We start from the raw sequence: 46000 nt of genomic DNA on the forward strand, positions 1-46000 counted from the left end.
GAGTTCCACCTCTGCATAGTTCTTATGTAGCCGTACCCATTGCGTGCGACGCTCTGAACGCTCAAGCTGTGGCTGTACGGGAGTATCATTATCAGACAGGACAGGTCATGGCGGTAGGAAAGGACAAGTTTCTTACAGGAACACAGATAAGGTTCGCTCGCTTTAGCAGGGAAAAGGTCATGGCATATCTGTTTCAACGGCTCGCTGTCTGTCAAACGTATTGAACTGCTTTATTCAGTTGTCAAAGAACACGAAAGAAGAAAATCATCTTTCCTATATACCGCGTTGGAAAAGAGCAGAAGCGTAACCAATCTTCAAAACTTTTTTCTTTTCCTGTACCATATAGGGAAAGAAAGTGTCATTCTGCTAAGTTGATGATGAAAAAATCTGATTTTCTTTTCACCCCCCTAACTACCCATGCAACGCCGTAACTGCCAACTGTGGAATAAAAGATTTTCTTTACTCCATATAGGGAACGGCAACTACGGATTGTTAAGTTGGAATTGAAAAACGTTTCTTCTTTCACATCATATAGGGACAGCAACCACCGATTTGATGACCTGTTTTCAAAAAAAGTCAGATTTCCTTTCCTCGCACCATATCTGTACGCAAGTAGCCGTTTTGTTGCAGATTTTTTAAAGAAATTAAAAAATACCGTCATTCCCTTGAGGAACAGTGGTATCTTTCTCAATCATATTTGCTATGTCTGTTGTCATTTGTTTAATTTTTAATTCCTGCTTTTCTGTTAGTTTTGTATGTCTGTCGATTTCTTCCAGATAATTTGCTCCTGTTTTCTTTTCAATCTCTTTTATCATCAATAAAGAGGGCATGACCTGTCTTTCTAACCAGCGTTTTGTTTTATCCATATTGACAGCAACAGGCGTCATAATAAAAGGAAGTGAGGTAGTTACATTATCCAAAAATATATCCCATAAAATATAATCGGGAAAATCTATCTGTGTGAGGATAAGGCTTGCTATGGTCTGTTCGGGATTTCTTGAAAAAACAAGTTGTTCTATCGTTTGTCCTGCTTTTTCATTTTTTAGCCGAATTTCAAAGCGGTTCTTAATGTCTGTTTTTATGCCTTTGCTTTTTTGTTCCTTTTCTTTTTCATACAGGCAAAAGTAAATAGAACTATTCTTTGAACCGATATAAAAAGTTTTTGCAGTATCTCCATGTGTACCCGATAATTTCCCGCTGTCTACTGCTTCATGGGTTCTTGAACGTTTCCATACCTTGTTGGCATAATAGCGTTCCCTTAGAATTTCTATATCCAGCAATCCGCCCATATCATTGACCGCTAAATCTATGCGTTTAAAAACACCTTGACAATCTATACAACAGCTTAAAAAGGAATACCAGTCTATCCCTCTTGCCTGTAAAACATATTCCAAGTTCCGACACCCCATACCTCTTAATTCCAATAAAACATCCATAGAACTATCTTTAGAAACATTTACACTAATATCCCCATAGACATACTGTTCTTCATAGCCATACATTCCGTAATCTTCATGAATAAAATATTCGCTCTTCATTGCCAGTACATTTTTTATAATTTCCAATGCGTCTGTGGTGGGAAAACGAACACGCAGGTAGTCAATCGTTAAAGTGAAAGGCTGAGTACAATTACAATAATCAAGATAATGTAAAAGTATATGCTTCATTTCTTTACCGGCTTTTGTTTTTCCGTTTTCAATTTCATTTAAGTTCTGCCTGCTGATTTGTAGTTCCTGTGCCAGTCGTGATTGCGAATAATCACAGGCTTTTCTCTTTTGCTTTAATGTTTCAATAAATTTCATATCATTCATGCTTTATTCCTCCAATCAAAAAAGGCATATACTCATAGGAGCATACACCTTGTATCTTATAATTATTTGCTATTGATATGCTGTTTTAGACCTGTCGGGTAGAAAGAATAGGGTGTGAAGTGAAATAAGTTCTTATAACCTTATAAATCGTTGCATATCAGCAGTTTTGTATTTGTTTTTGCTCTTGTCTTTTGTAAGAGTACCCCCCTGTTAGATAACGGGGGCTTTTATATCGGCTCGCTAAAGCTCGCCTACCTCCGAAGTAATCCATACACTCGCCAGCATAGCTGGCGTGGCTCTATGTCTTCGACCGCCACCGTGTCTGGATCACTTCGTCTATTTGTGATATTTTAAGTTTATCTTCCGTATAAACTGGAATTTAGACTACTGAATAATGTAATATAGCTTGATAAAAATTCTGTCTTCATATTTTCAACTTCTTTCTTTTGTTACTGCAAACGAATCGTAATTGTTATTCAATACATTATCGTCAAAACTCCGGATTTCTTGATACCTTTCAATATATATTTGGAAGTTCTATATCCCAGTCGAAAGTAATAAATATATACAACTTTTTGAATTTTAAGTAAATCTTTAAAAAGCCTATTTCATTTTTATGAATATATATTAGGTAATTTAAAATAGAAAATCATGCCTATATCACTTTTCTCGAATTTATAATTGATTCCATAGTTAAGTAATATATTTTTTACAATAAAAAGGCCTAATCCATTACTACTCTTATCTTCAACTCCAGAAAATAAATCAAATGATTCTTTTATCTGTTTTTCATTTAAAGGTTCACATGAGTTTTCTATAAAAAAATAATTATTTTTTACTCCTATATTTATCTTACCATTTGCATACGAATACTTTACTGCATTACTAACTAAGTTTGCTAAAACCTTTCTTAGTGCAAGTTTAGACATATAAATTTCTTCTTCATCTAAAAAGTTATTTATTTCAATATTTTTATTGTTTGATAAAACCATATAATCTTCTAAAATAGTTTTAACCTCTTGATTGATATTTAAAAGTTCTTTATCGTCTTTTAACTCTTGGAAAGAAGATACTTTCAATATTTCAACTGTCATTTTTGTCAATTTATCAATAGTTTCAATAGATACACTAAGATATTTATCTCTATCTTTATACTTACCAACATTATATTTCATATTCTCTAAAATAATTCTTAAACTTGCAAGAGGTGTTTTAAGTTCATGTGATGTACTTCTTAGAAATTCAACTTTCATTTTTTCAAGTTCTATAATTTCTTTATTCTTTTTGTCTAGATCATCTATAACCCCTAGCAATCTAATATATAATGTGTTAATTTGATTTTTTAAACTTCCTATTTCATCATAAGATTTTACTTTTAGTAATGCATCTTTTTCTAGTTTCATCATATTATTTGTTACTTTTGTTATTTCAACTATTGGAGATACTATTATTTTTGTATAAAAATATGAAATAGCAATAGAAAAAATAAAACTAACAATTAAAGTATATGGTAAAAATGATAAGCTAATATTTTTAGCCTCCCTTTTCATATCCTTTGAAGTTACAAAATATAAAACTAAATTTTCATCTTCTCTAGTTTTTACACTTCTCTCTTCTATAATAACTGAATTATTTTCACTATCAAGATTTATATCTATTTTGTTTTCTAAATTTACTTCATTGTCTATAGCTCCATTTTTAATAAAAACTTTAACTTCATTATTTTTAGAAAACAGTTCTAAATATTTATTAATAAAAGACTTATCTAATCCATCTATACTTTCCGCTAAAATATCTGCAGTATTTTTTATACTATCTTTTCTATTCTCCAAATATGTAATTGGAAATATAAAATAAATTAGAAGGTGACTAATTATTATTAAAAATGACATAATAGCAAATGTATATAAAAATATCTTAGGAAATAATTTTATCTTTTTCATTTTATCGTTATCTTATACCCTACATTTCTTATAGTTTTTATACAATCCAATCCTAATTTTTTTCTAAGTTCTTTTATATAAACATCTACTACTCTATCATATGGAATCGATTCATCTTCCTTCCAAACGCCATCTATAATCTGATTTCTCGTTAACACTATATTTTCATTCTTTAAAAGAAGCTCCAGTATTTTAAGTTCTTTTGCATTAACAGATACATCTTCTCCCTTATATGTTGCCTTATAACTTGTAAAATTAACTTGACAATCTTTGTAGTTGAAAATTGAATAATTGGAATAATGTCTTTTCAACAAGGCATTAATTCTTGTTTCAAGCAAAGAAAGTGAAAAAGGTTTTTCAATATATCCATCACAAAGTCCTGAAAAAGCTTTAATTTTATAATCATCATCATTAAAAGCTGTTAACATCAAAACTGGAATTTTACTAGTTTTCCGTATATATTGTAAAACTTCTATTCCATTTAATTTAGGTAACATAATATCTAATAAAACCAAGTGAATTTCATTGTTTTTAAATTTTTCTATCGCTTTTTGTCCATCTGATGCAGCAATACAATAATATTCATGTTCACCTAAATATTCACATATCCCTTCTAGAATCATATCCTCATCCTCTACTACTAGTATATTCATCTTTTAACTTTCCTTTCTACAATATAAAACAGCTAAATCTGTATTTCTATTCAATATCTGTTAATAATTCTTTTGGATGTTTTCTTAGCATTTTATTAGATGCTATAAGAAGTGCTATTAACATTATTCCTACACCAAATATAACTACATAAACCATATCTAAAGAATTTATATTTATATTAAGGCTTGTTAGAGTTTTATTAAATCCATCAACTTCAACTCCGGCTCCAAGATTTGCTGAAGATGCATCTGATGCCATTTTTTTTGCAATATCTGATGTAACACTGTTTAGTACTTTATTTGCAATTGTTTTGCCTGTATAGCTAGCCAAGAAGAATGATCCAGCAAATGCAAAGGATCCTATTATCATTAATTCCATAATGAATTGTCCCATTATTTTAGCCTTTGTTATTCCCAATGCTAACATAATTCCTATTTCCTTTTTTCTTGCATTTATCCACAATAATAATAGTAAACTTAAGACTACTCCTGCAAAAATTAAACTACCTAAAAATAATTTATCTGCTACTTTATATATACCAGAAATAGATTGTTGTAATGCTGGATAATTACTTGAGCTCTTTATTAAATCGTATGATTTCCAATCAATATCTAAACTCTTCATCTTTTTTATTACAGCATCTAGATCTATATCTCCTTTTACAAAGAAAGTTGCGTCCTGATAAATAGCTGTATCTTCAGTATTCCCATATAACCTAGCAGCAGTATCAATATCTGTAACTACATTATTTTCGTAAAATTCTTGTGAATAATAAACACCTGATTTATTCTTTCCTTCAAATAATCCAATTATTTCTACTTCTATAGTTTCATTAGCTTGTTTTTCATTATCTGCGTCAAAAAGATTTGATTTTATCTTCATCTTATCTCCAACTTTTAGATTATTTTTCGTAGCTAAATCTTTATGTATTAAAATTTTTCCTTTATCACCCGTTTTTAAATGATTTCCTTCTACAAGCTTAAAGGCACCTGATACAAATTTATCTTCTTTAGATGAATCATTAACTCCTGTAACCATTACTGCATTTTTAAAACTTTTTTTTCTTTCAGCACTTTGGTTTCTCTTTGTTTCTTCTGTTTCAATTATATCATGATCTACAAGATCTCCAACACCATTGATTCTTTTAATATAACCTTCTATCTCTTTTGAATCAGCTATCTTTTTAATGTCTTTCCCTTTTACATTTCCTGCACCTCTTGCTGTTCCAGGGTTAACCCTTCTATTTATCTGCATTGAAAAACTATTTGTTATATTTTTAAACGTCTCTTTTGATGCGTTATTAGTTGCATTCTTTATAGATATACTTACTAAACTAAGTGTTGCCATTATTAATATAATTGCAAAAATAATTATTGACTTAAGTTTTTTTCTTGTTATATATGATAATGCATTTTTTAACATTTATTATTATCTCCTTTATTAAACTAACTATTTTTCTTAAAATTAACTTCTTTTAAATTTTTATTTTTTATTTCTAAAATATAATCTGCTGCCTTTGCTACTTCTTTACTATGAGTTACTACTATTACACATTTATTTCTTGATTTTGCTAATTTATTAAGCATTTCAATTATTTCAAGTGCTGTACTTTCATCAAGATTTCCTGTTGGCTCATCTGCTAAAATTATAGGTGCTTCAGATACAAGCGCCCTTGCTATCGCAACTCTTTGTTGCTGTCCTCCAGACAACTTCATTACATTTCTATTAATTTGACTTTCATCTAATCCTAATTCTAGTAATATTTCTTTATTAGCTTTTTTATTTACCAACCTAACATTTTCCATAGGTGTTAAATAGTCAATTAAATTATAGTTCTGAAATACTAAAGAAACCTGTTTTCTTCTGTGATGACTATATCCCTTTTTAGATATATCGACACCTTCAAATTGTATTTCCCCCTTTACCGGAACATCCAACCCTGCTAATAGTGATAAAAAAGTGGATTTTCCTACTCCAGATTTTCCTACTATGGCATAAAATTTCCCTAATTCAAAATTTGCATTTACATCTCTTAAGATTTTCTCTTTTGAATTTTTATAATTATAACTAACATTTTTCATATTTAATATACTCATTTTTTTACTCCTTAACTCATTTTTGATAAAATTTCTTTTGGCTTTTTCATCAATATTATTCCTGAAGTGATTAAAACTGATAATAATATTATTAAAATTAATAACCCATAGCTTTGACAAATAATAAAAATATTTTCACTTCCAAATATCTTATTAGATGCATTACTTAAAGTACTTATAATTTTTTCTTTTAATATAATTTCACTTAATATTTTTCTTGTTACTAAATTTCCTATTAAAGTTGAAATAAATAAACTTGGGATAGATATAAAAACTAACTCCAATATAAATTGCCCTATAATTTCACGCTTTCCTATTCCTATTGATAATAATATTCCTATTTCATAAATTCTCTCTCTTAGCCATAGTATCAATATTAAAGAAAGCACTATACAACCTCCTACTATAATTGAATATGTAATTATTTGTATTATTCCTTTAATTGATCCTACAGTAGTTGATATATCATCAAAGATCTTTGTATTCTTTTCAAGATCAATATTGGACCAATTAATATTCATATTTTTTATACTCGAAATTACCTTGTCCATATTTTCTGGACTATTCACAAAATACGTTGCTTGATTTAGTTTTTCATAATTAGAATCTATACCAGATATTTTTTGACTTGAACTATAGTCAATAAAGGCCATATTTTCACTGTAATCGGAAGAAAATCCAGTATAACTTTCTTGTTTCTTCCCAGAAAAAATACCAACTATTTCATACTCATTTTCTAATCCAATATTAGAGTTAATATCTTCATCATCAGGATCGTATTGTTTAATTTGTTTTATTGAAACTTTATCACCTAATTCATATTGATTTTGTTTAGCTAACTCCTCATGAACTATTATCTTATTTTTATCATCTTTTCCTATATGTCTTCCTTCTACTATTTTAAATACTTCACTTGTAAAATCATTACTTAAACTAGAATCTCTTACTCCATAAATCTTTAAAAGATTTTCATATTCAGAATTTAAATTTGATATTTCAACTTTTTGCTCGCCACCAAAAACATCATCACCTTTTAATTGTGCAAGTGTTTCATATTCAAGATTATACTCATTAATTCTATCTAAGTTCTTTATACCTTCAACTTCCTTTGTATCAATCAACTCTTGGCTGTTTTTACTCTTTAGAATAAATGAAGAATTGGCTGCTCTATAAATAATACTCTCCACATTATTACTAAACTTATTTATAGATAAACATGTATAAAGACTTATTAAAATTGCTGTTAGTATAAATAATACAATTATAGATTTTTTCTTCTTTCTTTTAATATACAATAATGAATTTCTTAGCATATCCTTTTTCATACCTCCTATCATCTATAGTATAAATTGCTTTTATGAAATATTTATGAAATCTTATTTTTTATTTCTTTTTATTTTTTATAAAGCAAAAAAAGATACCTCTATTCTAATGTGAAGTATCTTTTTACTGTATTTCTATTTGCAAGCAGGAAAACACAGGTTATTTCTTAATATCCTTTTGTTTGGGAAACTCCTCTTTCCCACTTAGATATAGTTTTATCACTAATTCCAATCTGATCAGCCAACTCTTTTTGAGTAAGCTGTCTTTCCTTTCGTAATCGATAAATTAATTCTCCAACTTTTTGACAATCCATAACTTCACCTCTTGTATAGAATAAAACATATTATTAAAAAAACAATAAACGCTCCGTAGAGTCATCATAAAAAGAAATCTTTCTTATTTATAATCAATAATAATTTTATGACACTCTGGACAACAATACGCATCAACATCTCCACCATGCCAAAATTTATAATCACCCAATTTTATTTCTCCGTCTCCAACTTTCCAACGTAGATCTAACCTTGAAAGTTGTCTATCACAGGGTATCCATTTGAGAACCTCTCCTCTTGTTTGGATATGTCCCTTTACTAAATCCTGTTGACAATAAGGACATTTCATTCTATATTCCTCCTTTATGATTTGTAGCTTCAGATAAATCTTTTTTTGTAAACTTAGGTATATAAAAACACTCCATAGATAACGTGATATTTGTTTTTTGTCTATTCTATAGAGTATAGTTGATTCTATGAAATATTTTTTACATTATAATAAATTTAATTTTCTCAATAATTCAATTCCCTCATAAACTGCACCTTCTTCATTTGTTTGACTCAATATATATTGAGCAGATTCTTTAGCTAATTGACAAGCATTATTTGGAGCAAATGAATATGGAAATTGCTTTAGCATATAACAATCATTTTCGCCATCACCAAAGACTGCAATTTCATCTGATAAATATCCCTTTTTTTGAATAACCTTTTCTAATAAATATCCTTTATTTGTTTTATTAGTTGTTATTTCCATATTATCTTCATAAGAAGATGAGATATCTAGATGTTCTATATTGAGTTCTTGTTTAATGCCTTTAACTGAATGTGAATTGAAATGCCTAGCATCAATTTTTAAAACTTTTATTCCCTTATTAATCATTTCTTTAGCATTTGAAGCATAATGGAAATCTCTTAAATAACCTTCCCTTGTTGTAAAAGTTTTCTTTGGTAAAGGTTTATTTAAATAGGCTGATGATGATTTTAAAATTTGAACATGTTGTTCCCAGAATGATTCTGCATCTTTAAAAGAATATTTTCCTTGATTTGTATGTATAGATAATAGATAACCACGCTCTTCTAGAATTGTTGCAATCTTTTGAAAAGAATGATTATCCATAGGATAAATATCATTAAATGTCTTTTGTTTATTACAATACTGTGTTCCATTATTGAGTATCAAATCACAATCCAAATCATATTGATTAAGAAAATCTATAACCATATTATGATCCCTACCAGTCGCAATGATAAACTCTACGCCTTTATCTATATAGTTTTTTAAAGTCACTAATGTCTTTTCTTCTATAGTATCATCAGTTTTAATAAGTGTTCCATCTAAATCACATACAATACATTTAATCATAATACACACTCCTTTGAGTATACATTATAACAATTACAACCAATTTCAACATAGTTTTTCATTTTTAGAAAACGATTATACAGATCTATTCGTATTAGTCACAGACAGACTTAATATTTGATTATCATGCCTATCTACATAAGTTCATAACTCCCTTCCATAAGAATGACTATAATCAGTTATAAAATAAAACTTGTCATATCCCCATTTCCTTCTATCATTCTCCTATACATGTATCTATTTCATACTCTTCTTGATTCTCACTCTTTGTTGCAGAAAACTTAGCACTATGAACTTGTCTTGCTAGATATTCAACTGTATAGAGAGCAGGAACTTGTGAAGTAATATTGGAACCTTCAAATGATTCCTCCGTAATATAATAAGGTATACAAACATCTGACAATTTTGCAATTGTCGACTTTGTACTATTAGTTATACAAATTATACTACTGTTATTCCTTTTAAAATGCTGTAGATACTCAATAATTTCTTCTGTTTCACCAGATACAGAAAGAACAATAACACATATTTTACTAGAAATATTTTGATAAATAAAATTTATTGGATAATTTGCAGGATTTTCTACAGATAAAGCCACACTACAAAGTGAAGAAAAATATAAAGCTCCATATTCAGCTATAATATTTGAAGAGCCATGTCCAACAAATAAAACCAATTCTTTTTCTTTTAAGAGTTCAGTTGCATCATAAATATTTTTTTGGAATAATGCTTCATTTGTACGTTGTAGAAAATTAATAAAGATTGTTTCATCAACTTTTTTTAATTTTTCTTGTTGTGATTGAACATAAGACTGAAGACGAACTCTAAATTCTGAATATCCATTACACTCAAATTTATTGCAAAAACGTAAAATACTAGCTGTACTTGCAAAAGTAGCTTGCGCTAAATCCCTAATTCGCATATATTGAACACTTTCTAAGTGTGTAACAATATATTGATAAATATTAATATCAGTATCTGATAACTGTGGTGTTTTTTCTAAGAATAACATTTTCTACATCTCCTTTTTGATATTTTATCAAACTTTCCAATATGTAACAATATGTAACATAATTGTTATTTTTTTCTAATGTGTAACACATGTATCGAAACAATCAACAAATATTTACTTTAAAATCTAATATCGTATAATAAAAGGTAGTATTTGCATAATCATTAAGTGCTTATATAATTATGAATAGAAGGAGAAAAATATGAAATTAATAGTTACAGAAAATTATGAAGAAATGAGTCAACAGGCTACTGAAATTATTATTAAAACATTTCAGTCTCAACCTAATGGTCTTTATTGTTTTGCAGGAGGTGATACACCTGTAAAAACACTTCAATTATTATGTAAAGCTCATAATGATAAACTTATCGATTTGACACAAGCATATTATATCGAATTAGATGAATGGGTAGGTTTAGACCAAACAAACGCTGGAAGCTGTCTTGCTTATCTCAATAAGAATTTATTTGAACCAGCACATATTCCTTTAGATCATATTCATACTTTCAATAGTCTTGCAAAAAATTTAATGGAAGAATGTCAAAGAGCTAATCAATATATTTCATATCACAATGGTTTAACATTAACATTATTAGGTGTTGGTGTGAATGGACATCTTGGCTTTAATGAACCTGGTGTTAATCCAAATAATTATGCACATATTATTGATTTAGATGAAATCACACAATCAGTAGGGAAAAAATATTTTGATACAAATGAAATTTTATCACAAGGAATAACACTAGGAATTAAACAACTTATGGAATCTAAAATTGTCATTGTGGAGGCAAATGGTGCTAAAAAACACGAACCTATTCAAAAGGTTATTAATGGTGATATTGATATCATGTGTCCAGTGACACTTATTAATAATCATCCTCAAGCATATCTGATTGTAGATCGTGCTGTTATTGAAGGAGATGACTAATATATGAAAATTCTTATTAAAAATGGAATACTCATTATTGATGGGTATAGGAAAATCGATAACGGTGCTGTGCTCGTTGAAGACAACACCATTACTGGTATATTTAAAGATTATCAGGATATTATTTACGATAAAGTTATTGATGCTAAAGGGAATTATATCATACCAGGCCTGATTGAAACGCATACACATGGAATTAATGGTTATGATTTTAATACCTGTCAAAATCAAGATATGATAAAAATTAGTGATGCTTTGATAGAAGAAGGGGTGACTTGTTTCATGGCAAGTTTAACATGTGAAACACACTCTTATATGTTAGAGTTATTGAATAAATATGAATCATGTAATGTTTCAAATCTATTAGGGATACATATCGAGGGTCCTTTCTTAAATAAAAATAACCGTGGTGTTATGAAAGAAGACTGTATTCAAGACCCTCAACTAGAGATATTCAATGATTTCTTAAAACATTCTCATAAAATAAAAGCAATGACAATTGCTCCAGAATTACCAAATGCATTATCATTAATTACATATGGTAATAATAAGGGGATTGTTATGAATGTAGGTCATAGTAGTGCCTCTGCGAGTCAAGTTGTTCAAGCACAACAATATGGTGCCAAAGGAATTACTCATCTTTATAATGCTATGGGACAACATCTTCATAGAGATCCTGGGGTTGTTACAGGTGCAATGATATCAGATCTTTTTTGTGAACTTATTGTAGATGGATTTCATATTCATGAGGATGTCATAAAAGCAACTTATAAATCAATTGGATCAAAGAGAATTGTCCTTATTTGTGATGCCAATCCATGTAAAGGATTAGCAGATGGTATTTATCATTTTTCTGGAAAAGAGATAGAAATCATTGATGGAAAAGCACGTGTTAAAGCAACAGGAAGAATTGCAGGCAGTACAATAAAATTAAATCAAGCTTGTCAAAATATGATGCGTATTTGTGGTTGTAGTATTGATGATGTTGTTCTTATGGCTTCTACAAATCCAGCTCAATTATATAACTTACCAAAAGGAAAATTAGAAGTTGGTTATGATGGAGATATTATTGTTGTTAATCATCATTTTGATGTTCTAGCTGTTGTTAATAATGGTCATATCAAGAAAGATATGTTGTCATAAAAACCCAAAATTTTATTAGTCATTTAAACATGAAAAGCAAGTTATTTACTGGAAAATAAACAACTTGCTTTTTATTTATAATCTGTTTGCCATTCTTCTTTTAAAATAGCGTATTTATAAGTATCTTGCCATATTGGACTACCGTTTTCATCCTTAAAGAACCAGTTATTTTTAATATGATGAGCCTCTCGACGCATGTTTAATCTTTCCATCAATTTCCATGAAGCCGTATTAAGTGGATTACACATAGCCAATATACGATGAGCATGATGATTCATAAAAATATCATCTATTAAAGCCTTTGTGGCTTCTGTCGCATATCCCTTTCCTTGATACTTTTTATTGAAAACATAGCCTAGTTCCCAAGTTTCAAATCCTTGTTTTTCTAAATATATATTTCCAATAACTTTTCCACTACCAAGTAAACATACAGCCCAGAAGTTTTGGCTTTTTGAACGTTTTATTGCTTCTTCTTTGGACTGTTCTTTTGTAAAAACATCATATGGTTCATATTTGACCACATCTTCTTGTGATAAATACTCATAAAGATCTTCCCAATCATTTGGTGTAAATCTTCTTATTAACAATCTTTCTGTTTTCATATTATATATCCTCTTTCCTTATATATTTTTCCATTAAATAGAGAGTACAATAATTTTTTTCATACACTTCTACAATCTACATAGTCACTCTCATTTAGAAAATTACCTTTTTCATCTAAAATAGCAACAATCTTATTATATGTATCTTTTAAATCAATTTCTAGAACACGTAATAGGGCTGTTTTTTGCATAAAAATCTACATAAGGTGAAGATATACATGTAATAAAAGTTATTTCTTCTCCTTTAAAACAAATTTTATGAGCCCTTACCATGTTTTATAGTAAAAATTATCCGTCCTAATCCCATGCATACAATTGTAAGTAGATTATATATTAATATATATATAAATAATTCTTGTGGAATTGTTGTCAATATCCATACATACCCTAATGTTAAAATGATTCCTATGACCAAATTAACCCAACGCAATAAAGGTTTTCTTTTTGCAATATTCTTCATATCACTTACTAGATACAGATTACCAATAAACATATAACTTACTATTTCTGAAATATGTAATGTATAAAACATCCACAAAAATAAAGATAGATAATAATCCATTATATTGATTCTACAAATAAGGAAATATGCAATAAAAGTAAAAATAAGATTATTCAGTATACCCCCATAAGAAACAATGATATCCTTGTTGGAACTCAGATTATCAGCTTTTTCTATATCCACTGGCAAAGGTGTAGAAAAAAACAAATAGGGTTCAACAGTGACATGATACCAATGCTTTTTACAACCAAATCGACAATACCAAATAGCATGTCCAACTTCATGTAGATAAATAACAATATATAAAGCAACATAACCAATTAATAAACTCAGTAAAACTTGCATATTAACCTCTCCTATACTTCCCCTCTATCTTTCATATTCTATCATAAATCACAAATCATATATATAATAATAGTAGATTCTCTCTATAAAGATATAATCTTTAATTCACACACCTTGTTATTTGAGAACGAATTGGTTATGATTAGTCTAGAGGTGATTTCATGTTAGAAAAAAGTGACTTAAAGTTATTGATGAATAGTTTTCCTTTTTGGAAGCAATTAACTCCCGAACAAAAGAATCACATAGAAGAAAAAGCATTTTCTAAAACATACTTAAAAAATACAACACTCTATAATGGTGACATAGAATGTCTAGGTGTTATTCTTGTTAAAAGCGGGTGTCTAAGAGTCTATATGTTGTCTCCTGATGGACGTGAGATTACTCTTTATCGATTATATGAAAGTGATATTTGCGTCTTATCAGCATCTTGCATTTTACAAAATATTACTTTTGATATTTATATAGACGCAAATACTGATTGTAAAACTCTACAAATTAATTCAACTGATTTTGGTAAAATTGCACATGAAAACGCCCATGTAGAATTATTTGCATATAAAACTGCAACTGACCGTTTTTCAAAAGTGATGTGGGCAATGGAACAAATTCTGTTTATGAGTTTTGATCAACGTTTAGCGCTCTTTTTAATTGAAGAAGCTGATCATAGTAACAATTATATAATTAAAGCAACACATGAACAAATTGCCAAACTTATTGGTAGTGCACGTGAAGTTGTCACAAGAATGTTGAAATATTTTAGTGAGGAAGGTTTCGTAAGATTATCTAGGGGTCAGATTGAAATTATTGATTATCAAAAATTAAAGAATTTAACAAAGTAAAAAACTGGAATATTCCAGTTTTTTAAATAAATAGATTTACATTTGACTCTTCCGCATCACCTAAATAACTGGCTACACCTGCAAGTTCAACACCATCTATTAACTCTTCTTTTGTAATCCCCATAATATCCATAGACATAGTACATGCTACCAATTTAACACCATTAGATTGGGCGAGACTCATTAATTCTTCTAATGAATTCACATTTTTATTTTTCATAACTTTTTTCATCATACTTGTTCCCATACCCGCCATGTTCATTTTGGATAGTTTTAATTTCTCACTTCCTCGAGGCATCATAATTCCAAACATCTTTTCAATAAATGATTTCTTAATATGTTGCTTTTCAGTTTTACGAAGTGCATTTAATCCCCAGAAAGTAAAGAACATTGTCACTGGTCTACCCATTGCAGCTGCTCCATTAGCAATAATAAATGATGCTAATACCTTATCTAAATCACCACTAAAGACAACCATTGTTTTTCCTTGTGGAATCTCAACTGCCTGATGAATTGGGCATTCATTTATATCTTTTTTAATATAAGCAAAATTCTCTTTTCCTTTGCGTTCACTTTTTAACAATGTATGCCCTGTACGTTGACACCATGTTCCAATATCTCTTATAAATCCCATATCTGTTGCTGAAACTTTTAATACTTCATTAGCTTCTAGAGTTGCCATAACCTCGTTAACTTTCATAATTGGTCCAGGACATTGTAATCCTGTACAATCAAGAATTCTAAGTTCTTTATCTTCAGGAATAATTTCCTGTTTTTGTTGTTGAACAGATAAATTGTTTTCTAGATAATGCATTGATTTATAAAAGGCAGTTCCTCCAGCTAATACTTTTACTTTTGAAAATCCATTCTGCATTAAAATTCTAGCAGCATTATAAGAACGTACACCTATAGCACAATAAGGTATAATTGTTTTATTTCTATCTAATTCATTAATCCTTTCATGTAATTGCCCTAATGGTATATGATAAGAATCTTTGATATGATATACCATTCTTTCGACATCTTCCGTTATATCTAACACTATATGATCATTTGGATGATTTTGAACCAGTTGATCAAATTCATGAGGATATATGAATTTTACCAAATTATCTAATACATTTTCAGCCACGAAACCTAGCATATTCACGGGGTCTTTTGCTGAAGAATAAGGTGGTGCATATGAAAGTTCTAATTCTGCCAAATCATGAATAGTTCCTTTTAAACGCATCACTGTAGCTAAAGTATCAATTCGTTTATCAACTCCATCCTGACCAATGATTTGTCCACCATATATTTGTCCATCAAAATCAAATATTAATTTTAAAGTCAATGGAGTGGCACCAGGATAATAACCAGCATGTGATTTTTGATTAATAATGATTGTTAGATAGTCCTTATCTTTTTTCTTTCCTAATGCTTGCAGCATTTTCTCATTAACTCCTACATTAGCAACTGTTAAATCAAAAACCTTTGCAACTGAACTGCCTAAACTTCCTTGATAAATCTTACAATCACCAACCAAATTATCAGCACAGATCCTTCCCTGTTTATTTGCTGGTCCAGCTAACGGTATCATTGTTTTATTTTTTAACACAAAATTGTCTACTTCAATAACATCACCTACTGCATAGATATCTTTATCTGAAGTTCTTAAATATTCATCAACAATAATGCCTCCACGTTCATTGATATTCAAATCTGCTTCTTTCGCCAATGAACTATTTGGCTTCACTCCTAATGCCAAAATAACCAAATCACTAATAATCTGCTGACCATCATTTAAACAGACAATCGTTTGTTTATCTTTTTGAATAAACTCCTTTACTCCATGACTCAAATATAAATCAACATTATTCATTGTTATATTCTCATGCAATAATTGTGCCATTTCAAAATCAATAGGTGCCATAACTTGATTCTGTAACTCTACTAAGCTGACTTTCATTCCAAGAGTGTGTAGATTTTCAGCCATTTCTAATCCAATAAATCCCCCACCAACAACAGTAACCTTTTCTGGTTTATGTTCTTGAATATAATTCTTAATAAAATCAGTATCTTTTACATTCCATAACGAAACAATATTTTCATTATGAATACCAGGAATAGGTGGTTGAATAGGAGATGAGCCAGTCGCAATAACCAAAGAGTCATATTCTTCAATATACTCTGTCCCATTCTTTAAATCTCTAACAACAACATTTTTATTCTGACGATTAATTTTAATAACTTCATGTTGTGTTCTCACATCAATATTAAACTTTGCCTTCATTGCTTCTGGTGTTTGTAATAATAGAGTATCTCTACTCTTAATAACATCACCAATATAATAAGGTAATCCACAATTTGCATAAGAAATATATTCACCACGTTCTAAAATAACAATTTCTCGTTCTTCATCACGACGTCTCAAACGAGCTGCTGTTGTCGCTCCGCCAGCAACTCCACCAATAATTAAAGTCTTTAACATTTTTATAACCTCTTTTCAAATATATTTTATATAAATATATTGATAAGTTCTGTGATTCAATCACATGAAAAGAATTTTTTAAAATGCACCATTAAAAAAGAAGTTTATACATTAAACTTCTTCATTATTTAAATATACTAAATAATCTGGAAAATATAAAACTTTAAATAAGATGTTTCTTCCATTGTCCAAAGAATAGGATGATCATGATTTTGTTGTGTCACAGATACCTGTTTTAGAGTCACTCCGCTTTCAAGAGCAGATTCACGCAACATCTTTTCAAAATTATCAGTTTCCATAAAACGTGAACAACTACATGTGATGAGATATCCACCTCTACCTAATAATTTCATAGCTTTCATATTAATTTTTTTATATCCATTATAAGCATGATCAATTGTTCTTCTTGATTTTGTAAATGCAGGTGGATCTAAGACAATAATATCATACTGCCCGACTTTACATTTATCTAAATAATCAAAAACATCATCTTTTATAAACCTCATTTTATTCTCCAAATGATTTAATTTAGCATTTTCATAGGCCTGGTTCAAAGCAGTTTGAGAAACATCAACTGCGTGTACTTCTTTTGCTTTACCATATGCAGCATTTAATGCAAAACCTCCTGTATGACTAAAACAATCCAATACTTTTTTACCATGTGCCATTTTTCTTAATAAAACTCTATTGGCTTTCTGATCTAAAAAATATCCTGTCTTTTGACCATTTTCTACATCAACATGTAATAAAATTCCATTTTCATTGATAATTGTTGTTGTTGGTAAATGAGCATTTCTCCAAAAACCTTTTTCTAATGACAACCCTTCTTTTGCCCTTATCTTTATATCATTTCTTTCATAAATCCCTTTGATATCTTGCCCATCTTCATTTAAAACTTCAAGCAACAGTTCATAAATCATGTCTTTTATAACATCTAATCCATATGAACTCACTTGTGTGACCAAAATGTCATTATATCTATCAACAGTTAATCCTGGCAGCTGATCTGCCTCACCAAAAATAAGTCTACAATTCTCAATATTATCTAGTTCTAGTGTCTTACGAAAATCATATGCAAATTGGATTCTTTTCTTAAAAAAATCTCTATCAATGATTTCATCACTTTTCTTTGATAAAATACGAACAGTAATATGACTATTCTTAGAAATAAAACCTGTTCCCATATATCTTCCTCTAGTTGTCATAATATCTACCAATGATCCATTTTCAATTGTTTCATCAATATCAACTGCATTGTTTTTATACATCCACATTTGACCATTATCTAACCACTTCTCTCCCTCTTCGGAAAGAATAATTTTAGGATATTTTCTATTCATTCATTAACCTCGCTATTATTTTCTATTTTTTCATATTTTACTATACTTCTCATATATTCACAAACACTTTATAATTATACTTATAAATAAAAAGAGTAAACCACTGTATGAACTGCCCCCAAAAACTTAGACCAAAAATCTAACAGATTGGAGGCAGTTCATGTATCATTTTACTCTTTTCATGACTATTATCAAATTAATCTTTTTTCATCAAATAAAGTAAATCATCTTTCTTTTCAAGAATTGCAGCAACAGCTTGGCATGCAGCACAATCGCAATACTTTGCACCTTGAGCCTTTATTTCCTTCGCATGTTCTAAAATACTTTTAGCAGTTTCAACTCCAAAGTGTTTTATACCATACTCAGATCCAGCAAAATCTATCAAGCCATCAATAGTTCCAATATCTTCTTCTAACTCAGCAATATACTTTTCTGTTTCAATACCTTCATCTTCTGTTCCAATAGCGTCCAACCATGATTGAGCAGCTTCTTTTGCTTCATTACAACAAGATGATGCATTCATTAATTCATGTGTTTTTTCAATCACATAGTCTAGCACTTCTTTTTCCATAATTAATCTCCTTTCTCTCTTTCTCATTTATATATATTATAATATATATGTTTCATTCTTTCAAACGAAAGTACTGATTAATCAGTATGTTGTATTAATGATCTGCAAATTCACCAATATGAATACCATCAACAAAGCTTATATCATATTTTAAATGTTTTTCTTTTTAAAAATAACAATACCAAAAGCTAAAAGAGATAAAACTGTAAAAAAAATATATAAATGAGTATTGGTACTATCTGATGTGTTAATGTTATTGTTTGTATTAGATGGTTTTGTAACAATTATAGTATTTTCATCTATTTCAGTTAAATGAGAATTTGATTCATCCCATTTTGCATATAAAGTCATATCTGATGTTACCTTTGAAGTTGTAAAGTTCCATGGATTAGTTAAAGCACTATCACTGTACCAGCCTGCAAAAGTGTAACCATTCTTAATTGGAGTAGACGGTTCAGAAATGAAGTCATACATATTGACTTTTTGTTTTTCTATAGCACTTCCACCATTTGTGTCAAAAGTGATTGTCCATTCAATGGGAACCCATTTTGCATATAAAGTTATATCTGATGTTACCTTTGAAGTTGTAAAGTTCCATGGATTAGTTAAAGCACTATCACTGTACCAGCCTGCAAAAGTGTAACCATTCTTAATTGGAGTAGACGGTTCAGAAATGAAGTCATACATATTGACTTTTTGTTTTTCTATAGCACTTCCACCATTTGTGTCAAAAGTGATTGTCCATTCAATGGGAACCCATTTTGCATATAAAGTTATATCTGATGTTACCTTTGAAGTTGTAAAATTCCATAGATTAGTTAAAGCACTATCACTGTACCAGCCTGCAAAGGAAAAGCCATCTTTAATTGGTTGAACAGGAATACTTTTTATAGTATCTTCAAATAAAACTGTTTCACTTGGTATACTTGCTGGATTTCCACCATTTGTATTATAATCTACAATATTTGCATAAAACACCTTGAATGAACTATTGGGATAATCTAATATAGCATTTGCTCCTCTAGAGTCTATGACATCTTTTGTAAGCGGAAATATAATTCTACCTTTCCATCCTGAAAATGCATTTGCTATATTTGGAATACCATTTTGGGAACGAATCTCTTCAATGCCAGTTCCAATATAAAAATCTCCATGATTACTCGCGTCTGCTTGCCTTGCAAACACTTGTTGATCAATAATACGAACTGAATTAGGAAGCTGTACATTTTTTAGACTTTGATTCATAAATGCATTTGCCCCTATGACCTCTAGACCTTCTTTAAATATAATGTCATTAAGGGCTCCTTGTTTTGTCCAAGAGTAAAAACATGAATTCGGTATCTCAGTCAAGTTACTAGATAACACAACCTTTTCAATAGATTCACATTGTTTAAAAGCACTTTCCCCCAATGTTGATACTGAATCAGGTAATATAACCTCTTTTAATTGAGTACAATTTAAAAAGGCTTGTCCTTCTATTCTATCAAGTCCATTTGGAAAATCAATGTATGAAATATCTTGATTATAAAATGCAGAATTGCCTATGGATTTTAATGTTGATGGTAATGTTATAGAAAGAACTTTCTTATTAATTCTAGCATAATTAAAGGCATCATCGCCTATGACTTTCACTGGAATGCCACCAATTGTATCTGGAATTATAACTGTTCCAGCAGAACCCTTATATTTTGTGATAGTTCCTGTAGAAGAACTAAAATCAAAATCCGTTTCTGGATTAGGTGTATTTTTGCTATGACTAACTGTTTCTGTATCATCATGAGATATTGGTATTGTAGATTTCTCTTTTGTAGCTAATGTTCCCTGAATCAATACATTAAAGGACATAATTACTACCAAACAACAAGCTGATACTTTCAATAAAACTTTTTTTCTCATATATTACCTTTCCTCTCTTTGTCGTCTATATAGTGTATATTTAAATTATAAGTCCTTGTGTAAATGTTGAGTTCTGATGAGACTTTATACAACCTTCGTAAACATTGAGTTTATAATTGTTAACTTTTAAAAACCTTGTAATAATACGTTAAATAGGATAAAATATTAGTAAATATATGGGAATATAGTGGTAAAATTATAAGTTCGTAAAAGTTAACATTTACGAACTTATATTTATATTAAAAATAAAACGGAGAAATGATAAATAAGATATCAAGCCTCCGTTTTTATATAATACTTTTAATTGTTATTTTGGACAAACATATCGAATTCTGTCTTTTGTCTTCTTTCCATATTCAATTGCACCTTTTGGACAGCGAGAAATACAAGCCATACAATGCGTGCAATGATTTCCCCATATAGGTTGACCCTCTATAAGTTTTATATTACTTAAAGGACAGAGTTTTTCACATTTGCCACATGAGATACAATTATCATTTCCATAGAATTTTTTAGCTTGTACAAATAAAGGATAAAAAAGATCATTAACAATTCCACTACTTACTTTGTCCTTTAGTGTTATTGATGATTCAGGGAATGACTTATTTTCTTTAATATAGTAAACACTCTTTAAAACACAACGATATGCTTGTTCCAAAATTTCAGGAATTAATTCTGGAGAAGTTGTATCATAAAGTGCAATATAATTTTCTGGCATAATGATTTGTGTGCAACCTTTATATTGAAGTCCTTTATCTTGACACCATTCTTTAAGATAGTATCCTGCATTTCCTTTTGAACCTGCACAAGTCATCACAAAATAAATATCTTTATTTCCATGAAGTGGTGTTTTCTTTAACCATTCATTTACTATGCGTGGGATTCTCCACGCATATGTAGGTGCAACAATGATCCATGGTTTGGAAGATTTTAAAGCTGTGTAGTCTTGAGTACGTATTTTATCAAATAGATTAAGTACATCATCATGTATTTCTTTACTAATGATATGAGCAACATACTGACTATTACCAGTACCCGAAAAATATAAAATCATCATTTATTCCTCCCTATTTTTTAATATGCAAAACGCCTTCATATATAAGTTCAACCAAATCAACAATTTCCTTCCAACGTGTTTCATCTCCACTTATATAATAAAAGTTTTTCGTTCCTTCTTTTCTCATATTTACAATTCCAGCTTCTTTCAGTATCTGTAAATGGTGAGATACTGATGGTCTTGTTAAATGAGCTTTTTTAGCTATTTCTCCAACACGTATACCTGATAAATCACTCTGTAATAAAACAAGTAAAATAACTTGCCTTGTTTCATCTCCTATTGCTATGAGTGCTTTTTGACATTCCTTAAATCCATAAGTAATTTGTTCTAATCTTTCTTGACATTCTTTTTCCATATATTCACCTCATAAAAATTTAATGTCGCTCTTTTCTCTTTGCACACTTCTCTGATATTTAACTTTAGGATAACCTAAAACCAAGGTTGTTATAACTTTTTTCCCTTTTGGTAATTCCAAAATTCTTTTAATTTGCCATGAATGATTTGCTGCCATTGAAAAAAAACCACTATATAAAACACCTAAACCATTTGCTTCTGCAACGAATTCCATATTTTGAGCAGCCAATGCACCATTAATTGGATCTTTTGAGGCAATGACTATTGCTATAGGAGCTTCAAAAAAGAAGAAATCATCAGTTATATTCGTTCTTTTTATCATAGAGCTGAATAGATTTGCAAATGGCTTTATTCTTCTAAAGAGTTGAACTGCCATTCTTTCTACTCTTGACTTTTCTTTATCTAATACTATCATTGAAATATCCTGCATATTTTTGGCTGTGTGTGTGAGCCTTCCTGCTTCTACAATTTGCTCTAACACTGATTGTGGAATATTTTTCTTTTGAAATTGCCTAATTGTTCTTCGAAAACGTATTGTATTTAAAATATCATTGGGATTTAAGTTTACATCCTTCTCCCTTATTATAGGATGATCTGTGTAGCCACTTATAATAACTGCATTTTTTGGACAAATAGCAACACAATGACCACACATTATACACTCTTTATCAATAATTGCTGCTTTCTTGTCTTTGAATTCAATGTTATGTGCAGGACAATCTTTTATACACATTTGACATCCTATACACTTTTCCTTGTTAATTATAACTTCATGTTTGCTCATAGTCTCATCTCTTTCGTTAATCTTCATTAACCATTATAGCAAAATAAGTTCATAATGTTACATCGGTAAAGAAACTTGTTACCATTAGCTTAAAATGTTTATTCATATTTTCATTTATATCAAAAAATATCCTCATTCACAGATTTAATTTTATCTTCTGTTTCAAAGGATATTTTTATTTAATGATTTACATCAATAATGGCAAGATCTTTATTATATTTTTCTTCAAATTCACTTATAGGCATTGGTTTTGCAAAAACATATCCTTGAATAATATCGCATTGCATCTTTTGTAGACTCTCAACCTGAGGGATTGTTTCAATTCCCTCAGCAACAGTTTCCATATCTAATTTCTTTGCCAATTCAATGACACTTTGAACAACATCATTGCTGCGTTTTGTAGCTTCATTGACAAAGAAAATGCGATCAAGCTTTAATATGTCTACAGGCACCTCTTTTAAAACATTAAGTGAAGAATAACCACTTCCAAAATCATCCATTGAACATAGAAACCCCATATTATGAATATCATCAATAATATCTTTAAGCAAGGATAGATTCTCAAAAACAATTGTTTCAGTTAATTCTATTTCTAATAGTTCTGGTGGTACATTGTATTTTTTTTGAATTACACTATATTCTTTTAAAAACCCTTGTTTATTTAAGTGATTACGTGAAAGATTAACAGAAATTCTTCGAAGTGGCTTTTCTTCATCAATCCATCTACGTAATAATTTACACACTTCTTCAAAAACATATTGATCCAACTTTAAAATAAAGCCATTCTCTTCAAATAATGGTATAAAATCATTTGGATAAATCATTCCTTTCGTTGGATGTATCCAACGAACTAAGGCTTCTGCACCTATAACCTTGCCTGTTTTTAAACATACCTTTGGTTGAAGATAAACTTCAAACTCATGATTTTCTAATGCTTTTTCCATTGAATTTTCAATTTCTTTTTCTTTGATCATATTAAGTCTTTCTAATTCTTCATAAAAAAGATTATTGCAAAGTAACTGTCCATTTTGTTTATTTTTCTTTCGTGCCGCATTAGCACGGTCATGAATAGTAATCATTGTATCATCTTTTTGTGTTACAATATACGTTCCACAAATAATGGGTATAAAATAAGGAATTTCTCGTTCCTTATTAAATTCATTAATATCTGTTGCTATCTTTGTTAAACGTTCAGATATTTCTTCTTTATCAATTGTCTTAAAGATAATATCAAAGTTATCAGCATTAATTCTTGATACTGATTCCTTATCATTTAAGTTTTTCTTTATACAATGATATACGTGATTAAGGACCCTATTTCCTTCATAACTGCCAAATGAGTCATTAATTAATTTAAACTTCTTTAAATCAAGTGTAATAAAAGAGAAAGGTTCAAAATGATTCATCAATTCATCTATTTCTATTTTTAATCGTGGCTGTGTAAACCCAAGAGTAATGGGATCAACAAAAGCAATATTATAAATTTCTTGATTCTTATTCTTCGTTACCCACCATATCATTATAAACAAACAAATGAACAACACTGATACACTGCCTGCCACTGTTAAAACAGATTGAAATATATATGAACTAATGAGAGTATTATAAATGTCAGGTGGAACAATAGATAAGAGATACCAATTCCCCTCATCTAAAGCTGTATATATCAAAGCTCGCTCCTCATTATCACCAATTGTAAATTCAATTTCACCATCTTTCCCATCTAAAAGATTCTTTTTCATAGATTCTAAATGATAGCCATCACTCACTTTTCCTTGCTCTTCTAATGAAGTAAAGAAGTTATCTCCTTTAAGTGCTGAGTTAGAATTTGCTGAATACAATATGAAATTCCCATTTTTTGATACTATATGCGAGAATCCTGTTCCATCAAATGTATCTGTATTTAATAATAACCTCATTGTATCACTGGGCATCCATCCAACAAGTACATTTTTTTCATTATTTTCCTGATATGGTACTGCATAAAGTGTCCCCTTTTCACCTTGTGAATTTTCTACGATTTCTTCACTTACTACAGATTGACCTTGTAAAACCTCTTGAATAATCTGTAAATTATTTAGATGAACACCTTGATCATTTGTAGTCCTTATAACTCCTTCAGATGAGACAATGCCTATCCATTCATAAGCACTGTCAGCTAATATTTCCTTAATATAACTCTCTTGCTTTTCTTTATTTAAATATCTTAAAGAACGCCCTATGGTCGTTAATTTATCAATATTCATATCTATTCCTTGATTCACCTTATAGGAAGTCTGTTGTGAAATCTCTGATAAATATCTATTGACTTCATTATTGGCTATATCCGAACCACGCTTAATGAGCAATGAACAAAGTAATGCTATGACACTAATAATGATTAAAAAAGCAAGAATTCCCTTAGTCTTTAATTTATTTTCCAGTAAATCTGTTTTCTTCATATTCTATCCTCTTTATATTTTCCCATTTATTTCATATACTTCCATTCGTACTCAATCATTGGTATAGGTTTACTAAACAAAAAACCTTGAACTGTTCTAATTCCACATTCTTTTAATACATTTAATTGTTCTTTATTTTCAACACCTTCAGCAATAAGTTTAATATTCATTTTTGTACAAACATCAACCATAGACTCAATAACAGTTCTGGTGTTTTTATTAGATACAACATCTGATATAAAACTTTTATCTATTTTGAGAATATCAAATTGAGCTGTTGCTAAAAGAGCAAGATTCGAGCTTTCAATACCAAAATCATCAACTGAAACAATAAATCCTGCTGATCTAATTTGAGTAATTCGTTCTTTTACTTCTTTATAATTTGTGGTAAACATATTTTCAGTAATCTCTACTTCTAAATATTTTTTAGGAACATCATATAGTTCTACTGTTGTTTCGAGTCTTTCTAAAAAATCAGATTTCATAAAGGTACTTCTTGAGAAATGACTTGATATTGGAAATAATTTTTTATTTGCATTTTTCCACTCTTGTAATTGCTGACATATTTTCTCAAATACAAAAAAATCTATCTTATCAATTTGATGAGAATCCTCTAATATAGAAATAAATTTATCAGGTGACTGTATAAATTGAGAATCATCTTTGTATTTTATTAATGCATCTGCTCCGACTAACTCACAACTTTTAACATCTATTTTTGCCTGCAAATATACATGAAATTGTCCTTGAGATATTTTCAAATCAAGAATATCTGGATTCGATAAATATTGTAAAGTTTTATCATGTCTATAGCGTCCTGTTGTTTTATGCGTTGAATAATATTCTTGCTTATTTGAATACATTAATTCATCTGCGCGCTTTATTATATTTTGAATATCTTGACTATCTTTTGTCCACTGAACTCCAATAGCAACTCGGCATTGACTGCTCATAAAGTTATTTTTCATCTTTTGGACATTATATTCAAACTCCTCTTTACTTATTTTCATATATATAACCACAAACTCATCTCCACCAATACGATAAAGATATTTTGAAGTCGAACTTCTTTTTATAATTTCTGCACATGCTTTTAATAACTTATCCCCAGCATCATGACCAAAATTGTCATTTGTTTCTTTTAAACCATTAACATCTAAATAGATAACTCCAACTGATTCATGCTGATGGCTCATATCTGCAACATCTTGAATAAAACAATTCCTATTATAAAATGATGTCAATTTATCTAAATGACTCAACTCAAATAATGTTTTTTCATTTTCATTTCTTTCCATTGTTAATGCAATAAAATACTGTACTGTTCGTAAGAAAGGAACAGCCATTTTTGACATATTTAACGGTTGATTATCTAAACCAATACAACCATTTAAGTGTCCATCTTTCTCTAAAGGAACCCATGTTAAGTTTCTAATACCTTGTTGAGCAAGAAAGTCATAACCTGATGGCAATTTGTTTTTTAACTCCCTAATATCATCAATAACGATATCTTTATGTTCTTCAAGTTCGCTTACCCAAACTTCATAACCAGTTAAAGGTATATCTTGTAGACTATCAATCTGTGGTTCAACACCTTCTCTACACCATTCAGCAAGATTAGAAAAATGATTATTATGAAACAGGAGAATATATGCACGATCAGCTAAAAATAATTCACCAATTTGTTTTAAAATATTTGACATAGCCATGTTAATATCACGGTTATGATAAAGTTCACGAATACATTCTAAACGAATGTTATCTCTTTTCAGTCTTTGTTTTAATTCTTTTTTCTCATTATTAGCTTCTGTAATATCAAAAGCGATTTCCATTCTTGCAATTCGTCCATCCCATTCAATCAATCGATCTTTCAACAGATAATGTTTCTTTAATAGAGGATTTGTATATTCCCAGGAATGTGTTTCATCCATTTTTAAAAGTGAACTTGTACAAAATGGACAAGGTTCATCAAATCCCTGTATAACTTTATAACATTTTAAACTTTTTTGAGTATCATCAACTTGGAATATTCTTTTACCAGCATCATTTATAAATAATAATTCATATGTATCTATATCTGAAACATACATCATTTCTGATATTTCATTCATAGGTGCAAGCAATTGCTGAGCACGCCTTGCTAATTGTTCACTTTTTCTGATATTTTCATTTTCAATCTCTATAATTCTTTGTTGGCGCCTCTGCTGATAATACGTGAAAATAGTACATCCACCTGCCATGACTATGAATACAGAATTCATGATGAGCAGTAAATTTCTTGCACTCTGCACTCTTTCTTCTATATAGTTTTCAGCTACAAGTACAGTATTATCTGCTAATTCAAAATAGTCTTCACTCATTTCAAATAAAGTTTGATTATCTAAACCAGATCTATACTTATGTATTTCTGTTTTCAAGTGATTCCAATCATTTTTCATTTCTACTAATAACGATTGAAATTGTTGACTTTCAAGTTTTATTAAATCAAATTCATCACTTCCATTTGATAGTCCATCTAAAATCTTATCTAAATGTTTAATAAGATTATCATCAGGTTCATGATTTAATTCCTTTTTTACGAGCCTTTGTGTAGCACCACGCACAATACCAATATAGTTAACAACCCTTGCATTCCCTTGTAAATCATCAATTAATTGGATTGATAGAAATGCTGTAAATGCTAAGGAGGTACATAGAATAACTGGAACTAATATTGCTCCTACTTTCGATAGTGTTTTTTTCATACTTTGCCTCCTGATATTTATCATTTTCTATATCTACCACACAATTGCTGATCATTTTTTATGAATGAATACTCGTCTTTAGACATTAAAAATTGCAACTTTATATTTGCAATACCTTGCTCATATATATGTTTATCATATCATAATTTAAATTCAAATGAAATCATTTGCACTTGAATATAACAATATTATAGCTTCAAAAAAGACTTATATGATTATAAGTCTCCTACCAAAACATAATTTTAATGAACACCCTTGAACCAGATTTTTTTAACAATATTGACCAAATGTTATTAAACATTTATCATTTTGACAATTGCGTTCTACTATAATCATCAAATGAATAATATCATACTGGCTACTTTCTGTTCATCTTTTTGAATGATATAAGTTTAACGCTAATACTGTCTGTAAATACCACTATGTTTTATATAAATACTTGCGTGCCTATGAAGATTGAATAACCTAACTTATTTCTAGTTATTTGATTTCATTGTTTATTTTTCCAATACTCATATATTGGTATATGAGGAGTATCCTTAGTCCAAGAAACCTCATGTCTTTCATAATACCCTATGACATCACCATCTGAATTTCTAACAGGAACAAAGAACTCTCTTTCACCAGTTTTTTCATTAAGAATTTCAAACATTTCATTCTCTCCAGCATCTGCCCTTCTTAGAAACTCTTCAATTTTTTCTTTAGAATTTTTATTATGACAATTAAAAAGACTTTTACCTACTTGAACGCGATCCCCATATCTTTGCTTTGCTGTTTTATTCATATAACATACAGTATGATTTCTATCTACAAATATAATTTCATAAACATAAGCATCTAAAATCCCATATAAAATTTCCTTTGTTATTTGCATATTTCCACGCTCCTTTATAAATTGATTTTACCTAGTTCATGATCATTACATTTCCTAAAGATATGAATTATGCAAATGAATAAGAATTTCTTATATTAGTTTCAATTTGCACCTTCTCAATCAATTCATTTTTTATTCAGTGTAACTAACCTACGTAATTTCTTATGTTGATACAGTTGTTCATCAGCTTGTTTTATTAAAGCCTGAATATCAATCTTTTGACCTGTACAAATAGCATAGCCATAAGATAATGTTAAAATACAATCTGTCTTTGATCCTTTATGGGGAATTTCTTTAAACTTTATATCATTTATTAAACTATCCATGATTTCACAAACGTTTTCTTCTGATTGGTCAATAAATATTACTGTGAATTCATCACCACCATAACGATAAAAGCGAACAATTCCTTCTCTGTTGTATTTATTCATGCATTTTCCAACTTCTATCAATGCCTGATCACCCATTTGGTGTCCATAAATATCATTGTATTGTTTGAAATAATCAATATCTATCATTGCCACTGCTACAGATGATTTGTTTTGCAGTGTTTGATTAATTATATCATTATTAAAACAACGACGATTAAAAACTTGAGTTAAATCGTCAGTATTCATTAATTTTTCAAGCTGTTCATTTTCTTTTTCTAATGAAACTTGTCGCTCTTTTGTCCTATATAGTTCAATGGTTGCAGAAAGACCACCACTATTATCTACCATATCAATATCTTCAATTGTAAGAATAATGTTATAAAATTCTTGATATGCCTTCAATAGTTCCTCTTGTGTTCCAAATTTTTCATAATAACTGATAATCAGTTTTTGTAGTTCTCTTTTTGATTTAATTTCAGCATCATCTTGAATTTCATTCAAAATATTTAATATTTTATTTGAATATTTCTGATTATTTATTTCAAGCATAATTGAACAAATGTTTTTTAATACTTGATATACGAGAAGTCGATTTTCTACTTTTTTCTGTTCATTCAGTATCTCATCCATTATAGTATTCAAAGAAGTATTATTCTGAGAATGGATATTCATTAATTTACAGAATAGATACAATAGTTGCATTCCTTCAACAAATTCATTTTCTTTTAATCTCTCAAAAAGTTTAAGATGCTCATGCAACTTCTCTTTCTGCTTCAATTTGTATTCACAATTACACAAATTAGACAAAACAACAGCCTTAGAATAACCTGTATTCATATTCATATTATCCAATAAATGATAACATTTATCATAGTAATAGATAGCTTCTAAATAGTTACATTTCATATCAAAACATGTTGCTATGTTATTATATGCACTTGAAATTAACATCTGATTCTGACACTCTTCGGATGCATCAAGTGACTTTAAATAATATTCTAGAGCCTTAATTTCTTCATAATTAGCATTATAATACATCCCATAAAAATTATATATTCTAGCCAATAATTCTATGTAATGTTTTGACTCACAAAGTTTCCTTGCACGCTCTAAATAAATGAAACATTTTTTATTTTTCTTAGAAGCCAAATAAAAATCACTAATAAAAGTATATGAAAAAGCCAGTGCATATAAATCATTTGTTAATTTTGCTTTTTCTGATAAAATCATACAGAGTTCATATTGTTTCTTTAAATCAATAAGACGTATCTTTATAATTTCTTCTTGTAATTCTTTTAGGCTCCAGTTTTCAATATACTTATCCATAAATATCTTCTCCTACTATTCATTTTAATTATAAATCTTTTTTGAACTATTTCGCAGTCATTTTCCTATTTTTAGAAGACTCTATAGACCTTTTTTAACTTCTATACATTCCAAAGTGATTGTAAACGAGATAGACTGATTAGCATTATTTCATTAAAACAAAGAAAGATATAAGACTCCCTAAAATTATACATCAAACTTGCATTAATCAAAGTTTTTAACAACATCTATTCCATAACACGTGTTACCAGGCCCTTTCCTTTTAGCTTGATACATTGCCATATCTGAAATATACAAAAGTTCTTTCATAGTCGTAGCATCTTCTCCATAGCAGGCAACACCAATGCTAACATCACATTTGACTTTAGTTTTATTCAGTAACCATGTTTTTTCAAAACGATTGTGAATAAACCTTGAAAGATTAGTAATATTCATTCTTGTCATACCTTTTCCATGAATTATAGCTACAAATTCATCTCCACCTTTACGATATACACAATCCTTAAGCATTGGTATTCCTTTAAAGAATTGACTAAGTTCAATCAGAAAATTATCTCCTGCATCATGTCCATAGGTATCATTTATGGCTTTAAATCCATCTATATCAAAAAACAAAAGAAACATCTTCTCATATTCTTCTATATGCTCAATGATTTGTTCGCCATCTCTTAATAATTTTCTATGATTTGGCAGACTCGTTAATTCATCATAATTTGCCATATATTGAATAAGTTCCTCTTTTTGCTTATTATCTGTAATATTAGCACTACTAACTACGTGGGCAAGACGTCCATCTGTCCAATAAAAAGCAGAACTAAATACTCGAAACCAAGATCCATCGAAAGCACGCTGATAATCCCATGTATAAACAGATGATGGTTTTTCATTTCCATCTATGATATGTTTCTGAGGACAAAAGTCACATGGTCCAGTTTGACCTGGAAAGAGTACTTCCCAACATTTTCTTCCTTCAAAAACTTCTTTTCCACCATAAGGTATTGCCATTGATTTATTTACATAAAGAATATCATGTGTATAAAAATCATTTACATAGATATCAATACCAGTACTATCCATAATGCTCTCATAAGTTGCTTGCATTAATTTGACTTTATTTTCACCAATTCTTGTAATTATATATCGAGATATAAGCCCTGTCATAATAAACAAATGACGCTTTTCTTGACTATTTAATTCCCTACTCTCATTATTACCTGTAAACACAAGAAATCCTTGCGATTCAGTATTAGTTAATGGAACAATAATCAGATTCTCTGTATGAAAAACATCTAGTATATTAATTTCTGTAGAAGGTTTATAAGTCACTCTCGTAATAAAATGCATTGATTGATCTACTTTCCCAGGTATTTTAGAAATAGTGTACGAAACTCTATCAGGTAGATTAAATCCATTACTATATGTTTCTTTTTTATAAAAAAAGCGTATATCATCTGTTTCATATACAGCTCCGCTTGTAAATGAGAAACGATGACATATAATAGACAAAGCAATTTCTATTGTACGCTCATCAATTTCATTATCAATTAATAAATCTGTCAATTGATTTATATCTTCATCTTTATCCATTTTCCTTACCTCTTTTTGATAATCCATTATATTCATTTATAAGTGCAACAAATTATAAATAATTACAATATATTCCTATATATTCTCTATTATATCATATGTTTAGATATATATAATTAAAAATTTTTAATTTTATTATTATGAAATAACACTATTTCCTCGTTTAATAACTGTTAGATTTATTTTTTATTAAATTCTTCATATTTCATAAATATTATGACTTTTCATTCTTTGAACTTCTTTCTTCCTCAATAAAAATAAACTTACTTAACTACAAAATCATATAATGAAATCATGAGCACAGTTTTTTATTAATTTTCAGAAGATTTATGAAAAGAATAATATTTTTAAAATAAACAATACAATCAAAATCCAAATCAAAATGATTGGAATTCCATAGTACCATTTTTTAGGTTTGCCATCTTTCCATAAATCCTTAGCTGCATTGTGATTTCTTTCCCATATATTTTTAGGAATCAACTTGATTGTCAATGCTATTAAAAATGGTAAAATAATAATATCATCCAAATATCCCAAAACTGGTATAATATCAGGAATTAAGTCAATTGGCGAAAGTGCATATATAATAGTAATCATCGCCAGCGTTTTTGCTAACATAGGCATATCTTGATCTTTTAAAGATAAGAAGACAGTTGGAATATCTTGTTTTAAATTCTTTGCACGTTCTTTAAAGTTCATATATCCTCCACCATTTCATATGCATATAGAAAATTATAATTTATAACTAATCATTTTTAGCTTATGAAATAAAAATTTTTCATTCTGACTTCCTGTAAACTATGAGTTTACTAAGAACTTGAATATTGTGAAGTCTGAATATTTATTTATAACAACAAATATTCCCCCACCTTCTTCTAATCCAATAGAATAATTATTATCTGAAAATGGCTTATACTCTTTAACCTTTCCAACAATTTCCTCAATGATTTTAAAATCTTCATTCAAAGATGCATTATTTTTCATCATATATCGTTTATAAAAATCTCTAATAATTCTAACTTTATTTTATCATAGAAACTTTATATCACCAATTAAATATACACCCTTTATAAAAGATACCTTCTCTTACTTTTTCATTAGATAGTCATTGTCCTTCTGTTAAGGCATATTCTATATTTGCTACAATTTATTCTAAAGGTAGTTAATCTACATATTCGAGATACTTATTAAATAACAATTAACTTTATTTTACAAATTATATATAAAGTCTAGTATACATTTCAATGATATCTATATTTCTATGCTTAGTGCATCAAAATTGTTTAATAATATCTTTTTTGTTGGAAATCATGAAGTTTATCTTTCTCAAAATCAACATCTAAAATAGCTCTAAACTACAAAAACTGTGAAGATTGAAATCCCAAATCCTCACAGTCTTTTTATAATTTGCATAATTACTAATCATGCAAAGCTATTTTTCTTACATTTAAATACTACTTACCTTTAATAGTAATAATATCATCTCCTACTTCATGTACTCCATAGTTCTTATTTATTGTGAAATTATCTTTTAATTCAGAAATAGCAAGAATAACGCAATCATCTGCTGCATTTTCTCTAATATAGTCTAAATCCACTTCAAGTAATAATTTACCTTTTTTGATTCTTTGACCTTGTTTTACAAAGGTTTCAAATCCTTGTCCATTTAAACGAACTGTTTCAAGGCCAAAATGAATGAAAAGACTTGCGCCATTATCTAGTCTTATTCCAATAGCATGTTTTGTAGGAAATAAAACCTCAACAACACCATGACATGGGCTATATAAGCTTCCATGTTTAGGTTTAATAACGACTCCATCTCCTAATGCCTTTCCAGCAAATAACTGATCAGGAGTTTGTTCAATTGGTAATACATCTCCTTTTATTGGAGATACAATATTGATATTATTTTCATTCTCTTTTTTTCTATTAAAAAATTTCATATTTATCTCCTATAAATTTAAAGCAATTGAATGACCTTCAAAAACTGCTTCCATAATTTTTCTTGGTTTAACACAATCACCTATCATAGTCACATTTGGTGTAATTCCATAGAAAGATTCTGCTAATATATTTAATGATTTCATTCCTGTACAAACAATAACTTTATCAGCTGGAATTTCTTTGATAATTCCAGCTTCATTCTTTATGATGACACTGTTATCTTTAACTTCAGTGCATTGCGTATTGAGATAAGTTGTTAAGGATTCACATTTCTCCATAGTTTGTCTTAATCCAATTTTATATAGCATATTTCCTTGCGTCGCTAGTTCATCACCCAGTTCAATGATTGAAACATTATTTTTATGAATAAGTGATTGTTCGAGAGCTATCTCTGCGCCCACAGTTCCACCACCAAGTATAATAATATTACCTTTTAATTGATCTTCAATTTCCAAAGCATGAGTCGCACTAATTACAAGTTTTTTATCAATCCCTTTAATAGGTGGAATAGTTTCACTCGCACCAACTGCTATTATAATTGCATCAGGATTCATCTCCTTAACCATAGAAGGTGTTGCTTCACAATGAGTTTTCACTAAGATATCATGTTTTGCTACTTGTGCTTTCAAATGATTATAGAATTTTTTTACATCTTCTTTAAAGAACTCTTTAGAAATATATTTAAGTTGACCACCTAGTTTTGAGTCTTTTTCTAAAAGAGTAACATCATGCCCTCTTTCACTTGCTGTGATGGCCGCTTTCATACCACCAGGACCACCACCAATAATGACAACTTTTTTTCTATGAGCAGATGTTGTAAATGTTTTCGGAATAAAGTCTTCATTCATAAATCTAGGATTGACTGAACATCCAACATTACGATGATTTGTTGATATATGATAGCATTGTAAACATCTTAAACAAGGAGAGATGTCATCATCCCTTCCCTCCATCGCTTTATTGGGCCAAGAAGGATCAGCGATAAAAGACCTTCCAAACGCAACTAAATCTACTTTCCCTTCCGCAATAATAGAATCTGCTTCTTGAGGAGATAATACAGCACCCACTACAGAAACAGGAATAGAAACTTCTTTTTTAACCTGTGCTGCATATTCTAGATTTGGCATATGTTCGATAAAGTTTGTCGTAATACAATGTACGTTACCCTCATGATTAATATCTAATCCGGCGGAGATTTGTACAGTATCAATTAAGTGTTCTACTTCTTTAATAAAAGTTTTAACATCTTTAAATTCAATACTTCCTTCTACCCACTCATTAGCACTTATTCTCATATCAATAGGAAAATGAGGTCCAACTTTATTTCTAATTGTTTCTAGAATCATTTTTGGAAATTTCATTCTATTTTCTAGACTTCCACCATACTCATCTTCTCTTTTGTTAAATAAAGGCGATAAGAATTGAGCAGGTAACCATCCATGCCCAAAGTGCAAGAAAATCATATCGAACCCTACATCCATAGCATTTTTTGCAGTATTAGCATAGGCATCACAAACTTCTTTCATCATTTGTTCATCCATTGCTTTAACAACGACTCCATCTTTTCTGACTTCATCATGAGGCCCTACAGCAAAATCTAAAACTCTAGCATATCTCCCTCCGTGGAAAATCTCAATAGAAGCTTTTGCTCCACCAGCATGAATTTTTCTGATTCTTTCCACTGTTTTTTCTACTTCATATTTAGAAAACACATCTGGTTCTGTTGGACTAGCAAAACTAGATCTACCATATTCAACAATTGCATGTCCAGCAACAACTATCCCTGCTCCACCTATTGCCTTTTCTTCAAAAACATCTCCAATCGGTGCAGCGACAATCCTATTTTTAATTATTGTTTGATTAATTTTAATTGGTGTAAATAAATTTTTATATTTCATATTTTACCTACTTTCTATATACAAGGGGAAACTTATGTTTCCCCTTTGCTTATTTAATATTAATAATTTTTTCTCCCTCACTAATATCATAACCATAACAACAGTTCATATTATATTTTTTTGAATTAGTAACAATGACCATAATTGTAGTATCATAACCTTCTAATTGAACTTGTTTTTGATTATAAGACAATAGTTTTTGACCTAATGTAATTCTTTCACCTTTCTGCACATAACTTTTAAAATATTTACCGTCCAAACGTACAGTATCAATTCCAATATGAATTAATAATTCCACACCATTATCACTTGTGATTCCAATAGCATGTTTCGTTTTATACAATACAGAAATCACACCACTTATTGGAGCGTATATATCCTCATCGGCAGAAAGAATTGCTACACCTTCACCTATTATTCCATTAGCAAATAAAGGATCATTGACATAAATCAAATCAATTACATCTCCTGATACAGGCGATGTAATTATTTCGTTTGGACTTAAGCTTTTTTTGATTGGTTCGTTTTTAACATAAATGCAGTTAATACAAATCCAACAACAACAGAAACGACAATTGCCACACAATACCATACAAAACTTTTTGCAGTTAACCATGCTCCAAATGATAAAATACCAGCATATGCAAAGTTAGTTGCAGCTACACCTGTGATACCACAAATGAATCCACCAATAGCACCAGCTACTAACATATTCATAATATATTTTTTATCTTTTAATATAACACCATATAGACAAGGTTCAGAAATTCCACATAATGCTAAAGTAAATGAACTTGATCCAGCTGTTTGTTTCATTTCTTTGTTTTTATCAAAAATCATAACAGCTAAACAAATTCCTAATACAGCATAGTTACCCATACCACCAGCAGCAAGACCTGCTTCATATCCTTGAGTCGCTAAAATTCCTAACATGATAGGAGTTACAGCCCAATGCATTCCTACTAGAATAATTAATGAAAATAAAGCCCCTAATAATGTGCAACTTATAATTGGATAAGCCATAACTGCTTGATATACAGTAGAGATTCCATTAGCAACTAAACTTCCTACTGGACCAAATACCATAATCGTTAATGGTACAAATATAAATAAGCAGGCAGCAGGTACAACAATAAATTGTAACGTAGCAGGCACTGTTTTCTTTAACCATCTTTCAAAATAACTCATACAGAAAATTGCTAATAAGATTGGGATAAATGAACTGGCAAAATGAAATGCTGGAAAATTAATACCAAATAAATCAGCTTTTTCACCAGCAACCAATAAATCAGCAACACCAGGATACATAATACTTGCCCCTAATACTGCAGCAACATATTGATTAGATCTAAAATGTTTTGCTGCTGTAAATGCTAATAAGATTGGGAAGAAATAAATGAGTGAATAAAAAATAGAATAGAAAGTTTGATAAGTTAAACTATCTGTAGTCATTACACCTAGGTTGGCTAATAAACCAACAACTCCACTTGCAATACCTCCAGTTGCTAATACTGGAATATATGGAGAGAATACTGTAGACATCATTCTAGTAAAACGATCAAATAAACTTACTTTTTCACTAGCAATAGTCGTATCTTCATCATCTGCTACTTCACCTTTTCCTGTAATACCAGGAATCGTTAATAATTCATCGTAAACATCAGAAACATGTGTTCCGATTAATACCTGGAATGTTCCTGCACCGATTTGTGTACCTAATACACCATTGATTTTTTCAATTTTAGCTTTATCAGATTTATCTTTAGAGTTTAAAGAAAAACGTAATCTTGTTGCACAATGAGTAACGCTTTGAATATTTTCAACTCCACCTAACGCACTTACTATATCTTTAGTAAGTTGTTCATATTTATTCATGAATCGAAGTCTCCTTTTTTATTTTTTCTTTTTCTATAATACGATTAATATGAATCATCAGATATAATAGTTCTTCATTTTTTACTTCTTTATTCAATTTATTCATAATATATTTACGAATATTTAAAGTGCAATCATAAATATCTGGATATTTAATAACCATTTGATTAAATAAGTATTCATCATCATTTTCATTTCTTTTTTCATTGCTTAATAGACTATTTATAAAGAATCTTAAATGCGTCATAAGTCTGTTATAATTCATATCAGTTTGATCAAATTCTATTTTAAAATAGAATTGAATAATCTTAACAATTCCTTGAATAATATCAGCAGCTTTTAAAGAGTTATCTAAATGATTTTTATGATCTTCGGCATTAAAATAATGTATTGCTAAAGTTCCTGCTTCATCTACTGGTAACTCTATACCTGTATCTTTTTTAATAATACTTAAAGTATTAAGAGCAGCTTTATATTCATTAGGATAAGTTCTTTGAATTTCCCATATTAAGTCATTTTTTATAAATAAATTATCTTGAGCTCTAACTAATGCATAATTTATATGGTCCATGACAGCAATATAGATACTACTATTGAACTCAATGTTAAGATCTGATTCAGCTTGTTCAACAATTTTGTAAGTTAAATCTACATATTCAGTTGATATTTCATTAAATAGAGTTTCAAAGTTAGAACTTTGTTTTTTGTTTGTAGTAAAAATCTTACCAATTTTAGTTTCGTCTAAAGTATCTCCATGCTTCTTTTGGAAACCAATACCTTTACCAAAGATAACAGCTTCGTCGTCATCTTTGTAGACTAATACTACATTGTTATTAAATACTCTTTTAATCTTCAAGCGAATCATCCTTTCTATTATTTAGGCAACAAAAAAAGCCTAAATAAATAAAATTATCCTCACAAATGTGAAAAAAATTATTTACTTAGGCTTTGCCTGCATTATCAGTAACAACCCTAACAACCATACTTTTTAGTGCACTAAATCAGTATGTATAAACTAGTTACAAATATTATAGCATATATTTAAGCGTTTTCAAGTATTATTTTTTTGAACATTAAATACAAACTGTTACTATTCAATGAATAAAACATATGTCAAAGTCCATACATTATGATAATAGTTCTCCCTGAATTGTACCCTCCATTGGTGTTCTCATTTCCTCTAATGTATCTAAAATTTTACTTCATTTATTGATATGATATTTCCAAGGTAGACAGTGTTTACAAGTTGACTTCTCTTACATAGATTGCAGATTAATTGCTATTCTATTATTCTAATTAATCTCTTGCCCTACAAACAGAAGTTTCCAAATCTTATTTGTTAAATACTTCGACAACTTCAAAACGTTCAAAAGTAATAGGTGTTTGTTCTGTAAAAGTATAACCACGTTTTATAGCATCTCTCGTCCAATAGCGTATATTACCCGTTCTCCATTGTTCAAAGGTTTCGTCCTCACCCTCAAGTTTTACCATATCCCAAGTTAGGTCGCAAAACTTAACAATTTCAAGATACACTGTTTTTATCACACAGGCTGGGTTGCCATGCCCATCAAGCACCAGTGATAAGTCTCCAACACTTGGTACCTGCTCATTTTCCAATACAACGGAAACTGTTGCAGTTTTCTTTCCAGAAAGTACTAGAGCCAAAAGCTCGTCTGCCATTTCAGGATTGTCACCAAATGCAAAACATTCAAAGTAAGTTTTATTTGTATTTTCTATAGCTTTCATTTACTATTTTATCCTCCTCATATTTAAATTATTACTCTTTCTGTTCTTCACCCATGCCCATAATATATTTTTTTCGCATTTATACTTTTTATTAGTTTAGCACTTTCTTGTGCCTGTTGATAATCTTCAAAGCACCATGTTGTAGTAGGAAAAATAATATTTTGCATTGCATCCCCAACAAAAAGTTCTCCTGACGTTAATGCTATACCTATAGAGCCTTTGGTATGACCTTGCAGTCTGATAACATTTCCATCTACTCCATATTCCAACAATGACATTCCTGCATCTAAAATAATATTAGGTGAAACACTCTCTACATTATTTTTCCAAATATTGCAATTTGATGCCCTTGCATAGAAACTCCCCCATAATCCCTTACCAAACAGTTTACGTTTTTCATTTTTTTCTAGAAGCAAAACATCTTCTCTTCCAATTCCTACAAAACAATTTAATTTTTTCACTAAATAAGAAGTGTTTTGACAATGATCAAAATGTCCATGAGTTAGAATAATAAGTTTTACATTTGCTTTTTCACAACATTATAAAACCTTTTTCTTGTATCTTTTAGTGCCAGTATCTATTAGTATACTGCCATTATCTCTATGGATTAAAAAAGCATTTGCTATACCACATGTTATTTTTTCTATTTTCATATAGACCTCATCAAATTCTAATAATTATATTTTATTAGTTGATTTTGTATTTGGCACTCATTTATGCATGAACTACAATGTAAGTGAGAAAAAGAACAGTCGATAAGCAATCATACCTTAGATTTACAACTATGAAATAATTATCTCACGGTTGACCAATACATACGAGGTAGTTTTTTTGCTTTATCTTTTCTATAATGCCAAGAAGCAATCTAAATTACTTCCATATAGTGATTATCAATCCGAATATTGGATTTTTCAGCAACTTCAAAATCTACTTTTTAACAACTATTGCTAGCAATATTGCACCCATACTATTTGATGTAATAATAACTTTTTCACCCATTTCTTCTTATCTCTTTCTTTTATTGATCTGGTTCCTAAAATAAAAATTGAATTTCATAATATCATCCCCATTAACTGCATTATATTAATTATATGTATAAAGTTTAGTACACCATTAGTATTTTTAATGACATCCAAACCACGTATTAAATCTACGTTGTATTTGATTAATTCTAACTTACCAAATTTATTTACTTTAACTTTACATTGGATCACTTACTTTAAAAGACGCTACAGCCTGACAGTCTGGTGCTGTATAAACAATACTTCTCCCTGTTTCATAAACTGCAATTTATTCACTTATTACTTTCCAGCAATTTTCTTTGTATAAAGCAGACAGGTTAAAGGAACTTGCTTTTTATCCAAATCAAGTATAACTTGTCGTTCCTCTGACCGTTCAAAGCCTCTATGCTCATAGAATTGATAAGTACAGGCATTATCTGTATATAGATAAACAATCTTCTCTTTTTCATCTTCTTCAAACGCAGACAACAATGCTGTTCCAACACCTTTAATTTTGCAGTTGGGGTCGGCAGCTAGAAAAATAATTTCTCCATCTGGATTATTCTTTTGGCAGAAGGAATTATACATATCATGATTTGCTTCGTCATATTCGGCAACACCTTTTCTTGCGATGAGATGTTGAAGCCAATCGAATATCTTCACATAAATCGCTTTAGATAAGCTGTGATAGCATTTCGGTTCATTCTTCATTTCAGCCATCAAAACACCCACAAAAGCATCATCAACATAAGCACCATAAACTTTTGTTGCACGATTCAATTCCATATACCAAAAATATTTTGCGTACAAAGCCAAAACTGCTTTGCTATTCATATACCAATCTAAATGCATTCCTTGAATTGCAAATTTTTGTGCCTTTTTATAATCATTTTTACATATTTCTTTTATTTCAATCAAACAGTTTCACCTCACAATTTTAATTTATGAAATTATTTCTATTGCTATTGTAGCATAGAAAATTTATACCAACAATTAAATATAAATTATGAAAAAAAGAAATCTATTCTTTTTAGATTTCTCAACTCTTTTAATATATATAATTTTTTAGCTTCTGATCATATTCTTTGTTTTACTTTATTATACTAATTATATATAAAGTCTAGTCCACGATTAACATTTTAATGACATCCAAACCACGTGTTAATTTTGGGTTTAACATGCAGTTTTCAAATATTAGTACATAGTTATCCCTTTTATTTCATCAGTTTAAAAAGATAACTCTATCTTTTTAAATTTTCTGACTTATAAATATTATATCCCTCATAATAATAACTAGCATCAATTCCCTTCATATATACTTCTCGATCAGCAATCTTATCTGTTAACGCGTTCTTTAATAAAACCTTAATTTCCACATCTTTTATTGGACTTCTCTCCATAGTCAATAAATAATCCTCTTTATCAACTTCATTCCAATCAATAACACATTTTAATTCTTTTTTTAAAATACAGTCTAACCAAATTCTTGTACTACGTCCATTGCCTTCACGAAATGGATGTGCTATATTCATTTCTACATATTTTTCAATTATCTCATCAAAATTAGATTGTGGCATCTCATCAATATTTTTTAAAGCTGCCCCTAAATACATAACAGGAGCAAAACGAAATCCACCTTTAGCAATATTTACATCTCTTATTTTTCCAGCAAAATCATAAATGTCACTAAATAAATAATGGTGTATTTGTGCCAAGCCTTTAAAAGTACCAACTTCAAAAGTTTTAAGTAATTCATTTTCAAATAGATCCACTGCTTTTGCCTTACTAATCTGTTCTCCTTTGCGTGCAAGTTCTGCTGAATTATTTATACCAAGTTTATTTTTTAACATTTTATTTTGCTCCTTTCTTATATACAAAAAAAGGATTATAAATTAATCCTTTTTCTTTTTCCTTTCACCTTCACCTCAACCATTAATCATTTAATAGCTCAGAAAAGAAGAGGTAAAACGGATAACATATATACCCACTTCCTCCTCGAACGAACTGCATTAATTTAATCTTTATTAAATGTAATGTAGAAAAAAAGTTAAAAGATATAATCTAATTTTCGTAATTATTCTTTTTGAGCATTATATCATATGATTGTTATGTACACAAATCTTATTTAACAAAATAAAAAGTCATATTCTAACATATAACTTCTTAATAATTACTATTTATTACATTTATCACATTACCTGACCTTACTTAGTTCTATCTCCTGCATTTGTTCATCCATTGTTGTCACTTGGAGTTTCTCTCTTGTAACAACTATATGTAATAAATACTGATATTTCTTCTTGAGTCATTTCATCTAGTTGAAAATCTTCTTGATTTAACGTTGTTAATATTTTATTCTGTCTACTTTGTTTAATGGACTCTAACTTCTCATCCAAACTTTGCAATTCATTTTTGAGCTTTCTTTTAGTCACCTTGCATTGTTCTAAGTGTTCCTCTAATAGACTTTCATCTTGAACGCCTCTAGATACCAGCAGCATTTCCTTATCTAGTATTTTTTTTGATTTTATCATCAACTTCTAATAGTTCTTTATTGATTTGATCCTGTCTTGTTTTTATATCTTTTGGATTCACAAAATCCGATAATACTTTGGCTAATTCTGATTTCGTCCTCTCTTTTAAATTTAATTTACTATTAACCATTATTCCTAATTCATTTAACAACAATGACTCCTTTAAAGTAATACTATGTGGACATGCCTCTTTGCCATTTTTCAATTTATTGGAACATCTCCATACTGGCTCTTTTTCACCATTACGTTTTCTCCAGACAGCCCTTCTAAAAAAGGAGCCACAATCTGAACAGATGATCCTATCGCTAAGATGATTTTTTCCTGAATACCTACTTTTTGAATCATGCTTATCTAAATTTTCATAATAAAATTATTAATATTTTATCTTATTGTCTAATAACGAAATACCCTCCCAAAAATATTGATTAAATTAATAACGTAATGGTATTTTTGATTTCCTTATAGTTTCTTGATTAATATTTTCAAATTTTCCTATAGTCACATTTAAAATATTAGTACGGATATCTTCATACTCCATTGTGGGTGAAACTGTTATACCCTGCAAACAAGATTTATTAAATTCAACTTCAATATAAGGTATTAAATATCCATTCCTTTCAAATATTCCTGATTCATTAGCTATAGTATCATATTCACCTTCTTTATTTATATATAGATCAATAATTATTCTATACTCTTTTTCAATCGAGAAACATTCTGGCTTAAAAAAAGTACCAATCATAAGTAATTTATCAACTAACCATTCAAATAAAAGATTATCTGTATTGCCATATTTATCATAATGAGTTCTAAATTTATCAATTATCTCATAAACTATTTTATCCTGTTCTTCTTTATTGTAGATTACTTTTCCACCATAAGGTTTCGGTCTATTCCCAGAAGGCAACTTCGGTTTTATATTTAGCTTACTTAATAAATCATTAGACTTGAATTTTAAATTATATCCCTTAATTCCCTCACCTCTAGTATAATAATTCCATAAACCAAGATTATCCTCATCATATGAAAAAGATATTTGATACACATAAAATCCTCGCCCTCGAGATGGCATTTTCTTTCTATTTTTACACTCTTCTCTTAAGTATCTATAGAATTCATCTTTGAAACTATTTTCATCTATTAAATTAATACAGTTATCTAAAACATATAAACCTTCTGTTTTATCGTTTAAATACTGTCTATCAGTAAACCAAAATCGATTTTTACTTAATATACTATTTAAAACAGACGGGGACGTATAATGAAAAATATCAATATCTTGTTTTTTTAAATATTCATCTACTCCCATGCTATTGTATAGCTTAACAAGCTCTTTTGCATCTTCATGAAATAACAATTCTAATTCCTCCTAATCTAAATAAACATATGACTGTGGATAATAATTAATATTAAAATCATCTAGTGACCTCGCATTATTATATTTTTTTACTTTTCCTAGTACATATGCCACTGCTTTATTTCTTCCTTCAAAATACTTATCATAAGATTTTTTATTGATGCCCCCGCTTTGTGAAGTTTCTTTCCAAATATTTATAGGAGAGCCCTCTAATGTATCTATTAATTCAACTTCACCAAGAACTTTCATTACTGGAGAAGTCACATAAATAACAATTGCATCTACATTTGTTCTTTTGAATCTATTCTTTCTATACTCAAATGTTTTACTACCTTCTAAAATTTGCATTGCATATTCTGGTTTAATCGGCATTAAAACTTTACACACTATTTATTCCCCCTTACATTGTTATTTGTATATTATATTTTAATTTGCTTATCACTTCCACTTAATTTTACTATTTTTTCAAATTTCTCTTTTGATAATTTTTGGATAGATTGAGGTGCTGCTTTTACAATATCCTCAGCTATTGCCACTTTAAGAGGTATATGTATTGGTAAGTTCACATAGTATTTAAATAAAATAATTAAATATCCATTTTCATAAGCCTCTTTTAAATATGATGATGGATAAACCGTTCTTCGCCTTACTATCTTTTCAAAAGCATCAAAACTTTCAATTTCATTTGCTCTAAAGGCATCATCAACTACACAAACACATGCAATAGATTTTTTAATTTGACTGGTATAAAAAACTAATATATCATTCTTCTTCATTGGTTTTATCTTACTCTTTGATATATATACTTTCTTTATAACATTGCTATAAGTAGATGTTCCATCTAAATCGTAAAAGGATAATTGATGATTATTAAATAAATCAGGGAAAAGCATCTGTCCAAATTCCTCTTGTATTGACAGTATATATATATCTTGTTCATCTAGTTTTATTATTGGATAATTTGTTTTGTCAAAATACATTCTTTTTAGATAAACAC

At 29.3% G+C, this 46000-nt stretch carries 43 protein-coding genes and 1 pseudogene; 3 read left to right on the forward strand and 41 right to left on the reverse strand.

Going from position 1 to position 46000, the window contains the following annotated elements:
• Positions 1-644: 644 nt before the first annotated feature.
• The 10 genes from AC5M21_RS10905 to AC5M21_RS10950 all read right to left on the reverse strand — a co-directional run bounded on the left by AC5M21_RS10905 (position 645) and on the right by AC5M21_RS10950 (position 10477).
• Positions 645-1811 carry an XRE family transcriptional regulator gene (locus AC5M21_RS10905; protein ID WP_117598864.1) on the reverse strand — a complete coding sequence of 389 codons (1167 nt, stop codon included), beginning with the start codon at positions 1809-1811 and terminating at the stop codon, positions 645-647.
• A 614-nt stretch (positions 1812-2425) separates the two neighbouring features.
• Complete coding sequence (locus AC5M21_RS10910; protein ID WP_055253394.1) at positions 2426-3754, reverse strand: HAMP domain-containing sensor histidine kinase; 1329 nt, start codon at positions 3752-3754, stop codon at positions 2426-2428.
• Positions 3751-4407: a response regulator transcription factor gene (locus AC5M21_RS10915; RefSeq protein WP_055253392.1), complete on the reverse strand. Its 657-nt coding sequence runs from the start codon at positions 4405-4407 to the stop codon at positions 3751-3753. Before AC5M21_RS10915 ends, AC5M21_RS10910 begins: the two co-directional genes overlap by 4 nt.
• Positions 4408-4453: 46 nt before the next feature.
• On the reverse strand, positions 4454-5830 hold the full coding sequence (locus AC5M21_RS10920) for an ABC transporter permease (protein WP_008790771.1): 1377 nt from the start codon (positions 5828-5830) through the stop codon (positions 4454-4456).
• Positions 5831-5853: 23 nt separating this feature from the next.
• Positions 5854-6504, reverse strand: coding sequence for an ABC transporter ATP-binding protein (locus AC5M21_RS10925; protein ID WP_008790772.1), 651 nt, complete (start codon positions 6502-6504; stop codon positions 5854-5856).
• Positions 6505-6515: 11 nt separating this feature from the next.
• Positions 6516-7829, reverse strand: a complete 1314-nt coding sequence (locus AC5M21_RS10930) for an ABC transporter permease (RefSeq protein WP_055253390.1) — start codon at positions 7827-7829, stop codon at positions 6516-6518.
• A 164-nt stretch (positions 7830-7993) separates the two neighbouring features.
• Complete coding sequence (locus AC5M21_RS10935) at positions 7994-8140, reverse strand: helix-turn-helix domain-containing protein (protein ID WP_117598863.1); 147 nt, start codon at positions 8138-8140, stop codon at positions 7994-7996.
• An 83-nt stretch (positions 8141-8223) separates the two neighbouring features.
• Entirely contained in the window at positions 8224-8448 is a 225-nt protein-coding gene (locus AC5M21_RS10940; RefSeq protein ID WP_117598862.1) for a PF20097 family protein, read from the reverse strand.
• Positions 8449-8592: 144 nt separating this feature from the next.
• Positions 8593-9465: a Cof-type HAD-IIB family hydrolase gene (locus AC5M21_RS10945; protein WP_117598861.1), complete on the reverse strand. Its 873-nt coding sequence runs from the start codon at positions 9463-9465 to the stop codon at positions 8593-8595.
• A gap of 217 nt (positions 9466-9682) precedes the next feature.
• Positions 9683-10477 carry a MurR/RpiR family transcriptional regulator gene (locus AC5M21_RS10950; RefSeq protein ID WP_117598860.1) on the reverse strand — a complete coding sequence of 265 codons (795 nt, stop codon included), beginning with the start codon at positions 10475-10477 and terminating at the stop codon, positions 9683-9685.
• Positions 10478-10679: 202 nt separating this feature from the next.
• Here AC5M21_RS10950 and AC5M21_RS10955 point away from each other — a divergent pair, with 202 nt between their 5' ends.
• Positions 10680-11405 (forward strand): glucosamine-6-phosphate deaminase, encoded by a 726-nt coding sequence (locus tag AC5M21_RS10955; RefSeq protein ID WP_117598859.1) that lies wholly within the window; start codon positions 10680-10682, stop codon positions 11403-11405.
• 3 nt (positions 11406-11408) lie between these two features.
• Positions 11409-12548 carry an N-acetylglucosamine-6-phosphate deacetylase gene (gene nagA, locus AC5M21_RS10960; RefSeq protein ID WP_302280539.1) on the forward strand — a complete coding sequence of 380 codons (1140 nt, stop codon included), beginning with the start codon at positions 11409-11411 and terminating at the stop codon, positions 12546-12548.
• 71 nt (positions 12549-12619) lie between these two features.
• Here the strand turns inward: nagA and AC5M21_RS10965 are convergent, their stop codons facing one another.
• The 3 genes from AC5M21_RS10965 to AC5M21_RS10975 form a co-directional block, all read right to left on the reverse strand.
• Positions 12620-13150: a GNAT family N-acetyltransferase gene (locus tag AC5M21_RS10965; protein ID WP_054325462.1), complete on the reverse strand. Its 531-nt coding sequence runs from the start codon at positions 13148-13150 to the stop codon at positions 12620-12622.
• Between the two features lie 59 nt (positions 13151-13209).
• Complete coding sequence (locus tag AC5M21_RS10970; RefSeq protein ID WP_270601778.1) at positions 13210-13341, reverse strand: hypothetical protein; 132 nt, start codon at positions 13339-13341, stop codon at positions 13210-13212.
• A 65-nt stretch (positions 13342-13406) separates the two neighbouring features.
• Positions 13407-13997 (reverse strand): site-2 protease family protein, encoded by a 591-nt coding sequence (locus AC5M21_RS10975; protein ID WP_054689406.1) that lies wholly within the window; start codon positions 13995-13997, stop codon positions 13407-13409.
• A gap of 161 nt (positions 13998-14158) precedes the next feature.
• Between AC5M21_RS10975 and AC5M21_RS10980 the strand changes: the two genes are divergently transcribed.
• Positions 14159-14836, forward strand: a complete 678-nt coding sequence (locus AC5M21_RS10980) for a Crp/Fnr family transcriptional regulator (RefSeq protein ID WP_008789117.1) — start codon at positions 14159-14161, stop codon at positions 14834-14836.
• A 22-nt stretch (positions 14837-14858) separates the two neighbouring features.
• On the opposite strand, the gene AC5M21_RS10985 is transcribed toward AC5M21_RS10980, so the two are convergent.
• The 28 genes and pseudogenes from AC5M21_RS10985 to AC5M21_RS11120 form a co-directional block, all read right to left on the reverse strand.
• Positions 14859-17306, reverse strand: a complete 2448-nt coding sequence (locus tag AC5M21_RS10985) for a DsrE/DsrF/DrsH-like family protein (RefSeq protein ID WP_054325463.1) — start codon at positions 17304-17306, stop codon at positions 14859-14861.
• Positions 17307-17443: 137 nt separating this feature from the next.
• Entirely contained in the window at positions 17444-18646 is a 1203-nt protein-coding gene (locus AC5M21_RS10990; RefSeq protein ID WP_054689409.1) for a class I SAM-dependent rRNA methyltransferase, read from the reverse strand.
• A gap of 196 nt (positions 18647-18842) precedes the next feature.
• Positions 18843-19217: a hypothetical protein gene (locus AC5M21_RS10995; RefSeq protein ID WP_008789114.1), complete on the reverse strand. Its 375-nt coding sequence runs from the start codon at positions 19215-19217 to the stop codon at positions 18843-18845.
• Positions 19218-19367: 150 nt separating this feature from the next.
• A complete protein-coding gene (locus AC5M21_RS11000) occupies positions 19368-21113 on the reverse strand; it encodes a leucine-rich repeat protein (protein WP_282767618.1) in 1746 nt (581 codons plus the stop codon).
• A gap of 307 nt (positions 21114-21420) precedes the next feature.
• Positions 21421-22170, reverse strand: coding sequence for an EFR1 family ferrodoxin (locus AC5M21_RS11005; protein ID WP_008789111.1), 750 nt, complete (start codon positions 22168-22170; stop codon positions 21421-21423).
• A gap of 10 nt (positions 22171-22180) precedes the next feature.
• The gene (locus AC5M21_RS11010; RefSeq protein ID WP_008789110.1) at positions 22181-22525 is read right to left on the reverse strand and encodes an ArsR/SmtB family transcription factor; all 345 of its coding nucleotides are present in this window, start codon (positions 22523-22525) and stop codon (positions 22181-22183) included.
• A gap of 9 nt (positions 22526-22534) precedes the next feature.
• Positions 22535-23308, reverse strand: a complete 774-nt coding sequence (locus AC5M21_RS11015) for a nitroreductase family protein (protein WP_054688733.1) — start codon at positions 23306-23308, stop codon at positions 22535-22537.
• A gap of 179 nt (positions 23309-23487) precedes the next feature.
• Positions 23488-25749: a bifunctional diguanylate cyclase/phosphodiesterase gene (locus tag AC5M21_RS11020; RefSeq protein ID WP_008789108.1), complete on the reverse strand. Its 2262-nt coding sequence runs from the start codon at positions 25747-25749 to the stop codon at positions 23488-23490.
• A gap of 26 nt (positions 25750-25775) precedes the next feature.
• On the reverse strand, positions 25776-28493 hold the full coding sequence (locus AC5M21_RS11025; RefSeq protein ID WP_008789107.1) for a sensor domain-containing diguanylate cyclase: 2718 nt from the start codon (positions 28491-28493) through the stop codon (positions 25776-25778).
• 490 nt (positions 28494-28983) lie between these two features.
• The gene (locus AC5M21_RS11030) at positions 28984-29367 is read right to left on the reverse strand and encodes a PAS domain-containing protein (protein ID WP_008789106.1); all 384 of its coding nucleotides are present in this window, start codon (positions 29365-29367) and stop codon (positions 28984-28986) included.
• 125 nt (positions 29368-29492) lie between these two features.
• Positions 29493-31064, reverse strand: coding sequence for a tetratricopeptide repeat-containing diguanylate cyclase (locus AC5M21_RS11035; RefSeq protein ID WP_181987823.1), 1572 nt, complete (start codon positions 31062-31064; stop codon positions 29493-29495).
• A gap of 204 nt (positions 31065-31268) precedes the next feature.
• Positions 31269-32651: a sensor domain-containing diguanylate cyclase gene (locus AC5M21_RS11040; RefSeq protein ID WP_008789103.1), complete on the reverse strand. Its 1383-nt coding sequence runs from the start codon at positions 32649-32651 to the stop codon at positions 31269-31271.
• Positions 32652-32978: 327 nt separating this feature from the next.
• Complete coding sequence (locus AC5M21_RS11045) at positions 32979-33350, reverse strand: YkvA family protein (RefSeq protein WP_008789102.1); 372 nt, start codon at positions 33348-33350, stop codon at positions 32979-32981.
• Between the two features lie 99 nt (positions 33351-33449).
• Complete coding sequence (locus AC5M21_RS11050; protein WP_236916404.1) at positions 33450-33635, reverse strand: hypothetical protein; 186 nt, start codon at positions 33633-33635, stop codon at positions 33450-33452.
• A gap of 470 nt (positions 33636-34105) precedes the next feature.
• Complete coding sequence (locus AC5M21_RS11055) at positions 34106-34594, reverse strand: PTS sugar transporter subunit IIA (RefSeq protein WP_008789100.1); 489 nt, start codon at positions 34592-34594, stop codon at positions 34106-34108.
• 9 nt (positions 34595-34603) lie between these two features.
• On the reverse strand, positions 34604-36493 hold the full coding sequence (locus AC5M21_RS11060; RefSeq protein ID WP_008789099.1) for an oxidoreductase: 1890 nt from the start codon (positions 36491-36493) through the stop codon (positions 34604-34606).
• A 49-nt stretch (positions 36494-36542) separates the two neighbouring features.
• Positions 36543-37109 carry a PTS sugar transporter subunit IIA gene (locus AC5M21_RS11065; protein ID WP_282767595.1) on the reverse strand — a complete coding sequence of 189 codons (567 nt, stop codon included), beginning with the start codon at positions 37107-37109 and terminating at the stop codon, positions 36543-36545.
• Positions 36995-38368 carry a PTS transporter subunit EIIC gene (locus AC5M21_RS11070; RefSeq protein ID WP_008789097.1) on the reverse strand — a complete coding sequence of 458 codons (1374 nt, stop codon included), beginning with the start codon at positions 38366-38368 and terminating at the stop codon, positions 36995-36997. The genes AC5M21_RS11065 and AC5M21_RS11070 overlap by 115 nt, the downstream gene beginning before the upstream one ends.
• Positions 38361-39224 carry a PRD domain-containing protein gene (locus AC5M21_RS11075; RefSeq protein WP_017144030.1) on the reverse strand — a complete coding sequence of 288 codons (864 nt, stop codon included), beginning with the start codon at positions 39222-39224 and terminating at the stop codon, positions 38361-38363. Before AC5M21_RS11075 ends, AC5M21_RS11070 begins: the two co-directional genes overlap by 8 nt.
• 476 nt (positions 39225-39700) lie before the next feature.
• Positions 39701-40114 carry an ASCH domain-containing protein gene (locus AC5M21_RS11080; RefSeq protein WP_008789095.1) on the reverse strand — a complete coding sequence of 138 codons (414 nt, stop codon included), beginning with the start codon at positions 40112-40114 and terminating at the stop codon, positions 39701-39703.
• A 47-nt stretch (positions 40115-40161) separates the two neighbouring features.
• Positions 40162-40629: pseudogene (locus tag AC5M21_RS11085) on the reverse strand (MBL fold metallo-hydrolase); the annotation flags it as partial.
• Positions 40630-41415: 786 nt separating this feature from the next.
• Positions 41416-42033 carry a GNAT family N-acetyltransferase gene (locus tag AC5M21_RS11090; protein WP_054325194.1) on the reverse strand — a complete coding sequence of 206 codons (618 nt, stop codon included), beginning with the start codon at positions 42031-42033 and terminating at the stop codon, positions 41416-41418.
• Between the two features lie 323 nt (positions 42034-42356).
• Positions 42357-42965, reverse strand: coding sequence for a protein adenylyltransferase Fic (fic, locus tag AC5M21_RS11095; RefSeq protein ID WP_054325195.1), 609 nt, complete (start codon positions 42963-42965; stop codon positions 42357-42359).
• Between the two features lie 381 nt (positions 42966-43346).
• Complete coding sequence (locus AC5M21_RS11100; protein WP_117769122.1) at positions 43347-43646, reverse strand: hypothetical protein; 300 nt, start codon at positions 43644-43646, stop codon at positions 43347-43349.
• On the reverse strand, positions 43618-43944 hold the full coding sequence (locus tag AC5M21_RS11105; protein ID WP_117769121.1) for a recombinase zinc ribbon domain-containing protein: 327 nt from the start codon (positions 43942-43944) through the stop codon (positions 43618-43620). Before AC5M21_RS11105 ends, AC5M21_RS11100 begins: the two co-directional genes overlap by 29 nt.
• 132 nt (positions 43945-44076) lie before the next feature.
• Positions 44077-45003, reverse strand: coding sequence for a DUF2971 domain-containing protein (locus tag AC5M21_RS11110; protein ID WP_117769120.1), 927 nt, complete (start codon positions 45001-45003; stop codon positions 44077-44079).
• A 12-nt stretch (positions 45004-45015) separates the two neighbouring features.
• Entirely contained in the window at positions 45016-45390 is a 375-nt protein-coding gene (locus AC5M21_RS11115) for an ASCH domain-containing protein (protein ID WP_054325198.1), read from the reverse strand.
• A gap of 32 nt (positions 45391-45422) precedes the next feature.
• Positions 45423-46000, reverse strand: a 578-nt coding sequence (locus tag AC5M21_RS11120; protein ID WP_493531492.1) for a hypothetical protein, incomplete at its 5' end; no start/stop codon positions are given.

The organism is Coprobacillus sp., assembly GCF_984815275.1.

Excerpts from the sequence above, each read along its gene's own strand:
- AC5M21_RS10905 (WP_117598864.1), bottom strand. The coding sequence starts at position 1,811 with ATGAATGATATGAAATTTATTGAAACATTAAAGCAAAAGAGAAAAGCC.
- AC5M21_RS10910 (WP_055253394.1), bottom strand. The coding sequence starts at position 3,754 with ATGAAAAAGATAAAATTATTTCCTAAGATATTTTTATATACATTTGCT.
- AC5M21_RS10915 (WP_055253392.1), bottom strand. The coding sequence starts at position 4,407 with ATGAATATACTAGTAGTAGAGGATGAGGATATGATTCTAGAAGGGATA.
- AC5M21_RS10920 (WP_008790771.1), bottom strand. The coding sequence starts at position 5,830 with ATGTTAAAAAATGCATTATCATATATAACAAGAAAAAAACTTAAGTCA.
- AC5M21_RS10925 (WP_008790772.1), bottom strand. The coding sequence starts at position 6,504 with ATGAGTATATTAAATATGAAAAATGTTAGTTATAATTATAAAAATTCA.
- AC5M21_RS10930 (WP_055253390.1), bottom strand. The coding sequence starts at position 7,829 with ATGAAAAAGGATATGCTAAGAAATTCATTATTGTATATTAAAAGAAAG.
- AC5M21_RS10935 (WP_117598863.1), bottom strand. The coding sequence starts at position 8,140 with ATGGATTGTCAAAAAGTTGGAGAATTAATTTATCGATTACGAAAGGAA.
- AC5M21_RS10940 (WP_117598862.1), bottom strand. The coding sequence starts at position 8,448 with ATGAAATGTCCTTATTGTCAACAGGATTTAGTAAAGGGACATATCCAA.
- AC5M21_RS10945 (WP_117598861.1), bottom strand. The coding sequence starts at position 9,465 with ATGATTAAATGTATTGTATGTGATTTAGATGGAACACTTATTAAAACT.
- AC5M21_RS10950 (WP_117598860.1), bottom strand. The coding sequence starts at position 10,477 with ATGTTATTCTTAGAAAAAACACCACAGTTATCAGATACTGATATTAAT.
- AC5M21_RS10955 (WP_117598859.1), top strand. The coding sequence starts at position 10,680 with ATGAAATTAATAGTTACAGAAAATTATGAAGAAATGAGTCAACAGGCT.
- nagA (WP_302280539.1), top strand. The coding sequence starts at position 11,409 with ATGAAAATTCTTATTAAAAATGGAATACTCATTATTGATGGGTATAGG.
- AC5M21_RS10965 (WP_054325462.1), bottom strand. The coding sequence starts at position 13,150 with ATGAAAACAGAAAGATTGTTAATAAGAAGATTTACACCAAATGATTGG.
- AC5M21_RS10970 (WP_270601778.1), bottom strand. The coding sequence starts at position 13,341 with ATGCAAAAAACAGCCCTATTACGTGTTCTAGAAATTGATTTAAAAGAT.
- AC5M21_RS10975 (WP_054689406.1), bottom strand. The coding sequence starts at position 13,997 with ATGCAAGTTTTACTGAGTTTATTAATTGGTTATGTTGCTTTATATATT.
- AC5M21_RS10980 (WP_008789117.1), top strand. The coding sequence starts at position 14,159 with ATGTTAGAAAAAAGTGACTTAAAGTTATTGATGAATAGTTTTCCTTTT.
- AC5M21_RS10985 (WP_054325463.1), bottom strand. The coding sequence starts at position 17,306 with ATGTTAAAGACTTTAATTATTGGTGGAGTTGCTGGCGGAGCGACAACA.
- AC5M21_RS10990 (WP_054689409.1), bottom strand. The coding sequence starts at position 18,646 with ATGAATAGAAAATATCCTAAAATTATTCTTTCCGAAGAGGGAGAGAAG.
- AC5M21_RS10995 (WP_008789114.1), bottom strand. The coding sequence starts at position 19,217 with ATGGAAAAAGAAGTGCTAGACTATGTGATTGAAAAAACACATGAATTA.
- AC5M21_RS11000 (WP_282767618.1), bottom strand. The coding sequence starts at position 21,113 with ATGAGAAAAAAAGTTTTATTGAAAGTATCAGCTTGTTGTTTGGTAGTA.
- AC5M21_RS11005 (WP_008789111.1), bottom strand. The coding sequence starts at position 22,170 with ATGATGATTTTATATTTTTCGGGTACTGGTAATAGTCAGTATGTTGCT.
- AC5M21_RS11010 (WP_008789110.1), bottom strand. The coding sequence starts at position 22,525 with ATGGAAAAAGAATGTCAAGAAAGATTAGAACAAATTACTTATGGATTT.
- AC5M21_RS11015 (WP_054688733.1), bottom strand. The coding sequence starts at position 23,308 with ATGAGCAAACATGAAGTTATAATTAACAAGGAAAAGTGTATAGGATGT.
- AC5M21_RS11020 (WP_008789108.1), bottom strand. The coding sequence starts at position 25,749 with ATGAAGAAAACAGATTTACTGGAAAATAAATTAAAGACTAAGGGAATT.
- AC5M21_RS11025 (WP_008789107.1), bottom strand. The coding sequence starts at position 28,493 with ATGAAAAAAACACTATCGAAAGTAGGAGCAATATTAGTTCCAGTTATT.
- AC5M21_RS11030 (WP_008789106.1), bottom strand. The coding sequence starts at position 29,367 with ATGCAAATAACAAAGGAAATTTTATATGGGATTTTAGATGCTTATGTT.
- AC5M21_RS11035 (WP_181987823.1), bottom strand. The coding sequence starts at position 31,064 with ATGGATAAGTATATTGAAAACTGGAGCCTAAAAGAATTACAAGAAGAA.
- AC5M21_RS11040 (WP_008789103.1), bottom strand. The coding sequence starts at position 32,651 with ATGGATAAAGATGAAGATATAAATCAATTGACAGATTTATTAATTGAT.
- AC5M21_RS11045 (WP_008789102.1), bottom strand. The coding sequence starts at position 33,350 with ATGAACTTTAAAGAACGTGCAAAGAATTTAAAACAAGATATTCCAACT.
- AC5M21_RS11050 (WP_236916404.1), bottom strand. The coding sequence starts at position 33,635 with ATGAAAAATAATGCATCTTTGAATGAAGATTTTAAAATCATTGAGGAA.
- AC5M21_RS11055 (WP_008789100.1), bottom strand. The coding sequence starts at position 34,594 with ATGAAATTTTTTAATAGAAAAAAAGAGAATGAAAATAATATCAATATT.
- AC5M21_RS11060 (WP_008789099.1), bottom strand. The coding sequence starts at position 36,493 with ATGAAATATAAAAATTTATTTACACCAATTAAAATTAATCAAACAATA.
- AC5M21_RS11065 (WP_282767595.1), bottom strand. The coding sequence starts at position 37,109 with ATGGTTAACTGCAAAAAGTTTTGTATGGTATTGTGTGGCAATTGTCGT.
- AC5M21_RS11070 (WP_008789097.1), bottom strand. The coding sequence starts at position 38,368 with ATGAATAAATATGAACAACTTACTAAAGATATAGTAAGTGCGTTAGGT.
- AC5M21_RS11080 (WP_008789095.1), bottom strand. The coding sequence starts at position 40,114 with ATGAAAGCTATAGAAAATACAAATAAAACTTACTTTGAATGTTTTGCA.
- fic (WP_054325195.1), bottom strand. The coding sequence starts at position 42,965 with ATGTTAAAAAATAAACTTGGTATAAATAATTCAGCAGAACTTGCACGC.
- AC5M21_RS11100 (WP_117769122.1), bottom strand. The coding sequence starts at position 43,646 with ATGATAAAATCAAAAAAAATACTAGATAAGGAAATGCTGCTGGTATCT.